At 59.3% G+C, this 57020-nt stretch carries 54 protein-coding genes, 1 other RNA gene and 1 riboswitch (1 of these 56 running past the window's edge); of the genes, 36 read left to right on the top strand and 19 right to left on the bottom strand.

The window, feature by feature from the left end; translation table 11 throughout:
• Both ACR0KX_RS17910 and ACR0KX_RS17905 read left to right on the top strand, forming a co-directional pair.
• On the top strand, nt 1–11 hold the 3' portion of the coding sequence (locus ACR0KX_RS17910) for a hypothetical protein (protein WP_170624548.1). It extends 1009 nt beyond the left edge of the window; the window shows 11 of its 1020 coding nt (coding positions 1010–1020); its start codon lies off the left edge, out of view; it ends in the stop codon at nt 9–11.
• A gap of 123 nt (nt 12–134) precedes the next feature.
• The gene (locus tag ACR0KX_RS17905) at nt 135–794 is read left to right on the top strand and encodes a ribonuclease T2 (RefSeq protein ID WP_170624546.1); all 660 of its coding nucleotides are present in this window, start codon (nt 135–137) and stop codon (nt 792–794) included.
• On the opposite strand, the gene ACR0KX_RS17900 is transcribed toward ACR0KX_RS17905, so the two are convergent.
• Complete coding sequence (locus ACR0KX_RS17900; RefSeq protein ID WP_170624544.1) at nt 791–1279, bottom strand: hypothetical protein; 489 nt, start codon at nt 1277–1279, stop codon at nt 791–793. The two genes, ACR0KX_RS17905 and ACR0KX_RS17900, sit on opposite strands and share 4 nt — an antisense overlap.
• A 190-nt stretch (nt 1280–1469) precedes the next feature.
• On the opposite strand from ACR0KX_RS17900, the gene ACR0KX_RS17895 reads away from it, so the two are divergent.
• Nucleotides 1470–2138 carry a hypothetical protein gene (locus ACR0KX_RS17895; RefSeq protein ID WP_170624542.1) on the top strand — a complete coding sequence of 223 codons (669 nt, stop codon included), beginning with the start codon at nt 1470–1472 and terminating at the stop codon, nt 2136–2138.
• Nucleotides 2139–2158: 20 nt separating this feature from the next.
• Here ACR0KX_RS17895 and recR read toward each other — a convergent pair whose 3' ends face one another.
• From recR to ACR0KX_RS17875, 4 genes are all read right to left on the bottom strand, one after another.
• Nucleotides 2159–2752, bottom strand: coding sequence for a recombination mediator RecR (recR, locus tag ACR0KX_RS17890; protein ID WP_170624540.1), 594 nt, complete (start codon nt 2750–2752; stop codon nt 2159–2161).
• Between the two features lie 61 nt (nt 2753–2813).
• Nucleotides 2814–3158 (bottom strand): YbaB/EbfC family nucleoid-associated protein, encoded by a 345-nt coding sequence (locus ACR0KX_RS17885; protein ID WP_039529126.1) that lies wholly within the window; start codon nt 3156–3158, stop codon nt 2814–2816.
• Nucleotides 3159–3387: 229 nt separating this feature from the next.
• Complete coding sequence (locus ACR0KX_RS17880; RefSeq protein ID WP_170624537.1) at nt 3388–4257, bottom strand: TauD/TfdA family dioxygenase; 870 nt, start codon at nt 4255–4257, stop codon at nt 3388–3390.
• Between the two features lie 31 nt (nt 4258–4288).
• A complete protein-coding gene (locus ACR0KX_RS17875; protein WP_480708648.1) occupies nt 4289–6046 on the bottom strand; it encodes a DNA polymerase III subunit gamma/tau in 1758 nt (585 codons plus the stop codon).
• A 173-nt stretch (nt 6047–6219) separates the two neighbouring features.
• Between ACR0KX_RS17875 and ACR0KX_RS17870 the strand changes: the two genes are divergently transcribed.
• On the top strand, nt 6220–6732 hold the full coding sequence (locus tag ACR0KX_RS17870) for a protein-tyrosine phosphatase family protein (protein WP_480627321.1): 513 nt from the start codon (nt 6220–6222) through the stop codon (nt 6730–6732).
• On the opposite strand, the gene ACR0KX_RS17865 is transcribed toward ACR0KX_RS17870, so the two are convergent.
• Nucleotides 6724–7131, bottom strand: a complete 408-nt coding sequence (locus ACR0KX_RS17865) for a hypothetical protein (protein WP_480627320.1) — start codon at nt 7129–7131, stop codon at nt 6724–6726. The two genes, ACR0KX_RS17870 and ACR0KX_RS17865, sit on opposite strands and share 9 nt — an antisense overlap.
• A gap of 87 nt (nt 7132–7218) precedes the next feature.
• Nucleotides 7219–7439: riboswitch (cobalamin riboswitch) on the bottom strand.
• Nucleotides 7440–7597: 158 nt separating this feature from the next.
• Between ACR0KX_RS17865 and ACR0KX_RS17860 the strand changes: the two genes are divergently transcribed.
• On the top strand, nt 7598–8455 hold the full coding sequence (locus ACR0KX_RS17860; RefSeq protein WP_170455109.1) for an alpha/beta fold hydrolase: 858 nt from the start codon (nt 7598–7600) through the stop codon (nt 8453–8455).
• A gap of 29 nt (nt 8456–8484) precedes the next feature.
• Here the strand turns inward: ACR0KX_RS17860 and ffs are convergent.
• Nucleotides 8485–8583: signal recognition particle sRNA small type (gene ffs / locus ACR0KX_RS17855), an RNA gene on the bottom strand.
• 39 nt (nt 8584–8622) lie between these two features.
• On the bottom strand, nt 8623–10455 hold the full coding sequence (locus ACR0KX_RS17850; RefSeq protein WP_480708647.1) for a bifunctional 2',3'-cyclic-nucleotide 2'-phosphodiesterase/3'-nucleotidase: 1833 nt from the start codon (nt 10453–10455) through the stop codon (nt 8623–8625).
• A gap of 227 nt (nt 10456–10682) precedes the next feature.
• On the opposite strand from ACR0KX_RS17850, the gene nudC reads away from it, so the two are divergent.
• Nucleotides 10683–11666, top strand: coding sequence for an NAD(+) diphosphatase (gene nudC / locus ACR0KX_RS17845; protein WP_170624703.1), 984 nt, complete (start codon nt 10683–10685; stop codon nt 11664–11666).
• Between the two features lie 33 nt (nt 11667–11699).
• Nucleotides 11700–12167, top strand: a complete 468-nt coding sequence (locus ACR0KX_RS17840; RefSeq protein WP_170624532.1) for an SRPBCC family protein — start codon at nt 11700–11702, stop codon at nt 12165–12167.
• Nucleotides 12168–12220: 53 nt separating this feature from the next.
• Here the strand turns inward: ACR0KX_RS17840 and ACR0KX_RS17835 are convergent, their stop codons facing one another.
• Complete coding sequence (locus ACR0KX_RS17835; RefSeq protein ID WP_170455103.1) at nt 12221–13054, bottom strand: prephenate dehydratase; 834 nt, start codon at nt 13052–13054, stop codon at nt 12221–12223.
• A gap of 120 nt (nt 13055–13174) precedes the next feature.
• On the opposite strand from ACR0KX_RS17835, the gene ACR0KX_RS17830 reads away from it, so the two are divergent.
• The 6 genes from ACR0KX_RS17830 (at nt 13175) to ACR0KX_RS17805 (ending at nt 19868) form a co-directional block, all read left to right on the top strand.
• On the top strand, nt 13175–13690 hold the full coding sequence (locus ACR0KX_RS17830; protein ID WP_170624701.1) for a c-type cytochrome: 516 nt from the start codon (nt 13175–13177) through the stop codon (nt 13688–13690).
• A 170-nt stretch (nt 13691–13860) separates the two neighbouring features.
• Complete coding sequence (locus tag ACR0KX_RS17825) at nt 13861–15771, top strand: extracellular solute-binding protein (RefSeq protein ID WP_170624530.1); 1911 nt, start codon at nt 13861–13863, stop codon at nt 15769–15771.
• A gap of 1 nt (nt 15772) precedes the next feature.
• Nucleotides 15773–16867 (top strand): microcin C ABC transporter permease YejB, encoded by a 1095-nt coding sequence (locus ACR0KX_RS17820; protein WP_170455099.1) that lies wholly within the window; start codon nt 15773–15775, stop codon nt 16865–16867.
• Nucleotides 16868–17974 (top strand): ABC transporter permease, encoded by a 1107-nt coding sequence (locus ACR0KX_RS17815; protein WP_170455097.1) that lies wholly within the window; start codon nt 16868–16870, stop codon nt 17972–17974.
• Nucleotides 17971–18288 carry a hypothetical protein gene (locus tag ACR0KX_RS17810; protein WP_170624528.1) on the top strand — a complete coding sequence of 106 codons (318 nt, stop codon included), beginning with the start codon at nt 17971–17973 and terminating at the stop codon, nt 18286–18288. The genes ACR0KX_RS17815 and ACR0KX_RS17810 overlap by 4 nt, the downstream gene beginning before the upstream one ends.
• 2 nt (nt 18289–18290) lie before the next feature.
• A complete protein-coding gene (locus tag ACR0KX_RS17805; protein ID WP_170624699.1) occupies nt 18291–19868 on the top strand; it encodes an ABC transporter ATP-binding protein in 1578 nt (525 codons plus the stop codon).
• A 19-nt stretch (nt 19869–19887) separates the two neighbouring features.
• On the opposite strand, the gene ACR0KX_RS17800 is transcribed toward ACR0KX_RS17805, so the two are convergent.
• Together ACR0KX_RS17800 and hemN are read right to left on the bottom strand one after the other, a co-directional pair.
• Complete coding sequence (locus tag ACR0KX_RS17800; protein WP_170455093.1) at nt 19888–21816, bottom strand: elongation factor G; 1929 nt, start codon at nt 21814–21816, stop codon at nt 19888–19890.
• Nucleotides 21817–22030: 214 nt separating this feature from the next.
• Entirely contained in the window at nt 22031–23386 is a 1356-nt protein-coding gene (hemN, locus tag ACR0KX_RS17795; RefSeq protein ID WP_480708646.1) for an oxygen-independent coproporphyrinogen III oxidase, read from the bottom strand.
• A 61-nt stretch (nt 23387–23447) separates the two neighbouring features.
• On the opposite strand from hemN, the gene fnrL reads away from it, so the two are divergent.
• Nucleotides 23448–24191: a transcriptional regulator FnrL gene (fnrL, locus tag ACR0KX_RS17790; RefSeq protein WP_170455089.1), complete on the top strand. Its 744-nt coding sequence runs from the start codon at nt 23448–23450 to the stop codon at nt 24189–24191.
• A 48-nt stretch (nt 24192–24239) separates the two neighbouring features.
• On the opposite strand, the gene ACR0KX_RS17785 is transcribed toward fnrL, so the two are convergent.
• Both ACR0KX_RS17785 and ACR0KX_RS17780 read right to left on the bottom strand, forming a co-directional pair.
• The gene (locus ACR0KX_RS17785) at nt 24240–24647 is read right to left on the bottom strand and encodes a hypothetical protein (RefSeq protein ID WP_170455087.1); all 408 of its coding nucleotides are present in this window, start codon (nt 24645–24647) and stop codon (nt 24240–24242) included.
• Between the two features lie 201 nt (nt 24648–24848).
• Nucleotides 24849–25688 carry a universal stress protein gene (locus tag ACR0KX_RS17780; protein WP_170455085.1) on the bottom strand — a complete coding sequence of 280 codons (840 nt, stop codon included), beginning with the start codon at nt 25686–25688 and terminating at the stop codon, nt 24849–24851.
• Between the two features lie 196 nt (nt 25689–25884).
• Here ACR0KX_RS17780 and ccoN point away from each other — a divergent pair, with 196 nt between their 5' ends.
• The 11 genes from ccoN to nusG all read left to right on the top strand — a co-directional run bounded on the left by ccoN (nt 25885) and on the right by nusG (nt 35955).
• Complete coding sequence (gene ccoN, locus ACR0KX_RS17775) at nt 25885–27492, top strand: cytochrome-c oxidase, cbb3-type subunit I (protein WP_170455084.1); 1608 nt, start codon at nt 25885–25887, stop codon at nt 27490–27492.
• 14 nt (nt 27493–27506) lie between these two features.
• On the top strand, nt 27507–28235 hold the full coding sequence (gene ccoO, locus ACR0KX_RS17770; protein WP_170455081.1) for a cytochrome-c oxidase, cbb3-type subunit II: 729 nt from the start codon (nt 27507–27509) through the stop codon (nt 28233–28235).
• 12 nt (nt 28236–28247) lie between these two features.
• The gene (locus ACR0KX_RS17765; RefSeq protein WP_170455079.1) at nt 28248–28451 is read left to right on the top strand and encodes a cbb3-type cytochrome c oxidase subunit 3; all 204 of its coding nucleotides are present in this window, start codon (nt 28248–28250) and stop codon (nt 28449–28451) included.
• Nucleotides 28448–29311 carry a cytochrome-c oxidase, cbb3-type subunit III gene (ccoP, locus tag ACR0KX_RS17760; protein ID WP_170455077.1) on the top strand — a complete coding sequence of 288 codons (864 nt, stop codon included), beginning with the start codon at nt 28448–28450 and terminating at the stop codon, nt 29309–29311. The genes ACR0KX_RS17765 and ccoP overlap by 4 nt, the downstream gene beginning before the upstream one ends.
• A 409-nt stretch (nt 29312–29720) precedes the next feature.
• The gene (locus ACR0KX_RS17755; RefSeq protein ID WP_170624523.1) at nt 29721–30596 is read left to right on the top strand and encodes a LysR family transcriptional regulator; all 876 of its coding nucleotides are present in this window, start codon (nt 29721–29723) and stop codon (nt 30594–30596) included.
• A gap of 100 nt (nt 30597–30696) precedes the next feature.
• Nucleotides 30697–32130: a cytochrome c oxidase accessory protein CcoG gene (ccoG, locus tag ACR0KX_RS17750; RefSeq protein ID WP_170455073.1), complete on the top strand. Its 1434-nt coding sequence runs from the start codon at nt 30697–30699 to the stop codon at nt 32128–32130.
• The gene (locus ACR0KX_RS17745; protein ID WP_170624520.1) at nt 32127–32585 is read left to right on the top strand and encodes a FixH family protein; all 459 of its coding nucleotides are present in this window, start codon (nt 32127–32129) and stop codon (nt 32583–32585) included. The genes ccoG and ACR0KX_RS17745 overlap by 4 nt, the downstream gene beginning before the upstream one ends.
• Nucleotides 32586–32589: 4 nt before the next feature.
• Nucleotides 32590–34767: a heavy metal translocating P-type ATPase gene (locus ACR0KX_RS17740; RefSeq protein WP_170624518.1), complete on the top strand. Its 2178-nt coding sequence runs from the start codon at nt 32590–32592 to the stop codon at nt 34765–34767.
• A gap of 7 nt (nt 34768–34774) precedes the next feature.
• On the top strand, nt 34775–34933 hold the full coding sequence (gene ccoS / locus ACR0KX_RS17735; protein WP_170455067.1) for a cbb3-type cytochrome oxidase assembly protein CcoS: 159 nt from the start codon (nt 34775–34777) through the stop codon (nt 34931–34933).
• Between the two features lie 101 nt (nt 34934–35034).
• On the top strand, nt 35035–35232 hold the full coding sequence (gene secE / locus ACR0KX_RS17730; protein ID WP_050605011.1) for a preprotein translocase subunit SecE: 198 nt from the start codon (nt 35035–35037) through the stop codon (nt 35230–35232).
• Between the two features lie 189 nt (nt 35233–35421).
• Nucleotides 35422–35955, top strand: coding sequence for a transcription termination/antitermination protein NusG (gene nusG, locus ACR0KX_RS17725; protein WP_152459924.1), 534 nt, complete (start codon nt 35422–35424; stop codon nt 35953–35955).
• 76 nt (nt 35956–36031) lie between these two features.
• Here nusG and ACR0KX_RS17720 read toward each other — a convergent pair whose 3' ends face one another.
• Together ACR0KX_RS17720 and ACR0KX_RS17715 are read right to left on the bottom strand one after the other, a co-directional pair.
• The gene (locus tag ACR0KX_RS17720; RefSeq protein ID WP_480627309.1) at nt 36032–36550 is read right to left on the bottom strand and encodes a trimeric intracellular cation channel family protein; all 519 of its coding nucleotides are present in this window, start codon (nt 36548–36550) and stop codon (nt 36032–36034) included.
• A gap of 224 nt (nt 36551–36774) precedes the next feature.
• Nucleotides 36775–37707, bottom strand: coding sequence for a hypothetical protein (locus ACR0KX_RS17715; protein ID WP_170455065.1), 933 nt, complete (start codon nt 37705–37707; stop codon nt 36775–36777).
• A gap of 215 nt (nt 37708–37922) precedes the next feature.
• Here ACR0KX_RS17715 and rplK point away from each other — a divergent pair, with 215 nt between their 5' ends.
• Both rplK and rplA read left to right on the top strand, forming a co-directional pair.
• Nucleotides 37923–38372, top strand: coding sequence for a 50S ribosomal protein L11 (rplK, locus tag ACR0KX_RS17710; protein ID WP_010440985.1), 450 nt, complete (start codon nt 37923–37925; stop codon nt 38370–38372).
• A 1-nt stretch (nt 38373) separates the two neighbouring features.
• Nucleotides 38374–39072 carry a 50S ribosomal protein L1 gene (gene rplA, locus ACR0KX_RS17705; protein ID WP_170455063.1) on the top strand — a complete coding sequence of 233 codons (699 nt, stop codon included), beginning with the start codon at nt 38374–38376 and terminating at the stop codon, nt 39070–39072.
• A 72-nt stretch (nt 39073–39144) separates the two neighbouring features.
• On the opposite strand, the gene ACR0KX_RS17700 is transcribed toward rplA, so the two are convergent.
• The gene (locus ACR0KX_RS17700) at nt 39145–40104 is read right to left on the bottom strand and encodes an aminoglycoside phosphotransferase family protein (RefSeq protein WP_170455061.1); all 960 of its coding nucleotides are present in this window, start codon (nt 40102–40104) and stop codon (nt 39145–39147) included.
• A 401-nt stretch (nt 40105–40505) separates the two neighbouring features.
• Between ACR0KX_RS17700 and rplJ the strand changes: the two genes are divergently transcribed.
• The 4 genes from rplJ to rpoC all read left to right on the top strand — a co-directional run bounded on the left by rplJ (nt 40506) and on the right by rpoC (nt 50157).
• The gene (gene rplJ / locus ACR0KX_RS17695) at nt 40506–41024 is read left to right on the top strand and encodes a 50S ribosomal protein L10 (protein ID WP_170455059.1); all 519 of its coding nucleotides are present in this window, start codon (nt 40506–40508) and stop codon (nt 41022–41024) included.
• Between the two features lie 79 nt (nt 41025–41103).
• The gene (gene rplL, locus ACR0KX_RS17690) at nt 41104–41478 is read left to right on the top strand and encodes a 50S ribosomal protein L7/L12 (protein ID WP_170455057.1); all 375 of its coding nucleotides are present in this window, start codon (nt 41104–41106) and stop codon (nt 41476–41478) included.
• A 250-nt stretch (nt 41479–41728) separates the two neighbouring features.
• Nucleotides 41729–45865 (top strand): DNA-directed RNA polymerase subunit beta, encoded by a 4137-nt coding sequence (gene rpoB, locus ACR0KX_RS17685; RefSeq protein ID WP_170624516.1) that lies wholly within the window; start codon nt 41729–41731, stop codon nt 45863–45865.
• Between the two features lie 50 nt (nt 45866–45915).
• Nucleotides 45916–50157 carry a DNA-directed RNA polymerase subunit beta' gene (gene rpoC / locus ACR0KX_RS17680; RefSeq protein WP_480708645.1) on the top strand — a complete coding sequence of 1414 codons (4242 nt, stop codon included), beginning with the start codon at nt 45916–45918 and terminating at the stop codon, nt 50155–50157.
• Nucleotides 50158–50227: 70 nt separating this feature from the next.
• On the opposite strand, the gene ACR0KX_RS17675 is transcribed toward rpoC, so the two are convergent.
• Nucleotides 50228–50941: a DinB family protein gene (locus tag ACR0KX_RS17675; protein ID WP_480708644.1), complete on the bottom strand. Its 714-nt coding sequence runs from the start codon at nt 50939–50941 to the stop codon at nt 50228–50230.
• 55 nt (nt 50942–50996) lie between these two features.
• Here ACR0KX_RS17675 and ACR0KX_RS17670 point away from each other — a divergent pair, with 55 nt between their 5' ends.
• Nucleotides 50997–51866, top strand: coding sequence for a DMT family transporter (locus ACR0KX_RS17670; RefSeq protein ID WP_170624512.1), 870 nt, complete (start codon nt 50997–50999; stop codon nt 51864–51866).
• On the opposite strand, the gene ACR0KX_RS17665 is transcribed toward ACR0KX_RS17670, so the two are convergent.
• Nucleotides 51851–52660, bottom strand: a complete 810-nt coding sequence (locus ACR0KX_RS17665) for a putative rhamnosyl transferase (RefSeq protein ID WP_480708643.1) — start codon at nt 52658–52660, stop codon at nt 51851–51853. The two genes, ACR0KX_RS17670 and ACR0KX_RS17665, sit on opposite strands and share 16 nt — an antisense overlap.
• Entirely contained in the window at nt 52657–53478 is an 822-nt protein-coding gene (locus tag ACR0KX_RS17660) for a putative rhamnosyl transferase (protein ID WP_480708642.1), read from the bottom strand. Before ACR0KX_RS17660 ends, ACR0KX_RS17665 begins: the two co-directional genes overlap by 4 nt.
• Before the next feature lie 397 nt (nt 53479–53875).
• Here ACR0KX_RS17660 and rpsL point away from each other — a divergent pair, with 397 nt between their 5' ends.
• The 4 genes from rpsL to ACR0KX_RS17640 all read left to right on the top strand — a co-directional run.
• Nucleotides 53876–54247 (top strand): 30S ribosomal protein S12, encoded by a 372-nt coding sequence (gene rpsL / locus ACR0KX_RS17655; protein WP_005621086.1) that lies wholly within the window; start codon nt 53876–53878, stop codon nt 54245–54247.
• Between the two features lie 15 nt (nt 54248–54262).
• The gene (gene rpsG, locus ACR0KX_RS17650; RefSeq protein ID WP_039529242.1) at nt 54263–54733 is read left to right on the top strand and encodes a 30S ribosomal protein S7; all 471 of its coding nucleotides are present in this window, start codon (nt 54263–54265) and stop codon (nt 54731–54733) included.
• Between the two features lie 18 nt (nt 54734–54751).
• Entirely contained in the window at nt 54752–56869 is a 2118-nt protein-coding gene (gene fusA / locus ACR0KX_RS17645; protein WP_170624510.1) for an elongation factor G, read from the top strand.
• A 60-nt stretch (nt 56870–56929) separates the two neighbouring features.
• Nucleotides 56930–57020 (top strand): GTP-binding protein (locus ACR0KX_RS17640; RefSeq protein ID WP_215675807.1); only part of this gene is annotated, 91 nt, incomplete at its 3' end.

Below are 57020 nucleotides of genomic sequence, written 5' to 3'. Positions count from 1 at the left end.
ATGAATTCTGAACCCCCGTTGGCGTGCCGGACATTCGGCGCGCCGATTCTGTGGCCAGAATGGGCCTTGCCTTACGCACTGGTCTGACGGCTAAATTGGCCGATACCCAAGGCTCTACAGGCGCGATACCCCTCATGCAGTCATTTCTGACCTTTCTTGCAGCCGCATTGGCATTTGCCGCCACTGTGGCAACCCCCACAGTTCTGAGAGCAGATGGCGAACCTGCCGGAGAATTTGACTACTATGTCCTGTCGCTCAGCTGGTCGCCGAACTGGTGCGCCCGCGAAGGGGATGCGCGCGGGTCCGACCAATGCGATGCGCGGCATGATCACGGATGGATTCTGCATGGGCTATGGCCGCAATTCCATCAGGGCTGGCCGTCTTATTGCCGCACGCCCGAGGCTCAGCCGTCCCGCTCCATGACCCGCGGGATGGAGGATATTCAGGGCAGCGCTGGTCTTGCATGGCACCAGTGGAAGAAACACGGAACCTGCTCGGGCCTGTCCGCGCCAGCCTATTTCGCCCTGTCGCGAGAGGCTTATGACCGTGTTCAGCGGCCTGAGGTGTTCCGGAAGCTGGATGCAACGGTCAAACTGCCCGCGTCGGTGGTGGAAGAGGCGTTCTTGAAAGCCAATCCGGGGCTGGAACGCGACATGATCACCATCACCTGCAAGCAAGGCTATATCGAAGAGGTCCGCCTATGCCTGTCCCGCGATCTGGACCCGGTTCCCTGCGGGCGGGATGTGATCCGGGACTGCACCGCCAAGGACGCGTTGTTCGATCCGGTGCGTTAGAGCGTTTTGTTCTGACACTCCCGCGCGTATTCCAGCGCCTTCGCGGTACCTTTCAGATCAATCGCCATCACGGTTTCACCTGCGGGGTTATAGACGGTCATCGTCTTGTTCTGCGCAATCGCCGCGACAAATTCCCGGTCGGTGAAGAACACGGTTGCGCCGGGGACACGATCCTGTTTGAAGCCGATTGCGGTGGCATCAAAGCTTTTGCCGTCGAGCTCGAACCGGATCGGATAGCTTTGGCCGGGTTCAATCTCGCCCCAGGCCTTGTTGAACACGGTGAAATACCCGCGATTGTCCAGCGCGTCATAGCCCAGCCTGACGACCGAGAGGTCCTGATACACCGTCTGAATCAGACACCCGTTCCCAAGCGCAGGGTCCATCATGATGTTCCAGCCTTCGACAAAGCCTTTGTCGACGAGTTGTTGGGCGAGGGTGGCGGTTGCGGTGAAGGCGGCGAGGGTGAGGGCGAGAAGGCGGGTCATTATGTTTTATCCAGAATCAATTTTAGCTCAGTCAGAACTCTATTTGACACGCAAAGCTGAACAAAGATGTTATCTAGTTGCTGTGCCGGATCATTGGATTGACCGAACCTAATTCGGATGTGAGTTTTTACTGAACGCCGGTTTTTTGCACCGGCAAAAGCAGTTTGATCTTCAAAACAGGTATTACCGAATGCTAGCAAGCAGGTTTCTTTTTGTGCTTTGTACTTTTTCCGCAGCAGCGGTTTCGTCGGTCTCCGCAGATTCCAACGATTACAAAAAGTATTTTTTAGAACCCCATGAGTATTGCGAAACCTACGAATGCCGAAAGGGGCCATCTCTGCTTGATCCACCTATCTGGGACCAAGAATGGCAGCCGTTTGAAAGTTCGGATCTTGCAGTTTGGGGAGCAGATGTCTGCTTGGGTTACTTCCTGACCAAAAGTGAAAGTGCTTGGAATGGCGGGACACCTGACGGCAAGGAAGGAGACCACCACGGGTTCTATCTTGTTTTAGGTGATTTCGCAGCTCGATTGCACGTTTTTGACTGGCCCTATGCAACTGAGGGCAGCCCATATGCGGGCTACGGTGTTTACAACTGCGAGAACACAAGTTGGCCCGAGCTGTTATTGGACGGGACACGCGTTGAAGAACTAAAGAAGTGGGCTGAGCACAGGTTGTCCGAAGCAAACGGGTGGGTCGGTAGTATTGACGGCTTTGAAGGGTACCTAAAAGGTTCGTTCAGAAATGAAACGCTTGGTTTGACGTTAAGGATAGAAAACCTAGGCGGTGTGAGGATCAGCTTTAGGGCGGATTATTTTGGACCACCAATCTTAATTGACGAAACGGACGGCATGTATTGACGCTTGCCTCTCATGTCCGGTTACAACTCCTTCCGTGCCCTCAACGCCGCCGTAATCGTCCCGTCATCAAGATAGTCCAACTCGCCCCCAATCGGCACACCCTGCGCCAGCGAGGTCAGGCGGACCTGCCCCTCCAACTGATCGGCGATGTAATGGGCGGTGGTCTGGCCATCGACGGTGGCATTCAGGGCCAGGATGACCTCGGTGATGCCTTCGGCCACGACGCGGTCCTTAAGGCGGGGGATGCGCAGCTCGTCCGGGCCGACCCCGTCCAGCGCAGACAGCGTGCCGCCCAGCACGTGGTAACGACCTTTGAACACCCCGGCGCGTTCCATTGCCCAGAGGTCGGCAACGTCCTCGACCACGCACAGCTCTCCTGTCGCGCGGGCCTCGTTATTGCAGATGTCGCAGATGTCGGTGGTGCCCACATTGCCGCAATTCAGGCATTCGCGGGCGGTGACGGCGACCTGCTGCATGGCGTCCGAAAGGGGCGTCAGCAGCAGGGCGCGTTTGCGGATCAGGTGCAACACCGCGCGGCGGGCCGAACGGGGGCCGAGGCCGGGCAGCTTGGCCATCAGGTCGATCAGGTTGTCAATGTCGCTGTTCGAACTCACGGCCTGTCCTGTGTGGCGCCGGAGGAGGCCTCCGGCGGGAGTATTTGGGAAAAGATGAAGATCAGAACGGCAGCTTGATATCTGCGGGCAGGCCCATGCTTTCGGTCAGCTTGGCCATCTCTGCCTGCGAACGCTCGGCCGCTTTGGTCTGTGCGTCCTTGATCGCGGCCAGGATCAGGTCCTCGACCACTTCCTTGTCGTCGCCGTTGAAGATCGATGGGTCGATGTCCAGGCCTTTGAGTTCGCCTTTTGCGGTGGCGGTTGCCTTGACCAGACCTGCGCCGGACTCACCGACCACCATGATGGTGTTCAGTTCTTCCTGCATGTCGGTCATTTTGGTCTGCAAATCCTGCGCGGATTTCATCATCTTGGCCATATCGCCCAGACCGCCGAGTCCTTTGAGCATCCGAATTCTCCTGTATCTTTGCTTGATGCCTAAATACGGGCCGCGATGGCATGGCACAAGGGGTCAGAAATGCTCCCGCCCGTCGTCAAGGTCTTTGGCAAGACCTTTCCTTCCGTTGGGCCCGGCAGCGCGCGGGCCTTGCCCGCGCGCTGCCGGGCCCAAGGCCGCTCAGGGGCATCGGCGTCAGCCGATGGCCCGTGGCGGGCGCGGGAGTGTTCCGGGAATCGGATCACACCATGCGAACGCGGTTCAGCCCGTCCGTTTCGGTTACGGAACAGCAGATCGACCGCAACGTGCGCGGATGGTTGTAATCCCAAGGCCGCCCACGGTGCAGCGTCGCCCGCTCGTCCCAGATCAGGACGTCGCCCGCGGTCCATTGATGCGAATAGACATATTCGGGCCGGGTGCAAAAGGCGATGGCCTCGTCCAGAATGGCCTGGCTTTCCTTGTGCCCCAGCCCTTCGATGGCGAAGGCGTGGGATGCTATGAACAGGGCCTCTTCGCCCGTCACGGGGTTCGGCCAGATTGCCCGCCAGGGCCGATCGGGCCAGCGGGTCATCCGGGGCAGGGCTGCCAGATCGGCATCGATTTTCATGCGGGAATGCGACAGCCTGTGCCAGATGATGGCGTCTTGCAGCGGTTCTTTCAGGTGGCCGGGCATCTCGGCCCAGGCAGCGCGTGTCGAGGCAAGTTCCGTCTCGCCGCCGCTGGGTGGGACCACGAGGGCGGTCAGAATATTGATCAGTGCAGGGGTAGGCAGGAATGTGCTGTCTGTGTGCCACAGCATATTGGCCTGCAAATCCAGCAGGCGCAGATCGTCGCGGGCGCGCAAGCCGTCCTCTGTCTGATTGGACAGTTCCGACACCTGAAACTCCACATCGCGCCCCGCCGCCATCTGTTCCCGGTTTTCCAGCGGCCCAAACAGTTCGCCCAGACGCATGTGATCGTCATCCGAGATGCTCTGCCCCGAAAAAAGCAGGGCGGAATGCGTTTCGAAGGCGTGCCGGATCTGGGGGTAGAGGTTATCCTGCGTGACCTCGCGCAGGTCGACGTCATGAACAATCAGGCCGAATTTGGGGTGCAGCGGGGTTGTGCGCATCAGGCTCCTCGATCATGGGGCGGGGGTCGACTTAATCCTCTTCGAACGGGTCCCATTCATCCTCGACCTCTGGCAGGGCTTCGGTTTCGACCTGTGCCGCGCGTTGTTCGGGGGTTTCTATTCTGGTGATCTTGGCCTTTGGGAAATGCGCCAGAACGGCTTGAACCAGCGGGTGTTCCGAGGCTTCTTCTTTCAGCGCCAGTTCCGCCCTGTCGCGAATCTCGGCAATCGTCGGCGCGTCGCCATCGGACACAATCGACACGGCCCAGCGATTGCCTGTCCACCGCTGCAGGGCCGAGCCCAACCGTGGGGCCAGATCCGTCGGGGCTTGCGGCGCAGGCGTAAACTCGATGCGTCCCGGCTGATAGGAAACCAGCCGCACGCCATTTTCGACCTCGACCAACAGTTTCACATCACGGTTGACGCGGATCAGTTCGACAACGTGATCGAAACTGGGATAGCGCGCCAAAGCGGCCTGCGTGTCCTGGGCCAGCGCCGCGACCGGAGCACCCCCTGCCCCGCGAGGCGCAGGCGCATAGGTCGGTGCTGCGCGCGCTTCAACCGGTGCCGTGCCGTTACCGTGGATCGGCATACCGCCGCCCGGTCCGCCATTTGGTGGCGCAGGTGTATCCTGCAGACGTTTGATCAGTTCTTCCGGGCTGGGCAGGTCGGCCACATGGGTCAGACGGATCACTGCCATTTCGGCGGCCATCATGGCGTTGGGGGCGGCCGAGACCTCCTCCAGCGCCTTCAACAGCATTTGCCACATGCGGGTCAGTACTCGCATGGGCAGGGCGTCAGCCATCTGCTGGCCACGGGCGCGCTCGTCAGGGGATACCGTCGGATCCTCGGCTGCGTCCGGCGTGATTTTGACGACCGAGACCCAATGGGTGATCTCGGCCAGATCACGCAGCACCGCCAGCGGGTCGGCCCCTTCGGCATATTGCGCGCTAAGCTCGGTCAAGGCCCCGGCGGCATCGCCGCGCAGGATCATATCCATCAGGTCCAGCACCCGGCCACGGTCGGCCAGTCCCAACATGGCGCGGACCTGATTGGCGGTAGTTTCCCCGGCCCCGTGCGAGATCGCCTGATCCAGCAGCGAGGTTGCATCCCGGGCAGACCCCTCGGCCGCGCGGGTGATCAAGGCCAGCGCGTCCTCGGCAATCTCGGCCCCTTCGGCGCTGGCGATCTTTTGCAGCAGGCCGATCATATCCTCGGGCTCGATCCGGCGCAGGTCGAAGCGTTGGCAGCGGGACAGAACCGTCACCGGCACCTTGCGGATTTCGGTGGTGGCGAAGATGAACTTCACATGCTCGGGCGGTTCCTCCAGCGTCTTGAGCAGCGCGTTGAAGGCGCTGGTCGAGAGCATGTGAACCTCGTCGATGATATAGATTTTATAGCGGGCCGAGGCGGCGCGGTAGCGGACGCTGTCGATGATCTCGCGAATATCATTGACGCCGGTACGGCTGGCGGCGTCCATCTCCATCACGTCGACATGGCGGCCTTCCATGATCGCGGTGCAATGTTCGCAGACGCCGCAGGGTTCGGTTGTGGGGCCGCCCGCACCATCGGAGCCGATGCAGTTCATGCCCTTGGCGATGATCCGCGCCGTGGTTGTCTTGCCGGTGCCGCGAATGCCGGTCATGACAAAGGCTTGCGCTATGCGGTCGGCTTCGAACGCATTCTTAAGCGTGCGCACCATGGCATCCTGCCCCACCAGATCAGCAAAGGTTTCCGGACGGTATTTGCGGGCGAGAACCTGATAGGCGGGGCTGTCTGTGTCGGTCATGTCTGCTCTGGCGGATTCGGGACGTCGTCGCAGCGTAGTGGCCGCTGCCGCCCGCGTCCACCGCAGGGTCGGGGAAATTTGGTTTGGAAAGACCCGAGATCGGCGTAAACTGGAATCTCAGTATTTTTGAAGCACATTTTACAAGCAGGCTTGGGTTTGGGAGGAAATCTTTGATGTCGCAACTGGTCGTCTACGCGCTGCAAGTCGGAGGCGGAACACTTGCGCTGACCTCGATGCCGGGACGCGGCGGAGATTACGCGGGCGATCTGGATACTATTGCGGATTGGAAACCCGGTCTTGTGATCTCGATGACCACGGAAGTTGAGATGCTGCAGGACGGGGCCCGGACCTTTGGCAGTGACATTCAGGGCCGCGCCAGCAGATGGGTTCATTTGCCGGTCGAGGATTTTGGCGCCCCGCCGCGCGCCGTTCAGGATCGGTGGGGGTCGGTCAGCGCATCGGCGCGGCAGGCTTTGTCCGGCGGTGGCCGGGTGCTGGTGCATTGCCGGGGTGGGTGCGGGCGATCCGGTATGGTGGTCTTGCGCCTGATGCTGGAATGCGGGGAACCGGCAGACAAGGCGCTGGCCCGGTTGCGGGCCCTGCGCCCCTGCGCGGTGGAAACCGACGAGCAGATGGCATGGGCCACGAATGCGACCCACGCACCTTTGGATGCGCGCTCAGGCTGATACCCGTGCCGGTTCCTGGACTGGTCTTGAAGGTCTCAGGGCCAAGACCTCAAGCATGGCGCAAGGTGTTCTTGGCAAGGCCCCGGACGGAAGGGCCGCGCATGTCTCGTCAAAAATCAGGTCGGCATATGTATCCAGCGTTTGGATCGGCGTGTCCGCCTCGGTCCCGCAGAAGATGCGTATCTGTTCAGGTCCTGCGCGAAAGCGGGCCATGCACCCTTGCGCGCAATGAGTCAGGTCGCTGCTGCCTTCGATTTCAAATCCTTCGCTGGTGACGTGGTCGGCCTTGTTCATTGCCTCGGCCAGCGCGCGCGCCATGCGCGCCATTGCGGGGCAGGGCCCGCCTGTGCGTTGGCAAATGGTCGCCACGTATTTGTGGGTTTTTGTCTTCCAGATCATCCTGCGCCCTCCGCGCGGCGGACGGGGACGTTGGCAGGCGGTTCAGCTATGCGCTGTCAGGACCTGCCCGGACACCCCGCCCGAGTTTCGGTTACGTTGATGATGGCAGGTCTCCTGACTTGCGGGTCGTTGCTTTGCCGACCTTCCCAGCCTTTCGGCCAGTGGCATTCCGGCATCGCTTACCGCTTACAGTTGCGGGGGCAGTCGCGGCCTTGGTTCGTTCCGGTTTGACCGGGCAGAACCGCACCGTGTTCCCTTTTCATCCCGACCCATTGTGTGGATCGGAAACCATCACACAACCGCTAGCGTCTGTTCGCGTTCTGAGTCAAGCGCGGTTTTGGGTGTCACGTACACAAGTCTTGTGCCGGGCGACGTGTGGTCAAGTGGCAGCAGGGTTGACTCGGCTGCGGGTTGTTGTGCCTCTTGGGCAGGTAAACCGATTGGTTCAGAAAGGCCCGCAGGTTCGATGTTGGACACGCAGCAGCACGTGAAGATCGAGGATTTCCAGTTTCCCGCTGGTCCGGCCCAGCTGTCGGCGCGGATGTATCGGCCTTTTACTGATCCCGACACGGTGGTGGTTCTGAACGGGGCGACCGGTGTGCCGCGCGACTACTACCAGCACTTTGCCCGGTGGTTGGCAGCCCAGCGTGGCATGGCCTGCCTGACGTATGACTATCGCGATTTCGGTCACTCTGTTTCCGGCCCCATGCGCGACTCGCAGGTCACGATGTCGGACTGGGCCCTGATCGATATGCCCGCAGCACGGGCCGAGATGCGCCGAAGGTTTCCCGACGCCCGGCAGTGGAGCATTGGTCATTCCGTCGGCGGAATGCTGGGGCCGATTCAGCCGGATATCGACCAGATCGACCGGATGATCTGTGTTTGCTCGGGGTTGGTGACGCTGTCCGATCACCCATGGCCCTATCGGGGGTTGGCCTGGGCGTTCTGGCATGGGCATGTACCGCTGCTTGTGAAAGCCCTGGGGTATCTGCCCGGCAAAGCCATTGGGTTCGGTGCCGATCTGCCGGGCTCTGTCTATTGGCAATGGCGCAGGTGGTGCACCGCACCTTTGAATTATGTGCCTGAGATCGGGCAAAAACTGCCACTGGCGCGCTGGGCGGATCTGGGTGTTCCGGTAGATCTGTTCACCAGCGACGACGATCAGACCGTCCCGCCACAAGCCGTATGGCGTCTGGTGGATCTGTATGGGCCGGACGCGCGGCGGCACCTGTTGTCACCCAAGGAGTTCGGAGTGAAAGAGATCGGCCATATCGGCGCATTTGCCCGCCGGAATTCGGCAATCTGGCCCCGGTTGGTTGCCTGATTGTGCTGATGAGCGGATACGTGGGGGAAAGGTGAGAGGTTGGACATCGACCCAAGCGGGGCTCGTTGTGGCTGCTTCCTTCCGGACCTGACCAGGTTGGCGAGGCGCTCGCCCGCGCCAACCTCTCAGCGCTTGATATAGGGAAGCCTGGGGAAAATGACAACCCGTCAGAGTGTCAGCCGGATGCGTTCGAACCCCTGCGGGTCCGGGTCCAGAACGATAGGGTCGTAGTTCTGCAATTCGGGCAGGTACTTCAGCGCGCCGGGCCCCGTACTGAGGATTGCCTGAACCCCGGCCTGCGGCGTGTACGAAAACGGATAAACCGCCTGAGACAGCGGGTCGGCGGGCAGGTACCCGGTCAGATAATCGCGTAGGATTCGCTTGATATCTATTGCAGGCAGGTTGATCGGCTCTGCCGTTTCCACAAACGGGAAATGCCCGCCACCATTGGCGCGGTAATTGTTGAGCGCGACCACAAAATCCTGATTGGGGTCAAGCGTAGACCCGTCAATTCTGGCCTGCCGGATGCGGCGGTGAGAATTGTCGATCAACTGCCCCTGAGCGTCAAACCGGGCCGGGTAGAACGGGTCGATCTGGTAGGTCAGGCCAAAGAGAAGGTCGAAATTGTACCCAACCCGACCGGGGTCGATCAGATCGGTCTCGGCGTCGCGACGCATGGTGTTGAAAAGACCCGCCGACATCTCAAGCCAGTCCAGCACCTGAGCGCCGCTGACCTTCACCGCCCTCAGTTCGTTCGGAAAGACGTAAAGGTCCGCAATGTGGCGCAAACAAACCTCGCCCGCCGGGACATCGGTGTAATAGCGCGGCCCGGACCGACCGCCGCATTTATAGGGCGAAACGGCGGACAACATGGGCATATTGGCCAGTGCGGTGCCGGACAGATAGGGGCGCAAGGCGGCGGCCTGCGCCGAGGCCACCAATGCCAGCCCCCGATCAACGGCGCAAAAGCTGAAAAAGCTGTGCATCGGTTTTGCGATTCGCGCCACCGGCTCGGCCATCTTGGTGCGGGTTCGGGCGTGCACGGGTGCAAAAAGCCGGACCATGTCGGGGTCCTCTGGCGTTTCAGGGGCGGAGTTGTTTTGGCGAAGCGGTCTCAACCCGACCTGCTGGTCGGTGATTTGCCACCCGAGATCGGCAGAGTGGGACAGGTTCAGATCAATCACGCCCAGATGATTTCCTGCGGACCCGGGCATGACAACCGGTTTGCCATGGACCAATCCGGCCTCAGGGTCGACATGGGCCAGCCCCCGGTGGTCGTTGCCGGGAAGGGTCAGGTGTGTGTGCCCGGCCACTAGGGCGTCAATGCCGTCAATGGCGGCCAGTGGGATCACGGCATTCTCCAGCCCCGGTGCTTCCTGATCCTGACCGAGGCCGGAATGGGCCAGCGCGATGACCAGATCACACCCCGCCGATTTCAGGGTCTGCACGGTGCGTCGCGCCGCGCTCAGACAGTCCTCGACCGCGATGTCATCGCCCAGATGATGCGCTTCCCATTGCGTGGTCTGAGGGGGCAGAACCGACAACACGCCCACGCGGATGGGAATGTCTTGCCCGTTCAGCGAAATCGATCGGTCAAGCACCGCATGGCCCTGCCAGCTTTGCGAAACCTCCGACCGGCGGCGCATATTGCTGCACAGGACAGGACATGGAGCCTGATCAAGGACAGTGTCCAGCACCTCCAACCCAAAGCCGAAATCGTGATTGCCAAGCCCGACGGCGTCATAGTGCAGGGCCGCAAACCCTTGCATCATTGGATGGCCGTCAGGGTCCTGTGCCGCCTGATCGCCCAGCGGCGTGCCCTGAAGCGCATCGCCATTGTCGAACAGCAAAACAAGCGCGCCGTCTGCTTCTGCTCTCGCCGTGCGGATCAGACTGGCGGTTCGCGTGAATCCAATCGTGGGGTCCGGCTGATCCGAGTAATAGTCGAAACCGGTCAGATTCATGTGCAGATCAGTTGTCGCGAGGATACGAATATGCACATCCGAACTTTCAGTTTGACCCGGTCTAAAAGGTCCAGTTTTCACTCTTGAATTCTACTATTGGATGCTGGTGCTAAATCAAAATCAACAATTGGTAGACTTAATGCCAATGTTTCCAGGCCTGTGCAAGCATTGCCTCTGGCCGCGCATGGCCCGGCACCGCGAAAGGCCATTGCAACGCCGGGGCAGTCATGGCAGCCCTGTCAGCAAAGCCGAAGGGGCAGGTGATGATAAATGCAGAACAGGTGACTTTCGGTGGCGCGGGTCTGAATCGTGCAGCCCATATTCGGGGCGACGCCGAGAAGTTGTCGCAAGCACAAGGCGATCCGGCAGCCAGATGTGTTCTGTTGTGGCGCGGTAAACTGCTGGTGCAGGGTGACAGGCTGGATCGGTTGGCTTTGCAGCCCATGTCTCATCCCCTGATCACGTGCGGACCCGGCGGAGTTGTTTCTGCCCCGATCTTTCTGGGGCTGGATGCTTCAGATGCCCCACTGTTTGCGCTGGATATTTCGGACTGGGCCGCCGAAGGGCTGGACCTGACCGGTGTTGGCGCGTTTGTCGATAAGACCGAACAGCAACATCCCGACCTGCCCGAAGGCCATGTCTTTGCCGAATTGCGCCGGATCATGACTCGCCTGTCGCCCCTTGATGCCGAACTGGCGGCGACGGCCAAGGCGGTAATCGGCTGGCATGAAACGCATAAATTCTGCGCCAAATGCGGTGCGCCCAGTGAAATCTCGCAGGCCGGGTGGCAGCGCAGTTGCCCGACCTGCGGCGCGCAGCATTTTCCGCGTACGGACCCGGTTGTCATCATGCTGATCACCCATGGTGACGCGGTGCTGATGGGCCGCTCGCCCGGCTGGCCCGAGGGGATGTATTCACTGCTGGCCGGCTTTGTCGAACCGGGCGAAACGCTTGAGGCCGCCGTACGGCGCGAGGTGATGGAAGAGGCAGGCGTGCCGGTCGGCACGGTGTCGTACCTGTCCAGCCAACCCTGGCCGTTCCCGGCCTCGCTGATGTTCGGCTGCGCGGGCGAGGCGCTGTCGCGTGACATCTTGATCGATCCGGTCGAGATTGAAGACGCGATGTGGGTCAGCAAAACGGAAATGATGCAGGCTTTCGCAGGCGAGCATCCAACCCTGCTGCCCGCTCGAAAAGGGGCCATCGCGCATTTTCTGTTGCAAAACTGGCTTGCGGACACGCTGGACTAAGGAAAAACTGGACAAAAGGCAGCAAAGGCAGACATGCAGTTTTCAGCGCGCGAAGATATCGAAGCCCCGATCAATTCGGTATTCGAAATGGTTGCCGATTTCGAACGGTTCGAGCGTATGGCCATGCGGCGCGGCATCGATGTTCGGCGCACAACCCAAGGCGTCCCGGTCGAGGCCGGCGCCACTTGGGAGACCGAGTTCAAGCTGCGCGGCAAGCCGCGTCAGATGTCTGTTGTGATGACCGATTGCGACCGTCCTGCGCAGATGCGGTTCGAAGCCAACAGCAAAGGCATGAGCGGCATTACCACCGTTGATTTTCTGGCTCTGTCACAACGCAGAACCCGCCTGAGCGTCGAAATGTCCCTAAGCGCGAAATCACTGCCTGCCCGCCTTCTGCTGCAATCAATGAAGCTGGGGCAGGCCCGTTTCCGCAAGCAATTCCAAATCCGCTTGGGCGAGTTCGCCCGAGAGCTGGAGCAGCGCCATAAACACGGGGCTTAGGGCGCGGCTCAGGCGGCCAGTGTGCCACCCAACCCAAACGGGACTACCTAACATCAACCGCGCGGTTGCGCTGCCGGGTAGACGCCCAGGATCTCGACATTGGTTGTAAAGTGCTCAAGCTCGTCCATGGCCAGTTGCACGTTCCGGTCGTCCGGGTGCCCGACGATATCCGCGTAGAACTGCGTCGCTGTGAACGAGCCGTCCAGCATGTAGCTTTCCAGCTTGGTCATGTTGATGCCGTTGGTGGCAAAGCCGCCCATGGCCTTGTATAGCGCGGCCGGGATGTTGCGCACCTGAAACACGAAGCTGGTGATCATCTCATGCGCCCCCCGGCGCGACAGGTCGGCCTGGCGGGACATCAGCAAAAAGCGCGTGGTGTTGTCGCCGTGATCCTCGATATGGCGGGCCAGAACGTTCAGGCCGTAAATCTCTCCGGCCAGTTCGCTGGCCAGCGCGGCGGAATGAATGTCACCGGCCTCGGACACTTCGCGCGCGGCACGTGCGTTATCGGGGCTGACGCGTCCGCGAATGTCGTGTTCGCGCAGGAACCCTGCACATTGGGGCAGCAGCACAAGATGCGAATGCGCCTCGGTGATGTCTTCCAGCTTTGCACCCGGCACAGCGAGCAGGTTGATATGCACCCGAACAAACGCCTCTTCGATGATATGCAGACCGCTGTGCGGCAACAGCCGGTGAATATCGGCCACCCGCCCGTAGGTCGTGTTTTCCACCGGCAGCATCGCCAGATCAGCCTCGCCCGAGCGGACCGATTCGATCACATCCTCGAAGGTGCGGCAGGGCAGGGCCTCCATTTCCGGGCGCGCGTTGCGGCAGGCCTCGTGACTGTAGGCGCCGGGTTCGCCTTGAAAAGCAATGCGATTGGTCATTTGGTCGATTCCGTGCAACAAGTTCCAGAATTGGGCGTTTCGTCGCGGTGTCTATACCTTGCCTCTCGTCAGGGGAAGCCTTAGACACCTGCACAGACAGCTGAAATGGACACGCGATCAATGTTCGACACGATGACAGTTACCAAGGCCGCAGCAGGCCTGTTCGGCACTTTCCTGGTGCTGCTTCTTGCCAAATGGGGTGGCGACATCCTTTACCATTCGCATGGTGGCCACGGTGATGCGCAGGCCGCATATATCATCGAAACCGAAAGTTCGGGCGAAAGCGCCGACGGCGAAGAGGTGGTATTCGAGGATCTGCTGGCCGCCGCCGACGTCGAAAAAGGCGCAAAAGTCTTCCGCAAGTGCACCGCGTGCCACAAGCTGGAAGATGGCGCAAACGGCACCGGCCCGTACCTGTACGGCGTAGTGGACCGTCCGCTGGGCACGGCCGAGGGTTTTGGCGGTTACTCGGCAGGCATGCTTGCGCATGGCGGCAACTGGACACCCGAAGCCCTGGACGCGTTCCTGACACGCCCCAGCGACTATATCTCGGGCACGACCATGAGCTTTGCGGGCCTGAAAAAGCCGCAAGAGCGCGCGGATGTGATTGCTTACCTGCAGACCATCGGCAACTGATTGCCCTCACGAATGTGAAAATCCCAAAGCCGTTGCCTTGTGCAGCGGCTTTTTTTGTGCCGAAAATCTTCACAAAGCGTTCACGCATTCTAAACTTGAATCATCCAAGGCTGGCGATTTAGCTAGCCGGACCGACATAGAAGATGACAACGATCCAGAGGACGAGCCATATGAAACCCCTCCTGCCTGCTTCGCGCGAGATGACCGTTCGGCATTGGGGGGCGGTTCTGGGAATGATGGCAGCCACCGCTTTTGGATCGGTAGGAATTGCGCAGGCGAATGACGAGAACATCACGCGCAGCCACGGGTATTCCTACTTTGGAAATCTGGACTATCCGGCCGATTATCCGCATCTGAACTACGTCAATCCGGATGCGCCGAAAGGCGGAGAGTTGTCATTGGCGGCGTCTGGAACATTCGACTCGCTGAACCCTTATTCGCGCAAAGGCCGCAGCGGAGCCTTGACCACCATTCAATATGACCGCCTGTTCGAAAGTGCAGATGACAGCGTGGGTCAGTATTATGGCGTCCTTGCGGAAAGCCTGGAATATGACGAAGGCCGAAACTACGTCATTTTCCACCTTCGGCCCGAGGCGATGTTCTGGGATGGCACCCCGGTTACGGCCGAGGATGTGGTTTACAGCCACCGTCTGTTCATCGAACAGGGGTTGCCGTCATACGCGCAAGCGGTAGGGCGCATGGTCACGGGGGCCGAGGCGTTGGATGACCACACGGTCAAATTCACGTTTAACCCCGAGGTGACGCGACGCAGCCTGATCGAAACCGTTGGGGCCACGCCGGTGTTTTCGAAAGCCTGGTTCGAGGCGGACGACTCGCGCCGTTTGGACGAACCCCGCCTAGAAGTGGCCGTGGGGTCGGGCCCGTATAAACTGGACAGCTACGACATTAATCGTCGGATCGTGTACAAACGGCGTGACGATTACTGGGGCAAGGATCTGCCATTCAATATTGGGCGAAACAACTTCGACACCATTCGCGTCGAATACTTCGCAGACCAGACCGCAGCCTTCGAAGGCTTCAAGGCCGGTGAATACACGATCCGGATCGAGAGCGATCCCAAGCTCTGGGCGACAAGCTATGATTTCCCCAAACTGACCGAAGGTTCGGTTGTGCAGGATGAGATCGCGGATGGCAGCCCGCCGACCCCGTCTGGTTTTGTGTTCAATCTGGGCAAACCGCAGTTTGCAGACAAAAACGTACGTAAGGCGCTGGCGCTGGCCTTCAATTTCGAATGGGCAAACGAATCCCTGCTGTTCGGTCTGAACTCACCTCGCAGTTCCTTTGTCCAAGGCACGCCGTTGGAGGCGCAGGATGTTCCCACAGGGGATGAACTGGCGTTTCTGGAAACGCTGGGGGATGTCGTACCTGTGGACTTTTTGTCCGAACCGGCGATCATGGCGCATGAATCCAATTCGGCGCGGCTGAACGACCGTCGCAATCTGCGCAAGGCGTCCAAGATGCTGGACGAAGCGGGATGGCCGGTTGGCGATGGCAACCTGCGCCGAAACGCCGAGGGGCAGACCCTGAAGGTGAATATCCCTTACCCATCGAATTTGCCCACATCGACAGCTACGATGATCGAAACCTACGTGCAGAACCTTCAGGCGCTGGGCGTTGATGCGTCGGCAGAAAAGGTCGATCCGGCCCAATACACCCTGCGCAGCCGGGAACGCGACTATGACATGGTGTATTCGACCCGGTATGGCACGTTCCTCTCGACCGGCGGCGGCTTGCTGCAGATGTACGGGTCCGAGGAAGCGGCCTTTAGCTTGTTCAACCCTGCGGGACTGGCAAGCCCGCTGGTTGATGCAATCATCAACGCGTCATTCGAGACGGACAATCAGGCAGATCAGGACACAGCCCTTATGGCGCTGGATCGGGCACTGCGGTATGAGTTCTTCGTAATCCCCGTGGGATATATCGCGGACTACTGGACGGCCTATTACGACATGTATGAATACCCGGAAAACCTGCCACCTTACTCGCTTGGTCATCTGGATTTGTGGTGGATCAACCCCGAGAAAGAAGCCGCGCTGAAAGCGAAAGGCGCGCTGCGTTAAGATGGGCGCCTATATTCTAAGACGCCTGCTTTTGGTCATCCCGACCTTGCTGGGCATCATGGTGGTCAACTTCACGCTGGTGCAATTCGTGCCTGGCGGGCCGGTCGAACAGATCATTGCTCAGATCGAAGGGCAGGGGGACGTGTTCGCCGGGTTCGCAGGCGGCGGCGATGCGGGCGCCGGGGCCGAGCCCGCAGGCGGCGTATTCGACGACAAGTATGTCGGCGCTCGTGGTCTGCCGCCCGAATTCATCGCCGAACTGGAAAAAGAATTCGGCTTCGACAAGCCGCCGCTCGAACGGTTTCTGAACATGATGGGCAACTACCTGACGCTGGATTTCGGCGAGAGTTACTTTCGTTCGATCAGTGTGATTGACCTGGTGCTTGAGAAAATGCCGGTATCGATCTCGCTGGGTCTGTGGTCGACGCTGATCGCTTATCTGGTGTCCATTCCGCTGGGCATCCGAAAAGCCGTAAAGGATGGGTCAACATTCGACACCTGGACCAGCGGAACCATTATCGTGGCCTATGCCATTCCGGGGTTCCTCTTTGCGATCCTGCTGCTGGTTCTTTTTGCTGGCGGCTCTTACTGGCAGATTTTCCCGCTGCGGGGGCTGACTTCGGACAATTGGGACAGCCTCAGCCTGTTTGGCAAGATCGCGGATTACTTCTGGCACATCGCTTTGCCGATCATTGCGTTGACGATTTCGGCCTTTGCGACGTTGACGCTGCTGACCAAGAACTCGTTTCTGGATGAGATCAAGAAGCAATACGTGATGACCGCCCGCGCCAAGGGGCTGAGCGAAGGAAAAGTGCTGTATGGCCATGTCTTCCGCAACGCGATGCTGATTGTGATCGCCGGTTTCCCGGCGGTGTTCATTGGTGTGTTCTTCGGCGGATCGATCATTATCGAGACGATCTTTTCGCTGGACGGGCTGGGACGGCTGGGTTTCGAGGCCGCCGTGGCGCGGGACTATCCGGTGATCTTTGGCACCCTGTTCATCTTTGGCCTGATGGGGCTGGTCGTCGGCATTATCAGTGACCTGATGTATGTCCTTGTCGACCCGCGTATCGACTTTGAAAAGCGGGAGGGGTAGATGGCGCTTTCTCCCCTCAATCAGCGCCGCTGGCGCAATTTCCGGCGCAATGGCCGGGCGTTCTGGTCGCTGCTCATCTTCTCGGTCCTGTTCGGGCTGTCCTTGTTTGCCGAGTTCATCGCCAATGACAAACCGATCTTGGTGAAATACCAGGGCGAGTTCTATACGCCGATCTTCAACTTCTACGCCGAAACCGAGTTTGGCGGAGATTTCCAGACCGAAGCGATCTATCGCGACCCCGAGGTGATGTGTCTGATCGACAGCGGTGGTCTGGATGCGTGCTTTGACGATCCCGAGGGTATTATCGAACAGATTGATGCGGGCACGTTTGAGGCCGACGGGTTCGAACGCGGCTGGGCCATCTGGCCGCTGATCCCGTATTCCTACAACACGAGCGTTGATCGCCCGGGCGCGGCCCCGTTGCCGCCCAACGGGCAGAATCTGCTGGGAACGGATGACACCAAGCGAGACGTTCTGGCCCGCGTGATCTACGGCTTCCGCCTGTCGATCCTGTTCACTTTGATTGTCACCGGTGCGGCCAGTCTGATCGGGATATTCGCGGGCGCGATTCAAGGGTTCTTTGGCGGCTGGCTGGATCTGATCTTCCAACGCATAATCGAGATCTGGTCGGCGACCCCGTCGCTTTATGTGATCATCATCATGTTCGCCATTCTGGGGCGAAGTTTCTGGCTGCTTGTGGCGTTGATGATCCTGTTCAGTTGGACCGGACTTGTGGGCGTTGTGCGGGCCGAATTCCTGCGGGCGCGCAATTTGGAATATGTTCGTGCCGCACGCGCGCTGGGTGTGGGCAACATGACCATCATGTTCCGCCATATGCTGCCCAACGCAATGGTCGCCACGTTGACCTTTATGCCATTCATCGTCACCGGCACCATCGGTGGTCTGGCGTCGCTGGATTTTCTGGGCTTCGGCCTGCCATCCTCGGCCCCGTCACTGGGCGAGCTGACCTTGCAGGCGAAACAGAACCTGCAGGCCCCGTGGCTGGCCTTCACCGCGTTCTTCACCTTTGCCATCATGCTGTCGCTGCTGGTCTTCATTTTCGAAGGCGTCCGCGATGCGTTTGATCCCAGAAAGACGTTCTCATGACCGAAAAGGTGATCAACAGGCCGATGGAACGCCTCATCCTTGTCGCGGGGCTAGTGGCATTGGGATACATCATTCTGGTGATGGGTGGGCTCGGCTGGGAGTTCTTTACCACGCACCCCCACGGCCCGTTTCAATACGACGTCTTTGGCCTGTTTTTCCTGGTGCTGTTCGGGCCGGGTACAGCCGTTCTGATCGCCAGCGCGGTCATCTTTGCAACGAAACGGTCTTTCCCGACCTGGCTGCAGGTCGGCGCGATGCTCGGTGCCGTATGGGTGGGTTTCACGCACGCAGCGCTTGGGGGGATCAGCGTATGAAAATGTCGCTGTTGAATGTGCAGGACCTGAAAGTCTCGTTCCGGCAGGACGGTCAGGTATCAGCGGCCGTCAAAGGCGTGTCCTTCACCGTGGATCGGGGCGAAACGGTCGCCTTGGTGGGTGAATCCGGGTCGGGCAAATCCGTGACGGCCCTGTCCACGGTGTCCTTGCTGGGCGACAGCGCGATTGTCGAAGGCTCGGTGCAATATGACGGGCAGGAGATGATCGGCGCGTCCGAGGACACGCTGATGGGCGTGCGCGGCAACGATATCAGCTTTATCTTTCAGGAGCCGATGACCTCGCTTAACCCGCTGCACACGATCCAGAAGCAAATGGCCGAGTCGCTGGCTTTGCATCAGGGGCTATCAGGCGATGCGGCGCGGGACCGGATTGTGGAGCTTTTGACCAAGGTGGGTATCCGTGATCCTGAAGAACGTCTGGACAGCTATCCGCATCAACTGTCCGGCGGACAGCGGCAGCGAGTGATGATTGCGATGGCGCTGGCCAACAAGCCGGACATCCTGATCGCAGATGAGCCGACAACCGCGCTGGATGTGACCATTCAGGCGCAGATCCTCGAACTGCTGGCCGAATTGCAGAAATCCGAGAATATGGGGATGCTGTTCATCACCCATGATCTGGGGATCGTCCGTCGGATCGCGGATCGTGTTTGCGTGATGAAGGATGGCGAAATTGTCGAAACCGGTGTCACGGCTGAGATTTTCGACAACCCGCAGCACCCCTATACGCGCAAGCTGCTGGCGGCTGAGCCTTCGGGCCACCCGGACCCCGTTGCACATGACGCAGAAGAGGTCGCGCGCACGGACCATCTGAAAGTCTGGTTCCCGATCCAGCGGGGTTTCCTGAAACGCACCGTGGGTCATGTGAAGGCGGTCAATGACGCCACGCTCAGCGTCCGGGCGGGTGAGACATTGGGGATCGTCGGCGAAAGTGGCTCGGGCAAGACGACATTGGCGCTGGCCATCATGCGCCTGATTGCGTCAGAAGGCGGCATTACCTTCCGCGACCAGAACGTCCGCCGCTGGTCCACGCGGCAGTTGCGGCGACTTCGCAAGGATATGCAGATCGTGTTTCAGGACCCGTTCGGCAGCCTCAGCCCGCGCATGACCTGCCAGCAGATCATCGCCGAGGGGCTGGCCATCCATAAGGTCGATCCCCATCGTGCTCCGCGTGAGTTGGTCGCCGAGGTGATGACCGAAGTGGGCCTGGACCCGGCGTCGATGGATCGTTACCCGCATGAGTTCTCGGGTGGGCAACGTCAGCGCATCGCGATCGCGCGGGCCATGGTTTTGCGCCCGAAACTGCTGGTTCTGGACGAACCGACCAGCGCGCTGGACATGACGGTGCAGGTTCAGATCGTCGATCTGCTGCGCGATCTGCAGCGGAAATACGGGCTGGCCTATCTGTTCATCAGCCACGATCTGAAGGTCGTGCGCGCCATGTCTCATAACGTCGTCGTCATGCGCAACGGGGATGTGATCGAGATGGGTGCGGCAGAGGACCTGTTTGAAAACGCGCAAACAGACTATACGCGGGAACTGATTGCGGCGGCGGGCTGACGCCCGCCCGACACGTTTCTCAGGCGTTGGCCTTTTCCCGGTCGGCGGGTTTTGGAACCGGCCCGCGCAGCTCCTCATAGTGATCGAAGCTCAGCTTGACCCAACCGGTCCCGCGCGTGGCGCTGGCGAGGGTTCGGTGTAACTCGTCCTGCGCCACGGCCGGAAGCTGCGCATTGAAGATCTCCCAGCCCGACGCGTTTGGATTGCCCTCGAAGCCCAGAACCTGCCCTTGCAGCGTGCTGATCGTCGGCACCAGATCGCCTACGAAATCTGATGGCAGATGGATCTCGGCGGTCAGGATCGGTTGCAGCACCACGGGTTTGGCTTCGGGCAGGGCCTCGCGGACGGCGTTTTTGCCTGCGGTGCGGAAGGCATAGTCCGAACTGTCGACATTGTGGTGCTTTCCGTCGCTGAGTGTGACTTTGACATCCACCACCGGAAAGCCTTCGGGGCCCTGTACCAGCGCGTCCTTGGCCCCGTGTTCGACCGACGGGATATAGTTCTTCGGCACGGCCCCGCCCTTGACGATTTCCTCGAACTGAAAGCCAGAACCGCGCGGCAGCGGCGCGACCGAGATGACCACATCAGCAAACTGCCCGGCCCCGCCGGATTGCTTGCGATGCCGATGCCGGTGTTCGACCGATGTGCGGATGGTTTCACGATAGGCGGTTTCGACCGCGCTGGTTTCGATTTCGATGCCGAAATCCTCTAACAGCTTCGCCGTCACCCGTCGCATATGCTGTGGCCCTTGCGAGCCCAGAACAGAATGACCGCTGAGTTCATCCTGCTCCATCTGAAGCCCCGGATCGATCTCGACCAGCCGGGTCAGAGCGTTGGACAGGCGCACGTCGTCGCGTTCATGCGCGGGCGAGACGACCTGCCGGTGCGCAACAGGGTGCGACGCGGCCCAATCCGGCAACGGTGTTGCCGCACGGCTGTCATAGATAAAACCGGGATTCAGGTGATCGGATTTGACCGCCAGACCGATCTGCCCGGCCTCCAACGCATTGATCTGGGTTTTTGCGTCCAGCGTGGTCAGGTTGCCCACGGTTTCGCCGCCCAACGCCTCATGCGCTTTGACGCCGTCGCCCAGGCCACGCAGCACGGTGATCTTGCCGATATGTTTCTTCACATCAGCAAAGCCTGCGATTGCGCAGGCATTGTCGGCGGCTTCGTCACGCCCGGCGGCAATATCAAACTCTGGCGCCTCGTGCCGCAGGGCTTTCATCAACCGGGTCAGGCCATTGCCATGGCTTGCGGCCCCCAGACAGGCCGGGATCAGCTGGTGGTTCTGCAGAACCTGCGCGGCGAGGTCATAGACCTCGGCGCTGGGGGGCTGCTTGTCCTCGATCAGTTGCTCCAGCAGGTTGTCATCGAAATCGGACAGGGTTTCCAGCAATTCGGTGCGGGCCTCCTGCTCGCGATCCTCGACCGATTGCGGCAATTCGATCAGCGCCGAGGGTTGGCCTTCCTGATATTTCCACGCGCGTTCAGAAATCAGATCGACCGCACCGATGATCGTTTCCCCTTCGCGGATCGGAACCTGGCGCAATGCGATGTGATTGGTGCAATAGGTTTGCAGTGCCGCGATAATGTCGCGGATGCGGCCGTTGGGATTGTCCATCCGGTTGATGAACAGAAAGCAGGGGATGCCGGCCTCTTCGACCAATCTCAGATACGGCGCACACAGCACAGCGGCGTCCGGATCGGGTGGCACGACGACAACTGCCGCGTCCGAGATTGCCATGGCCGGACCGACATAAGCCAGCGCATCGCCGCCGCCATCAACGTCAACCGCGCACCATGGTTCGTCCAAGTAAGAAAAACCGTGCAAATGCACGGTTCCGGATACGTCGAATGTTGTGGGGCGCCCGTCGAGGCGGCTGATGGCCTCGACCAGAGTGGATTTGCCCGATTGACTGGGGCCCAGGACGGTGAAAACGCGCATATGTGCTGTCCCTCTTTCAGGTTGCAGAGTGGCTGCACGAATGAGGATGTCGAACGCAAAAGCGTCGGCACGGGATGTCTGCGAATTTGCCTGCCTCGAATTGCGGACCAGTTTAACGGGCCACACCCCAAGTGTGGAGAAAACAGAAGCCTTGCGTCAAGCCCCTGTTCGAAATCTCGCGAGGCGGGCGGAAAAGCCGCCCGCGGTCTTTGGGTCAGATGGCGGAACTATGCCCGGCCTTGCTGAGGTCGTAGGCATCGAAGGTCCGCGCGATCATCCGGGTCAGGGCGCGGGCTTCGGGCGGGATGAACAGCCCGTCCTCGGTGATGCGCAGCAACCCGTCAAAAGCCGTATTCGCCGCGCTGTACATGTCGCGCAACTCTTGGGCGGTGACGTCGTAGTTGCGCAGAATCTCGGCCGAGTTGATCTTGAAATCGCACATCAGCGCTTCGATCAGCCGGGCGCGCAGCACATCCTGAGCTTTGAACAGATGCCCGCGCGAGGTTGAAAACCGCCCGTCGCGAACCGCCTTGGTATGCGCCGAGGTCGCCGGATTGTTCTGTGCGTAGCCCTGCGGGAAGCGCGAGATCGAACTGGCACCAACCCCAATCAAAACCTCGGCCTGATCGTCGGTATAGCCCTGGAAGTTGCGCTTTAACTGCCCCGCGTTCAAAGCCCGGGTCAGGCCATCTTCCTGTGTTGCGAAGTGGTCGATCCCGATCTCGGCGTAATTGTCCCACATGAACAGGCGTCGGGCCGTATCAAACAGGTCCAGCCGTTGTTCGGGCGTCGGCAGCGCGTCTGATGGAATCAGCTGCTGCCGCTTGGCCATCCACGGCACGTGGGCATAGCCATAAAGCGCCACGCGGTCCGGGCTGAGCGACAGAAGCTTCTGCACGCTTTCGGTCATACGGGCCTTGGTCTGATGGGGCAGGCCGTACAGAATATCGGCATTCAGGCTGGTAATGCCGCGCGCGCGGATCATGTCGACCGCTTCGCGGGTGGTGTCATAGCATTGAATGCGCCCGATGGTCTTTTGAATCTCATCATCGAAATCCTGCACACCGATCGAGGCGCGGTTCATGCCTGCCTCGGCCAGGGCGTCCAGACGCGCATCGTCAATTTCGTTCGGGTCGATTTCGACCGAGAACTCGGCATCCGGGCCCATCGGCACAATGCCCAGGATATGCTGCGCCAGTTCGCGCATCAGGTCCGGGTTCAGCAAGGTTGGCGTTCCACCGCCCCAATGCAGGCGCGACAGCACGACGCCGTCTGGCAGGCGCGCGGCCAGCAAGTCCAGCTCGGCCTTCAGAACATCCACATAGGCAATAACCGGGTTATCCGTCTGCGTGCCTTGCGTGCGGCAGGCGCAGAACCAGCACAGCCGGCGGCAGAAGGGAACGTGGATATACAGCGAGACGGCGCTTCCGGGTTTTATCGCGGAAATCCAGTCGCCATAAAGGTCAGCCCCCACGTCATTGCTGAAGTGGGGGGCGGTTGGGTAGCTCGTGTAACGCGGCACTTTCGCGTCAAATAGTCCAAGCCTTGCCAATTGTGATTTATCTATCATGACGATAACCTTATGAGGCCAACGACTTGGCTGCTTTGACAGAGATCAAGTGGGAACGCGCATGACAATTAAAGCACAGTTCGATCACGCCAATTGCGAAGACTGCCCGATTCGTCACCGGGCCGTCTGTGCACGCTGTGATACGGATGAGTTGGAAGCCCTTGAAGAAATTAAGTATTACCGCAGTTTCGAGGCGGGACAGACGATCATCTGGTCAGGCGATCAGATGAACTTTGTCGGCTCGGTCGTGTCGGGAATCGCCTCTTTGACCCAAACGATGGAGGATGGCCGGACCCAGATGGTGGGTCTGTTGCTGCCCAGTGACTTTGTTGGACGACCGGGGCGCGACGCCGCGGCCTATGACGTTCAGGCCACCACGGACGTGATGATGTGCTGCTTTCGCAAGAAACCGTTCGAGGATCTGATGAACGCGACGCCGCATATCGCGCATCGCCTGTTGCAGATGACATTGGACGAGCTGGACGCTGCGCGCGAGTGGATGCTGGTTCTGGGGCGCAAAACCGCGCGGGAAAAGATCGCCAGCCTATTGTCGATCATTGCGCGTCGCGATGCCTCGATCACGCAAAAGGGGCTGTCGGGGGCGATTGTCTTTGACCTGCCTCTGACCCGCGAGGCGATGGCCGACTACCTCGGCCTGACGCTTGAAACGGTCAGCCGTCAGATCTCGGCCCTGAAAAAGGACGGGGTGATTGCGTTGGAAGGCAAACGCCACGTGACCATTCCCGACATGGCCCGATTGATGGATGAGGCCGGTGACGATTCGGACGGTGGGTTCCTGGTCTGACCAGATCAGGCACCCGCGTTGACTAAACCCGATTGGGTTCGCTTTGGCCTAGCTGATCTTGCTGCCCGAGCCTGATGGTGTTCGACCAGCGGTGCCGGGTAGGATCAGCTGCATCAGGAAGGTCAACAGGGATGCCGCGGTGGCTCCGACCGCGATCCATCCGAAATACCACAGCTTACCCGCCAGGGCATCTTCAGCAAATGAGGCGGCGAATTGGGTCTGACCGTATTTTGCAACACCGAAAGCGAGCGTTGTGAGCACCACGGCAACAGCCAGCCTTGCTACCGGAACCGACACGCGTGCAAGCAGGGTTGCAAGGATCAGCCCGATTGGCGCGCCAAACAGCAGCGTTTTCTGCGACCACCATGGGTGGGCACCCAGAGGTTTGGCGACATCTGCGCCGATGAGAACAGCCAGGATGACCGCAGCGGCAAGGGTTGGGATAAAGGTGCGCATTGTGCCTCCGTCGATTTGAAACCGAGGTAGGGAGTGTCCGCGCACCACGCCAGTATCGTTTCACCGCACTAGCGGGCATGTGAAGATGCGGCAGCCCGTGTACCAGAAGGTGCCGCGAACCTGTTGTACGTCCATGCGCGCCCGAACCTGCAGCCGGTCGTACTTGACGCCGCTTTCAAAGCTCCAGACCCGCAGCGTGGTTCAGTGGGCCAGAAAAACCGGGACGGCGGATTGTTCCAGCATGTTGCGTGTTGCGCCGCCAAGGATCGCTTCGCGAAAGCGGGAATGGCCATACGCCCCCATGACGATCATGTCGGATTCCGTATCCATCGCGTGTCGGTTCAGAATGTCCGAGACGCGGGTCATTGTCTTGCTCAGCACCTCGATCTCACATTTGACGCCGTGTCGCGCCAGCATCTGGGACAGCATCCCGCCGGGATCGGACCGGTCAGGCCCGTGGCGCGGCGGGTCGATGACCACGATACGGGCCACATCAGCCGCCTTGAGAAAGGGCAGGGCGCGGCGCACGGCGCGCATCGCCTCGATGCTTTCGTTCCACGCGATCATGATGCGCTTGGGCACCGACATCGGACGGGCGGTATTCGGGACGACCAGCACAGGCGCGTGGCCTTCGAACATGGCGGCTTCGATGATCGGTTCAGCCTCGGCGCCGCGATCCTCACCGTAAGGATGCGGCAACACGACCAGATCCGAAAACCGTGCCCGATGTGCCACATGGCGGCCAATATCCGCGATCTGGGCGACACCGCTTTCGGCTGACCAGCGGGCCCCGGTTTTTCGCAGATACTCCTTAGCGAAGGCCAGCAACTCATCCGCTTCGGCATTGGCCCGGCTGAGCGTTTCCTGAAGGATCAATGCATTTGCCCCGGCATAGTAATAGCCTGTCTGACTGCGATCGACGCCCAGACACAGGGCCTCGGCATGACCATCCTGCGCTTCGGCCAGGGCCGCCAACTGGGCAAGCGTGGCCTGTGCGCCCTGTGTTTCGGTCATGATTGTAAGAAGAGATTTATACGCCATGTCGACCTCTTGACTTGGGGTCAACGGTCCCCTGCGACCAGATAACCCATTCATAGAGGTATGCGTGTCATAGAAAACGGGTGTCTGTCTTGACTCAGATCAAAGCAGCCCAGGCTGCATTTCTTCAATACAGCAAACAGTCAAAAAGGTTCTGCGCGGCACGCAAATTGCGCGGGGCACGGTAAAGGGACGCAATATGTCGAATTACATCAAGCTGATCGTGCTTGGTCTGGTCGTGGTATTTGCCGCGATCGGGTCCAATTATGCACGCGATTTGGCGTATCAGGTGCATGCGATTCTGGTGATGGTCATCGCCGGCGGTCTGTTCATCTGGACGCTTCGAAACACGGATGAGCCAGATATTCTCACTGATCGCTCGGGCGAGTACATGGATGACGTGATCCGCTACGGCGTGATCGCAACCGCCTTTTGGGGCGTGGTCGGGTTCCTTGCAGGGACCTTTATTGCGTTCCAGCTGGCCTTTCCGACGCTCAATTTCGAATGGGCGCAGGGATACCTGAACTTTGGACGGCTGCGTCCGCTGCACACCTCGGCGGTGATTTTTGCCTTTGGCGGCAACGCGTTGATCGCAACCTCGTTCTATGTGGTTCAGCGTACCAGCGCCGCACGGCTGTGGGGTGGAAACCTCGCGTGGTTCGTGTTCTGGGGCTATCAGCTGTTCATCGTGCTGGCTGCTACCGGATACGTTCTGGGCGGAACCCAGTCCAAGGAATATGCCGAGCCGGAATGGTATGTTGACCTGTGGCTGACCGTCGTCTGGGTCGCTTATCTGGCGGTCTATCTGGGCACGATCATCAAGCGGAAAGAGCCCCATATCTATGTGGCAAACTGGTTCTACCTGGCCTTCATCGTCACCGTCGCCATGCTGCACCTGGTCAACAACATGACCATCCCGGTCAGCATCTGGGGTTCGAAATCGGTCATCGTCTGGTCGGGCGTGCAAGATGCCATGATCCAGTGGTGGTACGGCCACAACGCCGTGGGCTTTTTCCTGACCGCCGGTTTCTTGGGCATGATGTATTACTTCATCCCGAAACAGGCCGAACGTCCGGTGTTTTCGTACAAGCTGTCGATCATCCACTTCTGGGCGCTGATCTTCCTGTATATCTGGGCCGGTCCGCACCACCTGCACTATACCGCGCTGCCGGATTGGGCCTCGACGCTGGGCATGGTGTTCTCGGTGATCCTGTGGATGCCGTCCTGGGGTGGCATGATCAACGGCCTGATGACCCTGTCGGGCGCGTGGGACAAGCTGCGCACCGACCCGGTGATCCGGATGATGGTGATCTCGGTCGGCTTCTACGGCATGTCCACCTTTGAAGGTCCGATGATGTCGATCCGCGCTGTGAACTCGCTGTCTCACTACACCGACTGGACCATTGGTCACGTGCATTCCGGCGCGCTGGGCTGGAACGGCATGATCACATTCGGTGCGCTGTACTTCCTGGTGCCTGTCCTGTGGAAGCGCGAGCGTCTCTACTCGCTGCAAATGGTCAGCTGGCACTTCTGGCTCGCCACCATCGGCATCGTGCTCTACGCCGCGTCGATGTGGGTGACCGGTATCATGGAAGGCCTGATGTGGCGCGAAGTGGATGCCAACGGCTTCCTGGTGAACTCGTTCGCCGACACTGTGGCGGCCAAGTTCCCGATGTATGTGGTGCGCGGTCTGGGCGGGGTCATGTTCCTCGCTGGGTCGGTGATCATGTGCTACAACCTGTGGATGACTGTGCGGAAAGCGCCGGCCCGTGAGGCCAGCCTGACCGTCGCGGTCCCGGCTGAATAAGGAGGGCCGGAGCAATGGCAATTCTCGACAAACATAAGATCCTCGAGACCAACGCGACCCTCCTGCTGATCTTCAGCTTTCTGGTCGTGACCATCGGTGGCATCGTGCAGATCGCACCGCTGTTCTATCTTGAGAATACCATCGAGAAGGTGGAGGGCATGCGCCCTTACACCCCACTCGAAATGGCGGGTCGTGAGATCTATCTGCGCGAAGGCTGCTATGTCTGCCACAGCCAGATGATCCGGCCGATGCGGGACGAGGTCGAACGCTATGGCCACTACTCGCTGGCGGCTGAATCGATGTATGACCACCCGTTCCAGTGGGGGTCCAAGCGTACCGGGCCTGATCTGGCTCGCGTCGGTGGCCGTTACTCGGACGACTGGCATGTGCGCCACCTGCGCGATGCGCAATCGGTGGTGCCAGAATCGGTGATGCCGAAATACGGCTTCCTGGAACGTCGCAAGATCGACGGTGAATATATCGGCGACATCATGGCGGCAAACGCCGTGGTCGGCACGCCCTACACCGAAGAAATGCTGGAAAACGCCGTGGCCGACTTCCGCGCGCAGGCTGATCCGGACAGCGACTATGACGGGCTGCTGGAGCGTTATGGCGACAAGGTCAATGTGCGCAACTTCGACGGTCAGTCTGATCTGACCGAGGCCGATGCGCTGATTGCCTATCTGCAGATGCTGGGCACGCTGGTCGATTTCTCGACCTTCACCCCGGCAGCCAGCCGATAACAGGAGGGTATGATGGAAGAATATACACTCTTACGGCAATTCGCGGATAGCTGGATGCTGCTGCTGCTGTTCACCTTCTTTCTTGGCATCGTGGTTTGGGTTTTCCGCCCCGGTGCCAGCAAGGAATACAAGGACACCGCCAACATCCCGTTCCGGCACTCCGATGCCCCCGCCCAGCAAGACAAACCCGCCACACCCAAGGAGGCGCGGCCATGAGCAAGACACCTGAAAAACAGCCGGGCGATCCGAATACAACCGGTCACAGCTGGGACGGGATCGAGGAATTCGACAACCCGATGCCCCGCTGGTGGTTGTGGACCTTCTACGCCACGATCTTCTGGGGCGTGATCTACACCATCATGTATCCGGCCTGGCCGCTTGTGCAATCGGCAACGGCGGGTGTGACGGGCTGGTCCTCGCGCGCTGAGGTGCAAAAGGAACTGGTCGCGTTTGAAGAGGCCAACGCGCCTTTGAACGCCCAATTGGTGGATACGCCGCTCGACGATATCTCGAAGGATGCTGAGCTTCAGCAATATGCCGTCAACGCGGGCAGCGCCGTGTTCCGTACCTGGTGCGCGCAGTGTCATGGTTCGGGTGCGCAGGGCGCGCCGGGCTTCCCGAACCTGCTGGATGACGCATGGCTGTGGGGCGGCACGATGGAGGATATCCATTTTACCGTCAGCTATGGCATCCGGAACGAAGAAAGCGACGATGCGCGCTATTCCGAGATGCCGGCCTTTGGTGAGCTCCTTGAGAAGGAAGAGATCACCCAGGTGGTTCAGTACGTCATGTCGCTGACCAACGCGCAGACCGACGATGCGGCTGCACAGGCGGGCAAGGTTGTGTTCGAAGACAACTGTTCGGCCTGTCACGGCGAAAACGGTCAAGGTGACATGTTCCAGGGCGCTCCGAACCTGACGGATGCGATCTGGCTGTACGGCGGCAGCGAAGAGGCGCTGACCGAGACCGTGACCTATAGCCGTTTCGGCGTGATGCCGAACTGGGATACCCGCCTGACCGAGGCGCAGATCCGCGCCGTATCCGCTTACGTCCACCAGTTGGGCGGCGGTCAGTAAGCGCAAAAGAATACCTGTGGGCGGTTCGCTGCCCACAGGTCCCGGCACCGGCTGTTCCATCTGTTCGCGCGTTTCCTGAACAGCCGGTGCCTATTTCAGGTCTGAGGGCAGGACTGACCCGAGGGCAGATGTGTCAGAACCCTGCTTGTGTCTTTCTGAACCGATCTGGGCGCGTGTTTCAACAAGGGGTGACCCACCGGCGGCAAGGCGATCAGCTTTGGCTTCGCCTCTGAGTGCGCGGCAGGGGTAGTTGCCGGTTGGTGCAGTCTGGTCGCGTTCAATATCGCTTTGGCATAAATCGAGAGCATGGGTTCCCTCCTGTCGCGGTGTTGCGGATAACAACAAGATTGTGTTCTCCGGCAAAAAATGCGAACCAATTAGCGTTCCAAAATGTAAGCAGGGATTACACGTGAATTGGCTGAAACTACCCCCGCTGGCCTCGCTAAGGGCCTTTTCTGCTTTTGCAGAGAGGGGCGGCGTCGTTCAGGCTGGCGAGGCCTTGAATGTTAGCCATGCTGCCATAAGTCAGCAATTGCGCGCGCTTGAGAAACACATGGGCGTCGCGTTGGTTCAGCGTGACGGCAAATCCCTGACCTTGACCGCCGAAGGCGAACAGCTGGCCCGCGCGCTGCATCTGGGTTTTGAATCCATCGGCACCGTTGTGGAAGAGCTTATGAAATCGGGCGAGGCGCGTCCGGTGCACGTATCGCTGACCTCAAGTTTTGCGGCGTCGTGGCTGATGCCGCGTTTGCCGGCGTTTCAGGCCGAATACCCACAGATCAACCTGGCGATTGACCCATCGCCGCATCTGGTTGCCTTGACGCCCGGCGGGGTCGATGTCGCGATCCGCTACGGGGCGGGCGGATGGTCGGGTGTCGAGTCCGAGATGTTGCTGGAAACACCCTTTGTCGTTGTCGCTGCCCCCGTCCTGTTGGGGGGCAAAACCAGCTGGACGCCAGAAGAACTGGCCCATTTGCCTTGGCTGGAGGAGTTGGGAACAACCGAGGCGTCCACATGGCTTGCCAAGCGGGGGGTGACTCATCCGCCTTTGGCCGGGCGTATGTCTTTGCCCGGAAACCTGCTGCTGGATGGGTTGCGTGCCGGTCAGGGCGTCACCGCAACGGTGCGACATTTCGTCGAAAACGACATCCGCGCCGGTCGTCTGGTCGAGCTGTATTCCGAGCCGGACCCCAGCGGATACCATGTCTTAACTGCAAAAACGCCGCTTAGGCCGGCTGTGAAGACATTTGTGACCTGGTTGAAGCGGCAATCTGGTAGCATGTGATAAAAGATGTTTGTTCGATGCGCGTTTTGACCCATGTCAAAGTTTGCGCGGACATGATCTGGAAGAAGACGCTAGCAGAAGACCCATTTGGAGCCAGCCAGTGAGCGATTCCGATCCCGCCCCCAGCTTGTATGCCGCGCGCGAGCCGATTTTCCCAAGACGCGTATCCGGCCCGTTTCGGAACCTGAAATGGATCATCCTGATTGTCACGCTGGGTATCTACTATGTGACCCCGTGGATCAGATGGGATCGCGGGCCCAGCCTGCCGGATCAGGCGGTGCTGCTGGATCTGGCCAACCGGCGGTTTTATTTCTTCTGGATCGAGATCTGGCCGCATGAGTTTTACTTTGTGGCTGGGCTTTTGATCATGGCCGGTCTTGGGTTGTTCCTGTTTACCTCGGCCCTTGGTCGCGTCTGGTGCGGTTATGCCTGCCCGCAAACGGTCTGGACCGACTTGTTCATTCTGGTCGAGCGCTGGATCGAAGGGGATCGAAACGCGCGATTGCGCCTACACCGGCAGGAAAAAATGGACTTCCGTAAGGCGCGGCTGCGGCTGACGAAGTGGACGGCCTGGTTCCTGATCGGCCTCGCAACCGGCGGGGCCTGGGTGTTCTACTTCGCCGACGCGCCCACATTGCTGCGCGATCTGGTCACCGGCAATGCGCACCCCGTGGCCTACACGACCGTGCTGATCCTGACAGGTACAACCTTCCTGTTTGGCGGTTTTGCCCGTGAACAAATCTGCATCTATGCCTGCCCCTGGCCGCGCATTCAGGCCGCGATGATGGACGAAGACACTCTGGTCGTCGGCTACCGCGAATGGCGGGGTGAGCCGCGCGGTAAAGGCAAACGCACTGCCGATTCCGAGTTGGGCGATTGCATCGACTGCATGGCCTGCGTGAATGTCTGCCCCGTGGGGATCGACATCCGGGATGGCCAGCAGTTGGAATGCATCACCTGTGCGCTGTGCATCGACGCCTGTGATGACATGATGGCCAAGATCGGCAAACCGCGTGGGTTGATCGACTATATGGCGCTGAGCGATGAGGCCAACGAACGCTCGGGTAAGCCGCCCAAGAATGTGTGGAAGCACATCCTGCGGTTCCGGACGATCATGTATACGGCGCTGTGGTCACTGGTTGGGTTCGCATTGCTGTTCGCGCTGTTCATCCGGTCCGATATTGATCTGACGGTTGCACCTGTTCGCAACCCGACCTTCGTGACCTTGTCCGACGGCACCATCCGGAACACCTATGATGTGCGTCTGCGCAACAAACACGGCGAAGACCGCCTGTTCAGCCTGTCGCTTGCCGGTGATCCGTCGATGCGATTGGAGATTGAAGGCACAAACCTGCATACTGTGAATGTCACGGCCGACACAGCACAGTTGGTGCGCGTGTACATCACCGCCTCTCGCGATGCTGGCCCAGCGGGAGCGGAAACGACGCCGGTTCGGATTTGGGTCGAAGACATCACCAGCGGCGAGCGCGCCTACAAAGACACCACGTTCAATGGCCGAGGGAACGGATCATGACAGAGCGCAAATTCACCGGGAAACACGCTTTGGCGGTTTTCGTCGGCGCCTTTGGGGTGATTATCGCCGTGAACCTGCTGCTGGCCTATAACGCGGTGAAAACCTTTCCGGGGCTCGAGGTTAAGAACTCTTACGTCGCCAGCCAGGAATTCAATGAGCGGTTGAAGGAACAACAGGCGCTGGGCTGGGAGGTCCGGGCCGAGACCAAGGGTGGCTTGCTAATCCTGCACATTACCGATGCCACGGGTGCCCCGGTTCAGGTGGCCGAATTGCAGGCGGTCGTGGGTCGCGCGACCCATGTAAAGGATGATTTCTCGCCGGATTTTACCTTTGACGGTATCGCCTATGCGACGCCTGCGACGCTGGGCAAGGGGAATTGGAATATCCGCCTTGTGGCACGCGATCATGCAGGGGCCGAGTTCACACAGCGCGTACCACTTTATGTGAAAGGTTAACGGAGTGACGGCGCAAATCACATCCGGAACGGCGGCTTGCCCGGGGTGCATTGCGACCCCGGCAGAACCAGCGCGCCCAATCCCCGAGGATGTTCAGATTGCGCTGTCCTTGCCGGGCATCCACTGCTCGGCCTGTATTGCGAATGTCGAACGCGCATTGAACGCGCATCCGGGTGTCGAGGATGCGCGGGTCAACCTGACCCTGAAACGCGCCATGATCAAAGCCGCGCCCGAGACGCGGGCGGCGGAGCTGATCCCGGTGCTGGAACGCGCCGGGTATGAGGCGCATGAGCTGGATCCGGGCGCCCTGTCCGCAACCAGCGCGGATAAGGCGGGTCGGGATTTGCTGATGCGGCTGGCGGTGGCCGGTTTCGCCTCGATGAACGTGATGTTGTTGTCGGTTTCGGTCTGGTCAGGGGCGGCGGACGCGACGCGCGACATGTTCCATTGGATTTCAGCCGCCATTGCCTTGCCTGCCATTGCCTTTTCGGCGCAGCCGTTCTTTACCAATGCCTGGTCGGCCTTGCGGGTTCGTCGCCTGAATATGGACGTACCGATTGTGCTGGCCATCCTGTTGGCTTTGATGACGTCCCTTTGGGAAACGGCCCTGAGCGGTGAACATGCCTATTTCGACGCTGCTCTGACCCTGACCTTCTTCCTGTTGGCCGGGCGGTATCTGGATTACCGGACCCGCGCCGCCGCACGGTCCGCGGCCGAGGAACTGACCGCTCTTGAGGTGCCGCGCGCCATCCGCGTGATCGACGGGGTCGAGGAAGAGGTTGCCGTGTCAGCCCTGGCTGTGGGCGATCTGATCCTTGTGCGGCCCGGTGGGCGCATGCCCGTGGACGGCCAGATCGTCTCGGGCCGGTCCGAACTGGACCGGTCTTTGCTGACCGGAGAAACCCTGCCGGTCTTTGCCGAAGCAGGCCAGAGCGTCAGCGCGGGTGAGGTCAACCTGACCGGCCCGCTGACCATCCGCGCCACGGCGGTGGGCGAAGATACCTCACTCCACCGGATGGCCGATCTGGTTGCCATCGCGGAATCCGGGCGGTCCCGGTACACGTCGCTGGCGGATAAGGCGGCCAAGCTATACGCGCCCGGCGTTCACATTCTGTCAGCGCTCAGCTTCGTTGGTTGGTACATCTATTCCGGCGATCTGCGCACCGCGTTGAACATCGCGGCGGCGGTGTTGATCATCACCTGCCCCTGCGCCTTGGGGCTGGCTGTGCCTGCGGTGACGACAGCCGCCTCGGGCCGGTTGTTCCGCAATGGTATGCTGATCAAACACGCCACCGCTCTGGAACGTCTGGCCGAGGTCGATACGGTCGTGTTCGACAAGACCGGCACGCTGACCTCCGGCGCGCCGGAACTGACCAATCTGGGCGATCATTCCCGCGCTGACCTGGAAATTGCGTTGGCCTTGGCCGAGGCATCAGCCCACCCGCTTTCGGTCGCATTGGCGCAGGCAGCACGTGCCGCCGGGGTCAAACCTGCCGCAGTGAAAGAAATCGTCGAAGTACCCGGATATGGCACAGAAGGCCTGTATCGCGATCAGCGTGTCCGACTGGGCCGCGCGGCCTGGGTCGGAGGGGCGCACGGGGCTCAGACCTCGGCCTGGCTTTCAATCGGATCAAACCCACCCGTGCCCTTCACATTCTCGGACGCCCTGCGCCCCGGCGCAGCAGAAGCGGTCGAGGCGTTTGCGCGGTCGGGCAAGCAGATCATCCTGATCTCGGGCGATTCCAAAGGTGCCGTTCAGGCCTTGGCCGATAAACTGGGTATCGAAAACTGGATTGCCGAGGCGCTTCCTCAGGACAAAGCTGCGCGCATTCAGGAGCTCAGCGATCAGGGGCGGCATGTCCTGATGGTGGGCGATGGTCTGAACGACACGGCGGCGCTGGCTGCGGCGCATGTCTCGATCTCTCCGGCCTCTGCTTTGGACGCCGCGCGGGTGGCGTCCGATATCGTTCTGCTGGGCACCGATCTGTCGCCCATCGCCGACGCTTGTGAGACCGCCGTCAAAGCCACCAAACGGATTCGCGAAAACTTTCGCATTGCCACCGTGTATAACGTGATCGCCGTCCCGCTGGCGGTGATCGGCTTGGCAACGCCCCTGATCGCGGCCTTGGCGATGTCGACTTCGTCCATTACCGTGTCCCTGAACGCCCTTCGGCTGAGGTAACCCAAGAATGGAAGTACTGGCCTATCTGATCCCGATTTCCCTGTTTCTGGGGGGTGTTGGCCTGGTCGCGTTTGTCTACACCGTCCGTTCGAACCAGTATGAAGATCCCGAAGGCGACGCCCGTCGAATTCTCAGCGATGAATGGGACGATAAGCCCAAGCCGTAACCGGGTCGCATCGCCCAGGCAGAGTTGATCCGAACCGCCCTTGAAATTGCCGCAATGCCCGGCTATGTCCGGCCTATCCGCTAGCAGAGAGATCAAGCCACATGGCCACCACCAACCCGATCCAGTTCATTCAGCAAGTCCGTGCCGAAGTCTCCAAGGTCGTCTGGCCGACCCGGCGTGAGGTGCTGTTGACCACGGTCATGGTGTTCATCATGGCGGCGCTGACGGCTGTGTTTTTCGCTCTGGTCGATCTGGGTATTCGCGGCGGCTTGCAACTGATCCTGGGCGCGTTCAGCTAAGCCGGTCCGGGCGGGCGGAAACGCCACTGCCCCCTTGCACAGCACGGCGTGTCAGAGTAGGTGACATGACTATTCGGAATGGGCGTGCGGCGAATCAGGTTGCGCGCCGCTTTTTATTCCGGGTCACGCGATAGAATTTCAATGAAGGGCGCTTGCACCGCCCTGACGGCAAACAAGGACGACAGGTTCATGGCGAAACGGTGGTACTCGGTCAGCGTTCTTTCGAATTTCGAAAAGAAGATCGCAGAGCAGATCCGCACGTCGGTGGCTGAACAGGGCCTTGAGGACGATATCGACGAGGTTCTGGTGCCCACCGAAGAGGTGATCGAGGTGCGCCGGGGCAAGAAAGTCACGACCGAACGCCGTTTCATGCCCGGCTACGTTTTGGTGCATATGGAAATGTCCGATCAGGGCTATCACCTGATCAACTCGATCAACCGCGTCACCGGTTTCCTGGGCCCGCAGGGCCGCCCGATGCCCATGCGCGACGCCGAGGTGAACCAGATCCTCAACCGCGTTCAGGAAGGCGAAGAAGCGCCAAAACTGATGATCTCGTTCGAAGTAGGTGAGAAGGTCAAGGTCAACGACGGCCCGTTCGAGGATTTCGACGGCATGGTCGAAGGCGTGGACGACGAGAACCAGAAGCTGAAGGTCTCGGTTTCGATCTTTGGTCGGGAAACGCCGGTGGAACTGGATTTCACTCAGGTCACGAAGCAGAGCTAAGCTGGCTCTCAACGATTTTTGAAACGCCGCGATGCTTGGGCTCGTGGCGTTTTTTTGTTTGTAGACCAAGCAGTCTTTAGCTGCGTTTGGCCTGAACCATCACCCAGTCGGGCAATCGCAGGTCCCAGCGAATGACGGCGGCCCGCATGGCGAAAATCAAGGTTGCGCAGACGACGCCTGACACGGTCGAGTGCTCCGGAACCAGATACAGCAGCAGGACATAAAGGGCGCATCCGACGGATACCGGAAACGCATAGATGTCCCGGCTCATGAGCAATGTGGGTTGCCCGGCCAGCACGTCGCGTATGATGCCGCCGCCAACGGCCGTAACCACCCCGAGGATCACAGGCCCGACCGGCAAGCCGAACCCCAACCCCCAGGCCTTGTTTGCGCCTTGAATTGCAAACAGCGCCACGCCGAGGCCGTCGGTATATAGCATGAGGCGGTAAACAGACTCCTGCCGGGCAAATCTGTAGGCATAAACGGTCACAAGACTGGCGATGAGCGCCACCCAGATATAGTTCGGATCCATCGACCAGAATACCGGCGCATCCAGCACCATGTCGCGAATGGTGCCGCCGCCAATCGCGGTCACGATCCCCAAAAGCAGGCGCTGTAGATGTCGATGCCCCGCGGGGCGACCGCCAGCACGGCGGTGATTGCAAAGGCCGCCATGCCGACCAGGCCGATCAGGTATTGAAAGTCCATGACCTCGTGTCCGTTGTTTATTTTTCTCAGGTGCCCGGAATGGCGCGTCAGGTGGGTACCGCAGCATTTGCTTTGGTGCCGAGTGAGTAGCAAAAGTGCTTTGGGTGCAAGTCAGTTCTCTACTGAGGGTTTCTTCTTCGCAGCCTCGAACATTTCGTCAATCACGGCCAATAAGCGCGGGACTTCTTCGAATGCTTCCAGAGAGAGGGGGCATCCGTATGAAGAGCCGCCCGGATTACAAGACTTCACTCTGGGTATTGTCATCCATTTGAGAGTTATATGTGGCTGTGTCCCACCAGTCGCTTCCTTCAATGAAACTGTTGCAAATGTGCACAATGAGTCACACATGCCTAGAATATGCCTATCATTGATCAATGGGCGTTTTGACAACAGTCGTAAATCTCTTCCTCCTTTCTCATTTGGCTCACCAGAATAGAGAAGCCAAAAATCGTCGTTGAAAGACGGTTGATCAGCGCGGATGACCGCTTGGATTGAAGGTGTTTCGTCGACCTCAAAATCAAGCCAGCGGCCGATCTTGTTGTGGCCGTAAGGGTGATCATGAGAATTGAAATTTGTTATGGTTGAAACCATTCGATGGCCCCTACTATCGCGAAGAATTTTTGGAATGCCTGTGGCAAGCCCATAGAACGCCAGAAGATAGTGACAGCAGCTGGAGACTTTGAAACTGCCGCTGTCTGAGAAAGAGCGTCTGGTGTTGTTCTCTTCGTCCAGTTCGACATACCTGCCTGGCAAAAGTCCACCGGTGAAAGTGGGTGGTTTTTCGGTCATCAAGCCAATTGTCGGGAAATAGTACAGATCCGGCCCGAATTTGTAGGTAATGTAACCAACAGGAAATTGAGCGCAGTCTTCGACGGCGCATAGCTCTTGCCATTCACGGCGGAGTTTCTGAATTCTCTGTTCTTTCGCAGCTTCCTCCTGTTCTGACCTTGCTTTAAGGCCAAAATGTATGCTTGCGCCAAACAGGACAAGCCACAGCAAGAAAAGCCCGCCTATGAGTTTTAGAATGCGCTGCGCAATGTTCATTTGGATGATTTTTTAAATTCGACTTTTACTCACTGTAATTCCAGTACGCTGCGAAGCAATGCTCTTGCCAACCCCACCATTCCCCTATAAATGCCGCCTCTATCGTCTTCGGGCGAGATTCTCTCGTGGGAGGTTGCTGGGATCGCGATCCTGGTCCGAACCACGCAACATAATCTGGGTGGAACGCGTTTCACCTTAGTTGAAAGGAAAACCAAATGGCCAAGAAGCTTGCTGGTACAATGAAGCTGCAGGTTCCTGCAGGTCAGGCGAACCCGTCGCCGCCAGTTGGCCCCGCTCTGGGTCAGCGCGGCATCAACATCATGGAATTCTGCAAGGCGTTCAACGCCAAGACCGCAGACATGGAGCCCGGCGCTCCGTGCCCGACCGTGATCACCTATTATCAGGACAAGTCCTTCACCATGGACATCAAGACGCCGCCCGCGTCTTACTACCTGAAAAAAGCAGCTGGTCTGAAGCCGGTCGGCAAGCGTAACCGTCCTCGTGGCGCGGAAAACCCAGGTCGTGAGACCGTGGCAACCGTGACCTCAAAGCAGGTTCGCGAAATCGCCGAAGCCAAAATGAAAGATCTGAACGCCAACGACGTCGAAGGCGCAATGCAGATCATCCTGGGCTCGGCCCGCTCTATGGGCATCGAGGTGAAGTAAGATGGCAAAACTCGGTAAACGTACCCGCGCTGCGCGCGAAGCTGTCGCCGGCAAGGAAAACCTGTCGGTTGAAGATGCGGTTGCTCTGGTCAAGGGCAATGCAACCTCGAAATTCGACGAGACCATCGAAATCGCGATGAACCTGGGCGTTGACACCCGTCACGCGGACCAGATGGTTCGTGGCGTTGTCGGCCTGCCGAACGGCACAGGTAAAGCGATGCGCGTTGCTGTGTTCGCACGTGGCCCCAAAGCTGACGAGGCGAAAGAAGCTGGCGCAGATATCGTTGGCGCAGAGGACCTGATGGAAACCATTCAGGGCGGCACCATCGAATTCGACCGCTGCATTGCCACCCCGGACATGATGCCGATCGTCGGTCGTCTGGGTAAGGTTCTGGGCCCCCGCAACCTGATGCCGAACCCCAAGGTCGGCACTGTGACCATGGACGTGAAAGCGGCCGTGGAAGCAGCCAAGGGCGGTGAAGTTCAGTTCAAGGCGGAAAAAGGCGGCGTTGTGCATGCCGGTGTTGGCAAAGCGTCCTTTGACGAAGCCAAGCTGGTCGAAAACGTCCGTGCCTTCATCTCGGCTGTGGCCAAGGCCAAACCGTCGGGCGCCAAAGGCACCTATATGAAGAAAATCGCGCTGAGCTCGACCATGGGCCCGGGCGTGACTCTGGACGTGGCGGCGGCTGCGGGCGAATAAGCCCCGGCTTTCAGTCATTGGAAAATGGACCCGGGTCGTGCGAACGGCCCGGGTTTTTCTTTGCCTCAGGCGTTACAGAAAGATTTGCCGCAAGCGGGTTTCCAGGCGGTCGCGTTTACGTTCTTCAAACTGGCTGCAAATAAAATCCGGCCGCCACAGGCGCAGCCAGTCTTTCAGCAGGCGACCCCGCAGGCAGCAATCCAGGATCTCCATGTCGATGGGGTGGCGGTAGAGTTTGAAGAACATCTGCTTGTTGGTTTTCAGGATGCCGCTTCGGTCAACCTCGGGCTTGGGGCCGTCCCGGAATATGTCCGCTTTCAGGAAATCCACGATATCATAGACGGCCAGCTTGTCCCGTGCTTCGGTGAAATCCAGCCCGATAGTGGTGCCTTGACCCATGATCAGGTTCAGGCCGTGGAAATCTCCGTGCGAGAATACGCGCAGGTCGGGCCGGTTTCGAAGGCGCGCGGCTTCGGCCAAGAAAGCATCGACCATGGGCTGGCTGATCCGGGCGATATCGGGGGGAACGAGTGTTGACAGTTCGCGGATGTTGTCGGTCATCCAGCGCGGTCGGAACGCGTAGTCGGTCGGCTTCTGGATGCTGTGCAGGTGATGCAGCCACGACCCGGCGCGGCGGTAGATCTGGGCAACCTGTTTATCGTCGGTGCTGTTGTAGATCACATCAACGGCGGTGGGGCGGTCGACATATTCGGTGACCATGAACGCGCCGCCGGGCGACAGGAATACCGGGCGGACCACGCGGGCGGTCTCGTGCCGTCGGAAATGATCGTGCACGCGGGCCAGCACCTGGAATTCGTTGGGCAGCCGTCCGGATTCGGGTGAGATGGTATCGATCTTCAACGCGTAGTCCTGCGACGGGGTTTCGACCTTCATCACAAAGCGCGAACCGGGGAAGCCATGTGATCGGTAGACGCAATGAAGCCCGGTGATGTGGTCGCGCAGGTGATCGCGCGCAAATTCGTTGGCAAACTCGCGGGCCATGTCGTATTCGGAAATCGTAAGTGTCGGCATGGTCTCGCAAATCTGCGTCTGAATTTCTGCGCCCCGGCGGCGGGTCTGACAAGACAAGAGCGGTGCAATCGTGTCAATGGTCCGCCTGAACCGGACATACGGGCGATAGATCGCTGGTACGTGCAATTTACCCCTTGGAAACCGGACCTGTCTGCCCTAAGTAGACCTGCGGAATAAAGCGTGCGATTCGTCGTGCGCTTTCTTTCGTTTCGTCCAAGACGGTGGGTGGTGCCATCCGGCCCCTTAATTCCCTGCCTGAGACGGGTAAGACCAAAGAATTCTGAGGGTCCCACCCTCGGGCGCATTTTGGCCAATCCCGTAATAACGGACCTGAACGCCGGAGCGAAAGCTGCGGCAAATATGAGCCGGGGTGAGGTATCGCCCCTAACTTGGAGAGAACTGTGGATAGAGCCCAGAAAGAGAAAGTGGTCGAGGAACTCGGCCAAATCTTCGAAAGCTCTGGCGTCGTAGTGGTTGCTCACTACGCCGGTCTGACAGTTGCCGAGATGCAGGACCTTCGCGCACGTGCTCGTGACGCGGGTGGCTCCGTGCGTGTTGCCAAGAACAGGCTCGCCAAAATCGCCCTTGAGGGTAAGCCGTGTGCAAGCATGGCCGACCTGCTGACAGGGATGACCGTTCTGACCTATTCCGAGGACCCCGTGGCAGCAGCCAAGGTGGCCGAGGACTTCGCCAAGGATAACAAGAATTTTGAGATTCTTGGTGGTGCAATGGGTGAGAACGCTCTGGACCGCAAAGGCGTCGAAACAGTTTCGAAAATGCCGTCTCGCGAGGAGCTTATTGCTTCGATCGTGGGCTGCATTGGCGCACCTGCTTCGAACATCGCCGGCGCGATTGGCGCACCTGCAAGCAACATCGCAAGCATCCTTTCCACCATCGAAGAGAAGGCGGAAGCTGCGTAAGCGGTTGGCACTGAATGATCTGCGTAGGGGAAACCCCCTGACGTTGGAACACACACTGTAAACGGAAAGAGCTGATAAAATGGCTGATCTGAAAGCACTCGCAGAAAGCATCGTGGGTCTGACCCTGCTGGAAGCACAAGAACTGAAAACCATCCTCAAAGACGAATATGGCATTGAGCCCGCAGCCGGCGGCGCAGTTGTCATGGCAGCCGGTGGCGACGCCGGTGGCGCAGCTGAGGAAGAGAAAACCGAATTCGACGTCGTTCTGAAGAACGCCGGCGCTTCGAAAATCAACGTGATCAAAGAAGTTCGCGGCATCACCGGTCTGGGCCTGAAAGAAGCCAAGGAACTGGTCGAAGCTGGCGGCAAGATCAAAGAAGGCGTCTCGAAAGAGGAAGCCGAAGAAGTCAAAGGCAAGCTGGAAGCAGCTGGCGCCGAAGTCGAGCTGGCCTAAGCCATCCGACAGGTGCATCGCTGATGCGCCACAAAATTTGGCTGGGTCCGGAGAAATCCGGGTCCAGCCGAACCTGTCTTAGAAAGGGCCTCAATCAAAGGGGCGTTTTCTAAGACACGGTTTTCGGATCGGGAGGCTGCCTTCGGGACGGTGGCCATGAATTGATCCGGACGTGTTGTCTCGATTGTGCAAGATGCCGGGGCCCGACGGTGTCTTTGCCCGCTGAGAACATCGAAAGGTGACATCTGACATGGCTCAAACGTTCCTTGGCCAGAAACGTCTTCGTAAATATTACGGCAAAATCCGCGAAGTGCTGGAAATGCCGAACCTCATTGAGGTCCAGAAATCTTCTTATGATCTTTTCCTGCGCTCCGGCGATGCAGAGCAGCCCACCGACGGCGAAGGCATCAAAGGCGTGTTCCAATCGGTTTTCCCGATCAAGGATTTCAACGAAACCTCCGTTCTGGAGTTCGTGAAATACGATCTGGAAAAGCCCAAATACGACGTCGAAGAGTGCATGCAGCGCGACATGACCTACAGCGCGCCGCTGAAGGTTACTCTGCGTCTGATCGTGTTTGATGTCGATGAGGACACCGGCGCGAAATCGGTCAAAGACATCAAGGAACAGGACGTGTTCATGGGCGACATGCCCCTGATGACGCCGAACGGGACGTTCATCGTGAACGGTACCGAGCGTGTGATCGTGTCCCAGATGCACCGCTCGCCCGGTGTGTTCTTTGACCACGACAAGGGCAAGACCCATTCCTCGGGCAAGCTGCTGTTTGCCTGCCGCATCATCCCGTATCGCGGCAGCTGGCTGGACTTTGAGTTCGACGCCAAGGACATCGTGTTCGCCCGGATCGACCGTCGTCGTAAACTGCCTGTGACAACCCTGCTCTATGCGCTGGGTCTGGATCAGGAAGCGATCATGGACGCGTATTACAACACCGTGTCCTACAAGCTGGACAAGAAGAAGGGTTGGGTCACGCCGTTCTTCCCCGAGCGTGTGCGTGGCACCCGTCCGACCTATGATCTGGTTGACGCCAAATCCGGTGAAGTGATTGCCGAAGCAGGCAAGAAGGTCACCCCGCGCGCGGTCAAGAAGCTGATCGACGAAGGCACCGTTACCGACCTGCTGGTTCCGTTCGATCACATCGTTGGCAAATATGTCGCCAAGGACATCATCAACGAAGAAACCGGTGCGATCTATGTTGAAGCTGGTGACGAGCTGACGCTGGAATACGACAAGGACGGCGACCTGATCGGTGGCACCGCGAAAGAGCTGATCGACGCGGGTATCACCGACATTCCGGTTCTGGACATCGACAACGTCAATGTTGGTCCGTACATGCGCAACACTATGGCGCAGGACAAGAACATGAACCGCGAAAGCGCGCTCATGGACATTTACCGCGTCATGCGTCCGGGTGAGCCGCCGACCGTCGAGGCTGCGTCCGCTCTGTTCGACACCCTGTTCTTCGACAGCGAACGCTATGACCTGTCCGCCGTTGGCCGCGTGAAGATGAACATGCGTCTGGCTCTGGACGCGCCGGACACCCTGCGCACCCTGCGCCGCGAAGACATCGTGGCCTGCGTCAAGGCGCTAGTTGAACTGCGTGACGGCAAAGGCGACGTGGACGATATCGACCACCTCGGCAACCGTCGTGTCCGTTCGGTCGGCGAACTGATGGAAAACCAGTACCGCGTCGGTCTGCTGCGCATGGAACGCGCGATCAAAGAGCGTATGTCGTCGGTCGAGATCGACACCGTCATGCCGCAGGACCTGATCAACGCGAAACCGGCTGCGGCTGCTGTTCGTGAATTCTTTGGCTCTTCGCAGCTATCGCAGTTCATGGACCAGACCAACCCGCTGTCGGAAGTTACTCACAAACGCCGCCTCTCGGCGCTTGGCCCCGGTGGTCTGACGCGCGAGCGTGCGGGCTTTGAGGTGCGCGACGTACACCCGACCCATTATGGCCGGATGTGCCCGATTGAAACGCCGGAAGGCCCGAACATCGGTCTGATCAACTCGCTGGCCACCTTTGCCCGTGTGAACAAGTATGGCTTCATCGAAACACCTTATCGCGTCGTCAAAGACGCCGAGGTGACCGATGAGGTGCACTACATGTCCGCGACCGAGGAAATGCGTCACACCGTGGCGCAGGCGAACGCGACGCTGGATGCCGATGGCAAGTTCATCAACGATCTGGTGTCGACCCGTCAGGCCGGTGACTACACCCTCGCCCCGCGCGAGAATGTGGACCTGATCGACGTGTCGCCGAAACAGCTGGTATCAGTAGCAGCATCGCTGATCCCGTTCCTTGAAAACGACGACGCCAACCGCGCTCTGATGGGCTCGAACATGCAACGTCAGGCGGTTCCGCTGCTGCGGGCCGAGGCACCGCTGGTCGGTACCGGTATCGAGGAAAAGGTTGCGATCGACTCGGGCGCTGCGATTCAGGCGAAACGCGCCGGTATCATCGACCAGGTCGATGCCCAGCGTATCGTTATCCGCGCCACCGAAGATCTGGAACTGGGCGACGCTGGTGTTGACATCTACCGTCTGCGCAAGTTCCAGCGTTCGAACCAGAACACCTGCATCAACCAGCGTCCGCTGATCAAGGTGGGTGACACCGTCCAGAAGGGCGAGGTCATTGCCGACGGTCCCTCGACCGATATGGGTGAACTGGCCCTTGGTAAGAACGTGGTCGTCGCGTTCATGCCGTGGAACGGTTACAACTACGAAGACTCGATCCTGATCTCGGAACGTATCGCGCGTGATGACGTCTTTACCTCGGTCCATATCGAGGAATTCGAAGTCGCCGCCCGTGACACCAAGCTGGGCCCGGAAGAGATCACCCGCGACATCCCGAATGTCGGTGAAGAAGCGCTGCGCAACCTCGACGAGGCAGGCATCGTTTACATCGGTGCGGATGTTGAGCCGGGCGATATTCTGGTGGGCAAGATCACCCCGAAGGGCGAAAGCCCGATGACCCCGGAAGAAAAGCTGCTGCGCGCCATCTTTGGTGAGAAAGCATCTGACGTGCGCGACACCTCGCTGCGCGTGAAGCCGGGCGATTACGGTACCGTCGTTGAGGTTCGTGTCTTCAACCGTCACGGCGTCGAAAAAGACGAGCGTGCGCTGCAGATCGAGCGTGAGGAAGTTGAACGTCTGGCCCGTGACCGGGACGACGAACTGGCGATCCTTGACCGCAACATCTATGCGCGTCTGCAGGGCCTGATCCTGGGTAAAACCGCTGTCAAAGGCCCGAAGGGCGTCAAGGCAGGGTCGGTGATCACCGAAGATCTGCTGGAAACCCTGACCCGTGGTCAGTGGTGGCAGCTGGCGCTGGAAGGCGAGCAGGACGCACAGATCGTTGAGGCTCTGAACGAGCAGTACGAAGTGCAGAAGCGTGCTCTGGACGCCCGTTTCGAAGACAAGGTCGAGAAGGTCCGCCGTGGCGACGACCTGCCGCCGGGTGTGATGAAGATGGTCAAAGTCTTCATCGCCGTTAAGCGTAAGCTGCAGCCGGGCGACAAGATGGCTGGTCGTCACGGGAACAAAGGTGTGATTTCCAAGGTTGTTCCGATGGAAGACATGCCGTTCCTGGCCGATGGTACGCCGGTTGACTTCTGTCTGAACCCGCTGGGTGTGCCTTCGCGTATGAACGTTGGTCAGATCCTTGAAACCCACATGGGTTGGGCCGCGCGCGGTCTGGGTCTGAACATCGACGACGCCTTGGGTGAATACCGCCGTTCCGGCGATCTGACCCCGGTGCGCGAAGCGATGAAGCTGGCCTATGGCGAGGATGTCTACGAAGAAGGCATCACCGGTCTGGACGAGGATGGCCTGATCGAGGCGGCGGGCAACGTGACCCGCGGTGTTCCGATCGCAACCCCGGTCTTCGACGGCGCCAAAGAGGCTGACGTCAACGACGCGCTGGTGCGCGCGGGCTTCTCGGAAAGCGGTCAGTCGGTTCTGTTCGACGGGCGTACCGGTGAGCAATTCGCGCGTCCGGTGACCGTGGGCATCAAGTACCTGCTGAAACTGCACCACCTTGTGGACGACAAGATCCACGCGCGTTCGACCGGGCCGTACAGCCTAGTTACTCAGCAGCCGCTGGGTGGTAAGGCGCAGTTCGGTGGTCAGCGCTTTGGTGAGATGGAAGTCTGGGCTCTGGAAGCTTACGGCGCCGCCTACACCCTGCAGGAGATGCTGACCGTGAAATCGGATGACGTCGCCGGCCGGACCAAGGTCTATGAGTCGATCGTCAAGGGCGAGGATAACTTTGAAGCGGGCGTACCGGAATCGTTCAACGTTCTGGTTAAAGAAGTCCGTGGCCTCGGCCTGAATATGGAACTCCTGGATGCGGAGGTTGAGGAGTAAGGGCGCGGCCCTTTCTCCCGTCCCCCCTTCCGCAAGATTTGAGGTAACAAATGAACCAGGAAATCACCAACAACCCGTTCAACCCGCTGACGCCGCCCAAGGTTTTCGACGAGATCAAGGTCTCGCTGGCGTCGCCCGAGCGGATCCTGTCTTGGTCCTATGGCGAGATCAAGAAACCCGAAACCATCAACTACCGGACGTTCAAGCCTGAACGTGACGGCCTGTTCTGCGCGCGTATCTTTGGCCCGATCAAAGATTACGAATGTCTGTGCGGCAAATATAAGCGGATGAAATATCGCGGCGTTGTCTGCGAGAAATGCGGTGTGGAAGTCACCCTGCAAAAAGTCCGCCGCGAGCGTATGGGCCACATCGAACTGGCCGCGCCCGTTGCGCATATCTGGTTCCTGAAATCGCTGCCGTCCCGCATCGGTCTGATGCTGGACATGACGCTGCGCGATCTGGAACGCGTTCTGTACTTTGAAAACTATGTCGTCATCGAGCCCGGTCTGACCGACCTGACCTATGGCCAGATGCTGACTGAAGAAGAGTACATGGACGCACAGGATGCCTATGGCATGGACGCGTTCACCGCGAACATCGGTGCAGAAGCCATCCGCGAGATGCTGGCCCAGATCGATCTGGAAGCCGAAGCCGAGCAGCTGCGCGCTGATCTGGCCGAAGCAACCGGCGAGCTGAAGCCCAAGAAGATCATCAAGCGTCTGAAGGTTGTTGAATCCTTCCTCGAGTCGGGCAACCGTCCCGAATGGATGGTGATGACCGTGATCCCGGTTATTCCGCCGGAACTGCGTCCGCTGGTGCCGCTGGATGGTGGCCGTTTTGCGACTTCGGATCTGAACGATCTGTATCGCCGCGTCATCAACCGGAACAACCGTCTGAAGCGTCTGATCGAACTGCGCGCGCCTGACATCATCGTCCGCAACGAAAAGCGGATGCTGCAGGAATCCGTGGATGCTCTGTTCGACAACGGCCGTCGTGGCCGCGTGATCACCGGCGCCAACAAGCGTCCGCTGAAATCGCTGTCGGACATGCTGAAAGGTAAGCAGGGTCGCTTCCGTCAGAACCTTCTGGGGAAACGCGTCGACTTCTCGGGCCGTTCGGTCATTGTGACCGGTCCGGAGCTTAAGCTGCATCAGTGTGGTCTGCCCAAGAAGATGGCGCTGGAATTGTTCAAGCCGTTCATCTACTCGCGCCTTGAAGCCAAGGGTCTGTCTTCGACCGTGAAACAGGCGAAGAAACTGGTCGAGAAAGAGCGTCCCGAAGTGTGGGATATCCTCGACGAGGTGATCCGCGAACATCCTGTCATGCTGAACCGTGCGCCGACGCTGCACCGTCTTGGCATTCAGGCGTTCGAGCCGGTCCTGATCGAAGGTAAAGCCATCCAGCTGCACCCGCTGGTCTGTTCGGCCTTTAACGCCGATTTCGACGGGGACCAGATGGCCGTTCACGTTCCGCTGAGCCTTGAGGCGCAGCTGGAAGCGCGTGTTCTGATGATGTCGACGAACAACGTTCTGTCGCCTGCAAACGGCGCGCCCATTATTGTTCCGTCGCAGGATATGATCCTGGGTCTCTACTATGTGACTCTGGAACGCGAAGGCATGCCGGGCGAAGGCAAGGTGTTCGGTTCGATCGACGAAGTTCAGCACGCGCTGGACGCCGGTGAGGTGCATCTGCACACCAAAATCACCGCGCGGATCACGCAGATCGACGACGAAGGCAACGAAGTTCAGAAGCGTTACGAAACCACTCCGGGCCGTCTGCGTCTGGGTGCCTTGCTGCCGATGAACAACAAAGCGCCGTTCGAGCTGGTCAACCGCCTGCTGCGGAAGAAGGAAGTGCAGCAGGTGATCGACACCGTCTACCGTTACTGCGGTCAGAAAGAGTCGGTTATCTTCTGTGACCAGATCATGTCGATGGGCTTCAAAGAAGCGTTCAAGGCGGGCATCTCGTTCGGTAAGGACGACATGGTCATCCCGAACGACAAGTGGGGCATCGTTGATGACACTCGCGGTCAGGTGAAGGACTTTGAACAGCAGTACATGGACGGCCTGATCACTCAGGGCGAAAAGTACAACAAAGTCGTCGATGCATGGTCGAAGTGTAACGACCGCGTCACTGAGGCGATGATGAGCACCATCTCGGACGTCGCCAAGGCCGAAGACGGGTCGGATCAGGAACCGAACTCGGTCTACATGATGGCCCACTCGGGCGCGCGTGGCTCGGTCACTCAGATGAAACAGCTGGGCGGTATGCGCGGCCTGATGGCCAAGCCGAACGGTGACATCATCGAGACGCCGATCATTTCGAACTTTAAAGAAGGTCTGACCGTTCTCGAGTACTTCAACTCGACCCACGGTGCACGTAAGGGTCTGTCGGATACCGCTCTGAAGACGGCGAACTCGGGTTACCTGACCCGTCGTCTGGTGGACGTGGCGCAAGACTGTATCGTTCGTGAGATCGACTGTGGTACAGAACGCGCGATCACTGCCGAAGCCGCTGTGAACGACGGTGAGGTTGTCGCCTCGCTGGCCGAACGTGTGCTGGGCCGTGTCGCTGCTGACGATGTTCTGCGTCCGGGCACCGATGAGGTGATCGTGGCCGCAGGTCAGTTGATCGACGAACGCATGGCGGACACCATCGATGAAGCCGGTGTTGCCTCGATGCGCATCCGCTCGCCTCTGACCTGTGAGTCCGAGGAAGGCGTTTGTGCAACTTGCTACGGTCGTGACCTTGCGCGCGGTACCATGGTGAACACGGGTGAGGCTGTCGGCATCATCGCCGCCCAGTCCATCGGTGAACCTGGTACGCAGCTGACGATGCGGACCTTCCACATCGGCGGTGTTGCGCAAGGTGGTCAGCAGTCGTTCCAGGAAGCCAACCAGGAAGGCGTTGTCGCATTCGAGAACCCGCAGATTCTGGTCAATGCCGCAGGTGAAAGCCTGGTCATGGGCCGGAACATGAAGCTGGTGATCAACGACGAACACGGCGAAGAGCGTGCCAGCTTCAAGCTGGGCTACGGCTCCAAGCTGTTCGTCAAGGACGGCACCAAAGTGGCCCGTGGCGACAAGCTGTTCGAATGGGACCCGTACACCCTGCCGATCATCGCCGAGAAAGCCGGTACCGCGAAATATGTCGATCTGGTTTCGGGCCTTGCCGTCCGCGACGAGACTGACGAAGCAACCGGCATGACCCAGAAGATCGTGATCGACTGGCGCGCGGCCCCGAAAGGCAGCGACCTCAAGCCCGAGATCATTCTGGTTGGCGAAGATGGCGAGCCGGTCCGCAACGATGCGGGCAACCCGGTTCACTATCCGATGTCGGTGGATGCGATTCTGTCGGTCGAAGACGGTCAAACCGTCGAAGCCGGTGACGTTGTCGCGCGTATCCCGCGTGAAGGTGCCAAGACCAAGGACATCACCGGTGGTCTGCCGCGTGTGGCTGAACTGTTCGAAGCCCGTCGTCCCAAGGATCACGCGATCATCGCAGAAGCCGATGGTTACGTGCGCTTTGGCCGCGACTACAAGAACAAGCGCCGCATCAGCATCGAACCGGCTGACGAGTCCATGGAGACCATCGAGTACATGGTGCCCAAGGGCAAGCACATCCCGGTCGCCGAAGGGGACTTCATCCAGAAGGGTGAATACCTGATGGACGGTAACCCGGCTCCGCACGACATCCTGTCCATCATGGGTGTCGAAGCGCTGGCGGATTACATGATCGACGAGGTGCAGGATGTTTATCGTCTGCAGGGCGTGAAGATCAACGACAAGCACATCGAGGTCATCGTGCGCCAGATGCTGCAGAAGTGGGAGATCCTGGATTCAGGCGACACCACCCTGCTGAAAGGCGAACATGTCGACAAGCAGGAGTTCGACGCGGCCAACGAGAAGACACTCTCGCGTGGCGGTCGTCCGGCTCAGGGTGAGCCGATCCTGTTGGGGATCACCAAAGCCTCGCTGCAGACGCGTTCGTTCATCTCGGCGGCGTCCTTCCAGGAAACCACGCGTGTGCTGACCGAAGCTTCGGTTCAGGGCAAGAAGGACAAGCTGGTTGGCCTGAAAGAGAACGTCATCGTCGGACGTCTGATCCCCGCCGGTACAGGTGGTGCGACCCAGGCCGTCCGCCACATCGCGCAGTCGCGTGACAACGTGGTCATCGAAGCCCGCCGGGAAGAAGCCGAAGCCGCCGCTGCTCTGGCCGCCCCGGCATTCGACGACGACATGGTGGGGGATGAGCTGGACGTTCTGGTGGAAACCCCGGAAAGCCGCGAGTAAGCTTGGCATCGAAAGAATAGAAAAGGCCCTACGCTTGCGTGGGGCCTTTTTTTGTTCAGCGCGCCGACACCTATAGCAACGGCATTTTTGGAAGGTCGGTTGCGTCGGGTACGGCTCCGGCTGCTGTGAGCATGGCGTGAATCTGCCCACGGTGGTGGGTCTGGTGGTTAAAGAACTGCAGGATGCAGACCGTTTTCAACATCACGATCCGAGCCGAGCCCCGGGGCGGGTACCAGGCAACCTCGCCATGCAGGTCGTTATCCGAAAGCCCGTTTGCCCAGAGCGATATCTCAGAATCTCTGCCTGCCCGTAGGCGTTTGAATTCAGGCCAGTTTGAGGGGCTTGTCAGGGAATGCGATACCGTATCCTGCGGGCGTTCGTTGCCTTTGATGCGCTCAAGCATAAGCGCATCCGCCCAGTAGAGATGGTTCAGCGTCGCCGCGACGGATTTGAAGAATGCACCGCGATCAGACCAGCGTTCGGACTCGCTCAAACCGTCGGCGGCGGCAACAAGCGAATAGTTTTGCCAGCTGTTGTAACGGGCGAATAGACGGCAATATTCGGCTGTAATCATAATGATCTCACATTTTTGGGTTTTTTGAGAAAAGCGGGCGATTTGCGTCGAGTGTGAGCAATTTCGCCAAGCTCGGTGCAGCCTGCGGCTGTATCGGGTGCCAATCAGTTTACAGGTGCTGCCGGTTTTGGATAGGCCCTTCCGGCCTGGACAGGTGTCCCCCCACACCACCGTCATGCTGGGCGAGATCGTTGATTGATGAGTTGACATTTCAGCGACCTGAAAGACCAATGCCCAAAAGCATTTGTATTTGGATCAGACCGGAATGACCCCCAATGTCCGAGGTGCCCTATTGATGATGGGCAGCATGATGGCCTTTACCGTCAACGACACACTGGTGAAGGTTGCGCTGCAGGACCTGCCGTTGTTCCAGTTGATTGCCATGCGAGGTGTGCTGGCGACGGTGCTGATCTATCTGCTGGCCCGGCATCTTGGGGCACTGCATCTGAACTTTCCACGGCATGACAAAATTCTGGTTGCCCTGCGGTGTCTGACGGAATTGTCGGCCACGTTCTTCTTTCTGGCGGCCTTGAAAAACATGCCGCTGGCGAATGTGACGGCGGTTTTGCAGGCGTTGCCGCTGACAGTGACGCTGGGGGCGGCGCTGTTTTTCAATGAAAGCATCGGTTGGCGGCGGATGATCGCCATTGCGATTGGGTTCGCCGGAATGCTGCTGATCGTCCGCCCGGGGCCCGAGGGGTTCAACCTGTATGCGGTCTACGCGCTGATTGCGATGCTGTCGGTTACTGTGCGCGATCTGATCACGCGGCGCATGTCTGCACAGGTGCCTTCGATGGTGGTCACTCTGGCGACGTCATTGTCAATCACGGTGACGGCGGCGATCATCTCGGTGTTCGAAGGCTGGGTGCCGGTTGCGCATGTGACCGGTGGGTTGGTGGCGGCTGCGGCCGTGTTTGTTCTGATGGGATATACGTTCAGCGTGATGGTCATGCGGGTGGGCGAGGTCGGATTTGTCGCCCCGTTCCGCTATTCCAGCCTGCTATGGGCGCTGGGTCTGGGCTGGCTCGTTTTTGGGGATTGGCCGGACAGCGTCACGCTGATGGGTGCGGCCTTGGTTGTCGTGGCGGGGCTGTTCACACTCTTGCGCGAGCGGTCGCTTCAATCGGACGACTGAACCTGCCGCAGAGCATCCGGATCAATCGCAAAACGCTGGCGTAGAATCTGCTCATCGGCGGGCCGGACGGGCGTAAGGTCATTCAGGTTTTTCCGGGCCTGAGGCGAGTCGTTATGCGCATGCAGTGCGCGAACCCACATCGGGCTGTCCGGCAGGGTGACGACCGGCATGACGCGGCTGATCTTGTTGTGGGTGAAGTTCATGATGGATTTGGGGTTTCCTGCCGCGACATACATGCCCAGGCCGGCCGTCACCAAGGGCCGGTGAATCTGCGCTGCAAAGACGCCCGCATCCCCGGAATGCAGCAGATAGCCGCTATTGAAATCGATGCCCACCGTGTCGTGCTGTTTCAGGGTTCCGCCGCAATCCTGCGCCGCCGCTCGCAAGCGTTGGACAAAATCGATGGCAATGGCGTCGTCATCGTCGTGGCGGAATTGCAGGCAGGGCTGGTCCGCGTTCTTGCGCGCTGCATTCAGCACCTCTTGCATGACTTTGCGGTGCCGCTTTGGCAGTTTCGGGATAATCTGCACCTGCGGCAGGTCCTGCGTGATGTCGCGCAGCCGGTGCAGGGCCGGTTCGGGCAGACACTCGCCGACAACGATCAGAAACTGGAAGCGCTCATCCGTCTGGTGCCGCAGACCGGGCAGGGCCAGCGTTTCCAAAAGGTGAAAGCGCTGCTCCAACCTGACCGGGTCATAGAGAAAACGCCGCCGATCCTCGATCGTGTCATGCATGACTTGAAAGCCGCCAATGGCAGGGTAAGAAAACCGACACAGACCGATAACCTGTATCATGGCCGGTCGTCCGGTTTTTTGCTGTGGGCTGCCTTCACGGCATCGGAGTCGATGGCAAAGCGGGCGATGAATTCCCCGGCTTGCTGTGGCGTCAGTGGGCGAAGTTCGGTCTTGTCCGTCCGCGCATGGGGCGAGTCGTTGAACCCGTTCAGCCCGCGCACCCACATCGGCGCATCGGGCTGGCTGATCACCGGCATGAACCGGGCCAATCGGTTGTGCAATCGGTCGAATATGGTTCTGCTGCTGCCGCCCTGAACAAACATCCCAAGGCCAACGGCCAACAGCGAGCGCATGACGGCGGTGGCCTGCACCCCATCCGACCCGAACCGGGCAAGATAGCCCGAGTTGAAATCGATCCCGACACTCTCATACCGTTGCATCAGGCCTGCGTTGTCGTTCGCCGTCCGGCGCAGCCGTTCGACAAAATCCACCGAGACCGCGTCGTCGTCATCATTTCGGAACTGGATGCAGGGCTGATCCGGCGTCTGGCGTGCGCTGTTCAGAACGTCGCGAACCACAGCTTTGTGCGGCGCGGGGTCCTTCTGGATAATGCGGATCTGGCGCACGTCGGACGTGACGTCTTGCAGTCGCTCAAGAAAGGGTTTGGGCAAACAGGTTCCGGTCAGCAGGATCAGATCGAAATCCGGATCGGTCTGTTCGCGAAAACAGGGCAGGGTGGTTGTTTCGAAAAGGCGGAACCGTTCTTCCAGCCGGGCGGGGCTGTATAGACAGGCCCTCCGGTCCTCGACCGTGTCATGCAGGATCTGAAAGCCGTCAGTGGCGGGAAAGGAAAAACGGCACAGGCCGAGGATTTGCATGATTCACCCGCTGGGACATCCGATGCGGCGACTATGCCCGCGCATCCGATGGGCTGCAACGAATGGAACGATTGCCAAACCGGAGCACGTCCTGATAAATCGCCGCGATACGGCCAGTTGACCTGCGGACCGGGTGTGCTGTTGACACTTGGGCCGACTCCCCTTAATACGCGCGACATCTCGGTACCGGGGGCCGCCCCATAACCGATTTCAGTAATGAACTGGTCAAGGCCCGGACAATTTTGCCGTTCGCGCCCTCTGATAACCAACCGCGACGTTCACCTCGGAATGGGAACGCTCGCGGATTTTGCGCTTGTGGACGCATGAGTGCAGCAAATTTAACCGCACGCAACCCGCGTGCATGTCATGTGTGTTGCAAAACGGGGAAGAAACCGGAATGCCAACTATTCAACAGCTGATCCGCAAACCGCGGCAGCCCAAAGTAAAACGCTCGAAGTCCATGCACCTGGAGCAGTGCCCGCAGAAACGCGGCGTCTGCACACGTGTTTACACCACCACACCGAAAAAGCCGAACTCGGCTATGCGTAAGGTTGCCAAGGTGCGCCTGACCAACGGGTTCGAGGTGATCTCGTACATCCCCGGTGAAAGCCACAACCTGCAGGAACACTCGGTTGTTCTGATCCGTGGCGGCCGTGTAAAAGACCTTCCCGGTGTGCGTTACCACATCCTGCGCGGTGTTCTGGATACTCAGGGCGTCAAAGATCGTAAGCAACGCCGTTCGAAATACGGCGCGAAGCGTCCCAAGTAAGAAGGAGAGGCTGATATGTCACGTCGTCACGCCGCCGAAAAACGCGAAGTCCTGCCTGACGCCAAATTTGGCGACAAGGTTCTGACCAAATTCATGAACAACCTGATGATCGACGGCAAGAAGTCGGTCGCAGAGCGCATCGTCTACAACGCCTTTGACCGCGTTGAGAACAAGATCAAGCGCGCGCCTGTCGAAGTGTTTCACGAAGCGCTCGACAACATCAAACCGTCGGTCGAGGTTCGCTCGCGCCGGGTTGGTGGTGCAACCTATCAGGTTCCGGTCGAAGTCCGCCCCGAGCGCCGCGAAGCTTTGGCCATCCGCTGGCTGATCACTGCTGCGCGCGGCCGCAACGAAAACACCATGGAAGAACGCCTCGCCGGTGAGCTGCTGGACGCTGTACAGTCCCGCGGTACCGCCGTGAAGAAGCGCGAAGACACCCACAAGATGGCCGAGGCGAACAAAGCCTTCAGCCACTACCGTTGGTAATTCAGAGGCTTATCAAAAATGGCACGCGAATATCCGCTCGAACTGTACCGTAACTTCGGTATCATGGCGCACATCGACGCAGGTAAGACCACCTGCTCGGAGCGTATCCTGTATTACACTGGTAAATCCCACAACATCGGTGAGGTGCACGACGGTGCAGCCACCATGGATTGGATGGAGCAGGAGCAGGAACGCGGCATCACCATCACTTCGGCTGCGACCACCACCTTCTGGGAACGCACCGAAGACGGTCAGAATGCCGACACGCCCAAGCACCGCCTGAACATCATCGACACCCCCGGCCACGTTGACTTCACCATCGAAGTTGAACGCTCGCTGGCGGTTCTCGACGGTGCCGTCTGCGTTCTGGACGCGAACGCCGGTGTTGAGCCCCAGACCGAAACCGTGTGGCGTCAGGCTGACCGCTACAAGGTTCCGCGTATGGTTTTCGTCAACAAGATGGACAAGATCGGCGCAGACTTCTTTAACTGCGTTCGCATGATCGAAGACCGCACCGGCGCACGTGCTGTTCCGGTTGGTATTCCGATCGGCGCCGAGTCCGAGCTGGAAGGTCTGATCGACCTGGTCACCATGGAAGAGTGGCTGTGGCAGGGCGAAGATCTGGGCGCAAGCTGGATCAAAGCACCGATCCGCGACAGCCTGAAAGACATGGCTGACGAATGGCGCGGCAAGATGATCGAAGCGGCCGTCGAAATGGACGACGACGCGATGATGGAATACCTGGAAGGCAATGAGCCCGACGTTGAGACCCTGCGCGCCCTGCTGCGCAAAGGTACGCTGGACATCGCGTTCGTTCCGGTTCTGGGTGGGTCTGCGTTCAAGAACAAAGGCGTTCAGCCGCTGCTCAACGCTGTGATCGACTATCTGCCCAGCCCGCTGGATGTTGTCGATTACATGGGCTTCAAGCCCGGCGACGAGGAAGAAGTTCGTGACATCGCCCGTCGTGCAGACGACGAGATGGCCTTCTCGGGTCTGGCGTTCAAAATCATGAACGACCCGTTTGTAGGCTCGCTGACCTTTACCCGGATCTACTCGGGCACCATGAACAAGGGTGACTCGATCCTGAACTCGACCAAAGGTAAGAAAGAGCGCATCGGTCGTATGATGATGATGCACTCGAACAACCGGGAAGAGATCGAAGAAGCGTTTGCAGGCGACATCATCGCGCTGGCGGGTCTGAAAGACACCACCACCGGTGACACCCTGTGTGATGCGAAGGATCCGGTGGTTCTGGAAACCATGACCTTCCCAGATCCGGTGATCGAGATCGCAGTTGAGCCCAAAACCAAGGGCGACCAAGAGAAAATGTCCCAGGGTCTGGCCCGTCTGGCCGCCGAAGACCCGTCCTTCCGTGTGGAAACTGACCTGGAATCGGGTCAGACCATCATGAAGGGTATGGGCGAACTTCACCTGGACATCCTGGTTGACCGTCTGAAGCGCGAGTTCAAGGTTGAAGCGAACATCGGTGCACCGCAGGTGGCCTATCGTGAAACCATCTCGATGCCGGTCGAGCACACCTACACCCACAAGAAACAGTCGGGTGGTTCGGGTCAGTTCGGTGAAGTTAAGCTGGAAATCCAGCCGACCGAGCCGGGCGAAGGTTATTCGTTCGAAAGCCGCATCGTTGGTGGTGCCGTTCCGAAGGAATACATCCCGGGTGTTGAAAAAGGCATCAACTCGGTCATGGACAGCGGCCCGCTGGCTGGCTTCCCTGTGATCGACTTCAAGGTTGCCCTGCTGGACGGTAAGTTCCACGACGTTGACTCGAGCGTTCTGGCGTTCGAAATCGCGGCCCGTATGTGTATGCGTGAAGGTATGCGCAAAGCTGGCGCGAAGCTGCTGGAACCGATCATGAAGGTCGAAGTGATCACCCCGGAAGAATATACCGGCGGTATCATCGGCGACCTGACCTCGCGTCGTGGCCAGGTGTCTGGTCAGGAACCGCGCGGCAACGCGATCGCGATCGACGCGTTCGTTCCGCTGGCGAACATGTTCGGCTACATCAACACCCTGCGTTCGATGTCGTCGGGCCGTGCCCAGTTCACCATGCAGTTCGACCACTACGATCCGGTTCCGCAGAACATCTCGGACGAGATCCAGGCGAAATACGCATAAGCGAAGATTTGAGGGAGCTCCGGTCAGGGACTCCCTTCATTACCGAAAAAGGAGGCCATCATGGCAAAGGAAAAGTTTGAGCGTACAAAACCGCACGTCAACATCGGCACGATTGGCCACGTTGACCACGGAAAGACCACGCTGACCGCAG

Source organism: Ruegeria sp. BG5, assembly GCF_056538425.1.
Note: the sequence above shows the minus strand (reverse complement) of the source record. Positions and strands in the feature narration are given on the sequence as shown.

Bases quoted from the DNA above. Each gene is read 5' to 3' on its own strand.
- hemN (WP_480708646.1), bottom strand. From the start codon at position 23,386: ATGATAGATAAATCACAATTGGCAAGGCTTGGACTATTTGACGCGAAA.
- ccoN (WP_170455084.1), top strand. From the start codon at position 25,885: ATGTCGAATTACATCAAGCTGATCGTGCTTGGTCTGGTCGTGGTATTT.
- rpoC (WP_480708645.1), top strand. From the start codon at position 45,916: ATGAACCAGGAAATCACCAACAACCCGTTCAACCCGCTGACGCCGCCC.
- rpsL (WP_005621086.1), top strand. From the start codon at position 53,876: ATGCCAACTATTCAACAGCTGATCCGCAAACCGCGGCAGCCCAAAGTA.
- rpoB (WP_170624516.1), top strand. From the start codon at position 41,729: ATGGCTCAAACGTTCCTTGGCCAGAAACGTCTTCGTAAATATTACGGC.
- rplK (WP_010440985.1), top strand. From the start codon at position 37,923: ATGGCCAAGAAGCTTGCTGGTACAATGAAGCTGCAGGTTCCTGCAGGT.
- rplA (WP_170455063.1), top strand. From the start codon at position 38,374: ATGGCAAAACTCGGTAAACGTACCCGCGCTGCGCGCGAAGCTGTCGCC.
- ccoS (WP_170455067.1), top strand. From the start codon at position 34,775: ATGGAAGTACTGGCCTATCTGATCCCGATTTCCCTGTTTCTGGGGGGT.
- ACR0KX_RS17825 (WP_170624530.1), top strand. From the start codon at position 13,861: ATGAAACCCCTCCTGCCTGCTTCGCGCGAGATGACCGTTCGGCATTGG.
- ACR0KX_RS17700 (WP_170455061.1), bottom strand. From the start codon at position 40,104: ATGCCGACACTTACGATTTCCGAATACGACATGGCCCGCGAGTTTGCC.
- ACR0KX_RS17660 (WP_480708642.1), bottom strand. From the start codon at position 53,478: ATGCAAATCCTCGGCCTGTGCCGTTTTTCCTTTCCCGCCACTGACGGC.
- ACR0KX_RS17835 (WP_170455103.1), bottom strand. From the start codon at position 13,054: ATGACCAATCGCATTGCTTTTCAAGGCGAACCCGGCGCCTACAGTCAC.
- ACR0KX_RS17745 (WP_170624520.1), top strand. From the start codon at position 32,127: ATGACAGAGCGCAAATTCACCGGGAAACACGCTTTGGCGGTTTTCGTC.
- ACR0KX_RS17885 (WP_039529126.1), bottom strand. From the start codon at position 3,158: ATGCTCAAAGGACTCGGCGGTCTGGGCGATATGGCCAAGATGATGAAA.
- ACR0KX_RS17715 (WP_170455065.1), bottom strand. From the start codon at position 37,707: ATGAACATTGCGCAGCGCATTCTAAAACTCATAGGCGGGCTTTTCTTG.
- ACR0KX_RS17900 (WP_170624544.1), bottom strand. From the start codon at position 1,279: ATGACCCGCCTTCTCGCCCTCACCCTCGCCGCCTTCACCGCAACCGCC.
- ACR0KX_RS17810 (WP_170624528.1), top strand. From the start codon at position 17,971: ATGACCGAAAAGGTGATCAACAGGCCGATGGAACGCCTCATCCTTGTC.
- ACR0KX_RS17875 (WP_480708648.1), bottom strand. From the start codon at position 6,046: ATGACCGACACAGACAGCCCCGCCTATCAGGTTCTCGCCCGCAAATAC.
- ACR0KX_RS17860 (WP_170455109.1), top strand. From the start codon at position 7,598: ATGTTGGACACGCAGCAGCACGTGAAGATCGAGGATTTCCAGTTTCCC.
- ACR0KX_RS17830 (WP_170624701.1), top strand. From the start codon at position 13,175: ATGTTCGACACGATGACAGTTACCAAGGCCGCAGCAGGCCTGTTCGGC.
- ACR0KX_RS17805 (WP_170624699.1), top strand. From the start codon at position 18,291: ATGTCGCTGTTGAATGTGCAGGACCTGAAAGTCTCGTTCCGGCAGGAC.
- ACR0KX_RS17820 (WP_170455099.1), top strand. From the start codon at position 15,773: ATGGGCGCCTATATTCTAAGACGCCTGCTTTTGGTCATCCCGACCTTG.
- ACR0KX_RS17800 (WP_170455093.1), bottom strand. From the start codon at position 21,816: ATGCGCGTTTTCACCGTCCTGGGCCCCAGTCAATCGGGCAAATCCACT.
- ACR0KX_RS17870 (WP_480627321.1), top strand. From the start codon at position 6,220: ATGTCGCAACTGGTCGTCTACGCGCTGCAAGTCGGAGGCGGAACACTT.
- fnrL (WP_170455089.1), top strand. From the start codon at position 23,448: ATGACAATTAAAGCACAGTTCGATCACGCCAATTGCGAAGACTGCCCG.
- ACR0KX_RS17880 (WP_170624537.1), bottom strand. From the start codon at position 4,257: ATGCGCACAACCCCGCTGCACCCCAAATTCGGCCTGATTGTTCATGAC.
- ccoO (WP_170455081.1), top strand. From the start codon at position 27,507: ATGGCAATTCTCGACAAACATAAGATCCTCGAGACCAACGCGACCCTC.
- nusG (WP_152459924.1), top strand. From the start codon at position 35,422: ATGGCGAAACGGTGGTACTCGGTCAGCGTTCTTTCGAATTTCGAAAAG.
- ACR0KX_RS17670 (WP_170624512.1), top strand. From the start codon at position 50,997: ATGACCCCCAATGTCCGAGGTGCCCTATTGATGATGGGCAGCATGATG.
- ACR0KX_RS17865 (WP_480627320.1), bottom strand. From the start codon at position 7,131: ATGATCTGGAAGACAAAAACCCACAAATACGTGGCGACCATTTGCCAA.
- ACR0KX_RS17815 (WP_170455097.1), top strand. From the start codon at position 16,868: ATGGCGCTTTCTCCCCTCAATCAGCGCCGCTGGCGCAATTTCCGGCGC.
- ACR0KX_RS17675 (WP_480708644.1), bottom strand. From the start codon at position 50,941: ATGTCAACTCATCAATCAACGATCTCGCCCAGCATGACGGTGGTGTGG.
- secE (WP_050605011.1), top strand. From the start codon at position 35,035: ATGGCCACCACCAACCCGATCCAGTTCATTCAGCAAGTCCGTGCCGAA.
- rpsG (WP_039529242.1), top strand. From the start codon at position 54,263: ATGTCACGTCGTCACGCCGCCGAAAAACGCGAAGTCCTGCCTGACGCC.
- rplL (WP_170455057.1), top strand. From the start codon at position 41,104: ATGGCTGATCTGAAAGCACTCGCAGAAAGCATCGTGGGTCTGACCCTG.
- ccoP (WP_170455077.1), top strand. From the start codon at position 28,448: ATGAGCAAGACACCTGAAAAACAGCCGGGCGATCCGAATACAACCGGT.
- ACR0KX_RS17765 (WP_170455079.1), top strand. From the start codon at position 28,248: ATGGAAGAATATACACTCTTACGGCAATTCGCGGATAGCTGGATGCTG.
- nudC (WP_170624703.1), top strand. From the start codon at position 10,683: ATGATAAATGCAGAACAGGTGACTTTCGGTGGCGCGGGTCTGAATCGT.
- ACR0KX_RS17780 (WP_170455085.1), bottom strand. From the start codon at position 25,688: ATGGCGTATAAATCTCTTCTTACAATCATGACCGAAACACAGGGCGCA.
- ACR0KX_RS17840 (WP_170624532.1), top strand. From the start codon at position 11,700: ATGCAGTTTTCAGCGCGCGAAGATATCGAAGCCCCGATCAATTCGGTA.
- ACR0KX_RS17905 (WP_170624546.1), top strand. From the start codon at position 135: ATGCAGTCATTTCTGACCTTTCTTGCAGCCGCATTGGCATTTGCCGCC.
- ACR0KX_RS17895 (WP_170624542.1), top strand. From the start codon at position 1,470: ATGCTAGCAAGCAGGTTTCTTTTTGTGCTTTGTACTTTTTCCGCAGCA.
- ACR0KX_RS17785 (WP_170455087.1), bottom strand. From the start codon at position 24,647: ATGCGCACCTTTATCCCAACCCTTGCCGCTGCGGTCATCCTGGCTGTT.
- fusA (WP_170624510.1), top strand. From the start codon at position 54,752: ATGGCACGCGAATATCCGCTCGAACTGTACCGTAACTTCGGTATCATG.
- ACR0KX_RS17665 (WP_480708643.1), bottom strand. From the start codon at position 52,660: ATGATACAGGTTATCGGTCTGTGTCGGTTTTCTTACCCTGCCATTGGC.